We start from the raw sequence: 57,671 nt of genomic DNA, 5'->3' as shown, positions 1-57,671 counted from the left end.
GTGGCCATCAACTCGATGGCGGCCTCGACGAGTTGTTCGCGGCGCGCGGCGATTCGGTCGGCCGGGGGTGTGCCGCGCCAGCGGCGCATACCCGGTATCGATCCATCGGAAACGGCGTCGTTCATGGCTTGATCCTCCCATAGCCAGGAAGTTGACATCATGTGATGTTGACAGCATTTGATGTCGGCAATACATTGATCGTTCAGGGACCAGACGTGAGGACCATCAGATGGGCACTGCTTACGCCGATCAGGCTCATGCCATCAACGCGCGGGACGTCAGCTTCGATTTCGATTCGGTGCCGATGCACTACATTCCCGGCGAAGTCATGGCCACCCACATCATCAATGTGATGCACCTGGTGCTCCCCGAGGGCGAGCGCGCCATGGCGCAGGCGCTGGCCGAGGCGCTGCCGCTGATCGATGATGAACGATTGCGGGAAGAGGTCCGCGGCTTCATCGGTCAGGAGACGATGCACGCCGGTTCTCATGAAAAGGCTCGCCACCAATTGGAGCGCCTTGGACTCGAGGTCGGCCCGATGGTGGATCGCGTCGCCTGGCTGATCGATCGGTTGCTCGGCGACCACGGACTGTCCGGCCGGGCCAAACACGAATGGCTGTGTGAGCGACTGGCCCTGTTCGCCGGGATGGAGCACTACACGGCCGTCATCGGCGAATGGCTACTGACCAATGACACATTGGCGGCCAAGGGGATGCATCCGGCAATGCTTGATCTCGTCCGCTGGCACGGCGCCGAGGAGGTCGAACATCGCAGCGTGGTCTACGACGCGTACATGTATCTCGACGGCGGCTATGCCCGCAAGGCGCGTCAGGCGCTGATCGCCAGTTCGGGATTGCTCGCGCTGTTCGTGATTTCGAGCGCCTACCTGTTCCATCACGACCCGTCGCCGAATAAGGGCCGGTGGTGGCCGCTACAGATGGCCAGCGCCTCGCTGCGCGGCGTGGTGCCGAGCATCACCACCTTCATCACCGAGATTCCGCGCTATCTGCGGCCGGGATTCCATCCCTCCCAACTCGGTCCGATGGATAACGCACTGCGCTACCTCGCGCAGTCGCCGGCGGCACGGACATGACCGCCGTGGAGGAGCAGTTCCGGCCGGGTTCCGGGCTGCGGATGATCGCGTCGGCGGTGGACACCTATAGGCGGGTATTCACCGAAGGGAAAGCGGCGCAGCTACTTTCGCGGCCTCAGCCGGTGCGCCACACCGGCTACGATTTCGAGCTGGCGATCATGGGAATCGAGGTCGAGGCCGACGATGTGGTCAGCCTGACCCTGTGCGATCCGGGCGGCGCGGACCTGCCCGCCTGGATGCCGGGCGCTCATATCGATGTATTCCTGCCCTCGGGGCGGCAGCGGCAGTACTCGCTGAACAGCGATCCGGATGATCGCAGCTGCTACCGAATCGCGGTGCGGTACATGGCCGATGGCGACGGTGGTTCCCGCGAGATCCACGAGCAGCTGCGCGTCGGCGACCGGCTGCGCGTACGTGGACCGCGCAACGCTTTCCCGCTCATCAACGCGCCGGAGTATTTCTTCGTGGCGGGTGGTGTCGGGATCACGGCGATTCTGCCGATGGTCACCGCCACCGAACGTGCCGGAATACCATGGCGGCTCATGTATTTCGGGCGCTCGCGGGCGCGAATGCCGTTCCTGTACGAGCTGGCCCACCTCACCGGTGGTGATGTGGTGGTGCGACCCGATGACGAGTTCGGGGTGCCGGATCCGCGGATGATCTTCGAACAGACACCGACCGGTGCTGCGGTATATGTCTGCGGACCATCAGGATTGGCGGAAGCCGCGCGCAAAGTGCTCCTGTTGCACGATCCGACGGCCTCGTTGCACACCGAGCGCTTCTCGGCGGCACCGGTCAGCGACGGCACACCGTTCCATATTCGATTGTGCCGCACTGGAACCGAGGCCGATGTTGCGGCCGATGAGTCCGCGCTGTCCGCGATCCGGCGGGCGGTGCCCGGCGTCGCCTACTCGTGCCAGCAGGGCTTCTGCGGGACGTGCCGGGCGAGTGTGCTCGCCGGTGAGGTGGACCATCGAGACCGGGCGCTACTGCCCGGCGAGCGGACCGATGCGATGCTCACCTGCGTATTGCGTTCTCGCGGTGGCGAACTCGAACTCGATCTGTAGACGGTTCATTCCGCGGCCGGGAAGATGCCGGGCAATGTCATGGCATATTCGAGATCGGCGCGGGTGCCGAGCGTGGTGAGCAGCACGCGGATCATGGTCAGCCGAGCGGCGGCAACGGTTTCCGCGTCCGGCTCGGCGCCGGGCGCGGTACCTGCCGAGATGCGGTAGACCACGTACTCACAAACATGCAGGGCCGCATCGAGATCCAGCGGCGAGGGGATCACGCGGCCCAATTCCGTGAATGTTTCACGCACCAGCGCGCGGATGTCGTCCAATGCCTGCTCGCGATAGGCCGATACCGGTGAGGCCGGATCGTGCAGTTCGGCGAACAGCGGGCGCAGCATCGCACCGTGCCCGCGGGCCCATCCGAGGTAGGCGTCGATGAGACGGATGCCGAGTTCGACAGGTTCGTCCGGACCGGTCAGTGCCGTCCGGATGCCGTCGACGAGGCCCTTGTTGGATGCCTCCAACACGACGTGCAGCGGTTCGGTGGCATTGCCGAAGTAGCGGTAGAAGGTGGGACGGGCCAGTCCGGCCTGTTCGATGATCTGGGCGACGCTGAGTCCGCGCGAGCCGCCGCGGGTGAATACCGCCGCGGTGGCGAGCACGATGCGGGCGCGGACCTCCTCGGCCTGCTCCCGGGTCTGCGGTGGTCGGCCGCGCCGGACCGCGCTCTTCGTCTGGGAACTGTCAGTGGACATGGTGACGCCTCACAACTCGAAGCCTGGCCCGTGTGTGTTCCACACCCGACAGCTTGACACGCGGCGTGGCACCCGCATTAATCTAACACTAGTGTTCAGGAAATAGATGAACCGGCTTACCGCCTCGTCCAGCACAGGCGCCCGACCAAGGAGAGGGCCGACAATGACGACCGCCCGCCAGTTGACCGAACCGATGGCCCTGCCCGCGGCCCTGGTGCAACCTCTGCTAGATCGTGCGATCGCGGGCGGTGCCGCCGCGGTCGAGGTATTCGCGCCCGTGACCGGGCGCAAGATCGCGGATCTGCCGCAGTCCTCGACCGGCGATATCGAGGCCGCCTTCGCGACCGCGCGCACCGCGCAGCGAGAATGGGCGCGGCGCTCGGTCCGCGATCGGGTCGCGGTGCTGCGGAAATTCCACGACATCGTGCTGGCCGAACAGGCCACCATCCTCGATATCGTGCAAACCGAGACCGGTAAGTCGCGGGCGCACGCCTTCGACGAGGTCGGCGATGTCGCGGTCAATGCCAGGTACTACGCGTCGGTCGCGCCGAAGCTGTTGGCGACCCGCAGGCCGCGCGGTGTGCTGCCGGTATTGACCCAAGTCGATGTGCGGCAGCGGCCCAAGGGCGTGGTCGCGGTGATCTCGCCGTGGAACTATCCGCTGGCCCTGGCCGTCTCTGATGCACTGCCTGCATTGGTGGCCGGAAATGCCGTGGTCGCGCGCCCGGACAACCAGACCGCGCTGACCGCGCTGTGGGCCATCGATGCCGCCGAGCGTGCCGGGCTGCCGCATGGACTTTGGCAGGCGGTGCTCGGCCGCGGTTCGGTGATCGGTAGTGCGGTGATCGCGCGCGCCGACTACGTCGACTACACCGGATCCAGTGCCACTGGCCGGACCATTGCGCAGCAGGCCGGGGAAAGGCTCATCGGCTATTCGCTCGAACTCGGTGGCAAGAATCCGCTGTTGGTCCTGGGCGATGCGGATGTGTCCCGGGCGGCCAAGATCGCGATTCGGGCCTGCTTCGCCTCGGCTGGGCAGCTGTGCGAGTCGATGGAGCGCATCTATGTACACGACAAGGTGTATGACCAGTTCGTCGGCGAATTCGTCGCGCATGTGCGGGCGATCGAATTGGGCGGTGCGCTCGACTATTCGTGCGATATGGGATCTTTGACGTTCCAGCGCCAAGTGGACACCGTCAGTGCGCATGTCGACGATGCCCTCGCGAAGGGCGCCGAGGTACTGGTGGGCGGGAAGGCACGTCCCGATCTCGGACCGTACTTCTACGAGCCGACTGTGCTGACCGGGGTGCGCCCCGGGATGGCGGTGTATCGGGAAGAGACCTTCGGGCCGGTGGTGTCGATCTATCGGGTCGGCAGCGACGACGAGGCGGTCGAGCAGGCCAATGACACCGCGTACGGGCTGAATGCGAGTGTCTGGACCAAGGATGTCGTTCGAGGTCGCAAGGTAGCCGCACGTATCAACGCGGGTTCGGTGAATGTGAACGAGGGCTTCATCGCGGCCTGGGGTAGTGCGGACGCGCCATCGGGTGGGCTCGGCATTTCGGGTACCGGGCGTCGGCACGGTCCCGAGGGCTTGTTGAAGTACATCGACACCCAGACGATCGCGGTGCAGCGGGTGCTCCCGATCGCACCGCTGCCCGGCATGTCCGAGGAACTGTGGGCGAAGACCATGACGCTGTATTTCGGCGTCATGAAGGCACTGCGTCAGAAGTGATCGGGCCAAAAGCAGTGCGCTGCAATCTATTTAATAAAGAAGCAGGATGAGAACGGATGAAACTGGATACGGTTGCGGATAAGAAGGTCCTGGTCACGGGCGCGGCTATGGGCCTCGGTAAGCAGTTCGCCGAGCGTGCGGTGCGCGAGGGGGCCGCCGCGGTGGTGCTGTGGGATGTCAACGAATCCGCGCTGAAGGAGACCGCGGTCGAGTTGTCCGGTCGCGGTGTCGCCATTCATCACTATGTTGTCGACGTGTCCGCGCAAGAAGCCATCAGCGAGGCCGCGGCGGCGGTGCGCGCCGAGGTCGGCGATATCGACATCCTGATCAACAATGCGGGCATCGTGCGCGGCAACAGCTACTTCTGGGAGACCACCGATCGCGCCGATATCGATAAGACCATGGCGATCAATTCCCTTGCGCCGATGTACATTACGCTCGAATTTCTGCCCGCGATGGTACGCGGCACGGGTGCGTCGCGCGTCATGACCATCGCATCGTCGGCGGGTCTGGTTTCCAATCCGCGCATGAGTGTGTATGCGGCCTCGAAGTGGGCGGCGCTCGGCTGGTCCGATTCGGTGCGCATCGAACTCGAACAGGCGGGCCACCACCACGTGCGGATCACCACAGTCTGTCCGACCTATATCAACACCGGAATGTTCGATGGCGCAAAGGGTTTCCTGTTCACACCGATTCTGGAGCAGGCCGATGTCGTCGATACCTCATGGCGGGAAATGAAGGCGGGCGCGCCACTGGTGATCTTGCCGTGGACATCGCGGCTCAACAAGGCGATCTCCGGCCTGCTGCCGATCAAGCTGCGCGATCTGTTCCTGAACTCGGTTGGCGTGTACCACTCGATGGACGAATTCACCGGGCGCAAGAAGTAGCGGCCCACGTCACGTATTCGGCTTGGTGCCGATGACGACGGTGGCGTAGTGCTCATCGGATTCGGCGATGCGGCCGGTGAAGCCGTGTGTGGTGAGGACGGTGATCGCGGGCCGGGCCTGGGCTTGGCTGGATTCCACCAGCAGATGACCGCCCGGCGCGAGCCAGGTGCGGGCGGCAGCGACGACCCGGCGGAAGATATCCAGGCCATCGGGTCCGCCGTCGAGGGCGATGCGTGGTTCGTGATCGCGTGCCTCGGGCGGCATTCTGGAGATCATCTCCGATGGCACGTACGGGGTGTTGGCGAGCAGGATATCGATGCGGCCGCACAATGCACGAGGAAGCGGTTCGAAGAGGTCGCCCTCGTAGACGTGCGCACCGATCGGCGTGAGGTTGCGGCGGGCGCATTCGACAGCGGTGGGTTCGATATCGGCGGCGGCGAGTTCTATCGGGCGGCCTTCGGCGGCCAAGGTTGTCGCTAGGGCGAGACCCAATGCGCCTGAGCCGCAGCACATATCGACGACGACAGGCTGCGCGGGCATAACGCGAGCAAGTTCGGCGGCTTGGTCGACGAGGAAGGCCGTGCGCTGGCGCGGAACGAAAACGCCCGAGGTAACCGCCACGCGGATGCCGCGGAATTCGGTCCAGCCGAGCAGATATTCCAGTGGTGTTCCGGAAACCCGCTGCGCGACCAAATCCGCGAGATCGGCACCCGTCTGTGCCGCGGCGGCGGTGAGCAACCGCGCCTCGTCCTCGGCGAATACACAGCCCGCCGCGCGCAGTTGCGCGACCACATCTCCGCTTGTTGTCATCGGGATATCGTGCCGTGTGAAGCGAGTGTGGTGGGTCCGAGCGTGCACTTTTGCGCCGGATTCGGCGATTCGTGGCACTTCAGACAGTGCACGCTCGGACCCATTTCGCTCAGCGCGAGGTGGCGAGCTGGAACGTTCGCGTCGCGTCCAGATAGATGCCGTGCTGCGCCTGCTTGGCCGGTGGCGGCAACTGCGATACCAGCTGGTCCAGTGAGGTGGTCGCCCCGACCACCCGAGTGCCCGCGACAATGAAATCGGCGACCGCGCGCCGGATGTGGTTCGGCGAGGTGACCACGACCGCGCTGTTCGCGCCGATATCACGCAGCATCTTGGTGCTGAACAGTGCGTTTTGCACCGTCGATCCGGCCCGGCTCTCGACATTGACCCGGGATGCGGGCAGCCCTTTGGCGACCAGCCAGGCCCGCATGGCCTCGGCCTCGCTGACCCCGTTCTGTGGATTACCGCCGGTGACGACGACCGGTGAAAGTGGCGAGGCGACCGCCTGCAACCAGGCCGCGGCCAGCCGGTTCACCAGTTCTGGGCGCAGCGAACCGTCCGGGAGCAGGCCGTAGCCGAGTACCACGATTCCGGTCTGCGGCCCGACGATCGCGGGCAGCGGATTCGGCAGGGTTGCGACCGCGGCGCCGATCGCGCCGAGCACATTGTTGGTGGCCTGGGCCATTGCCGGGTCGACGACGGTGAGGCGGGCCAGCGAATCGGCCAAGGCGGGCAGGTCATCGGCGTAATGCGACCAGATCGCCTGTAGCGATAGGGCCTGCGCGTCGTTCGGGTCGGCGGCGATCAGCTGTCGGAGTTCGGCGCGTCCGGCGGACTCATCGCCGTCGGTGAAGGCGCGCTGGGCGGAGTTGTAGAGGGCGTCGGTTTCCGGCGCAGCGTTGGCGGGCGTGCCGGATAGTCCGGTGATGGTCGCGGCCGCGAACGCGGTGGCGACCCATAGTTTCCAATGCCTCGAGATCTTCACCACAGTCGACACCTTTCCACGCGTGAAACGGGATTCCGGTAGGTCAGCTGACAGTTAGCTGTGGGCAAGCACACTCACGATACGACTGGTAGTGGACATACTCGGGTAATTGCCCGGCGTTGTCTCCGGCATTAGGGCACACCGTGGGGCACGCGCCGTGACCGAGCGCAGCGAGGAAGTCATCGACACAGCGCCCCCTTGGTCGCAGCGGAGCCGAGCGCTAGCGACGCGCGGCTGCGGCCGCACAACCGGGAGCGCGAGGTAGCCGATAAGGTGTGACAACGTGGATACCGTTTCGCTGTCCGGCAAGGAACTCGCCGCCGCTATCAACGCCGACACCAAGGAGCGTGCCGCCGCGCACACCGCGAGCGGAACCGCGCCGCGCCTGGCACTGATCGTGGCCAATGACGATCCGGCCAGCGCGTGGTACGTGAATTCGCTGCGCAAGGCCGCCGAACGTCTCGGAATAGTTTGCGACACCATCGAACTCGGCGCCGCCGCGAGCATCGAACGGATTCGCGACGAACTCACCGCCCGCAGCGCGGACACCACCATCGACGCGATCATGCTGCAGACCCCGCTGCCCACCGGTGTCACCCTCGACGATGTCAGCTCCGCCATCGCCGCCACCAAGGACGTCGACGGTGTCAGCCCGCTCTCACTCGGCCTGCTGGCCTCCGGACTCGACGGTTTCGTCCCCGCCACCTCCGAGGCCGTCGTCGAATTACTGAAGCATCACGACATCCCGCTCGCCGGTCGGCATGTCGCCGTCGTTGGCCGCTCCAATATCGTCGGCAAACCCCTTGCTCAACTCCTGCTCGCCGAAAACGCCACCGTCACCATCTGCCATTCCCGCACCACCGACCTCCCGGCCGTCACCTCGGCAGCCGATATCGTCGTAGCGGCCGCCGGCCGCATCGGCCTGGTCACCGGTAAACACGTGCGCGCGGGCGCCACCGTCATCGATGTAGGCACCAACGAATCCGCTGACGGCACAATCGTCGGCGACGTCGAAGCCGAAACCGTCCGCGGCAAGGCTGCGGCCCTCAGCCCCGTCCCCGGCGGCATAGGCCCGGTAACCACCGCCCTCCTCATGCGCCACGTTGTCACCGCCGCCGAAAACGCCAGCCGAGCCTGATCAGCCTCGGTGCCAAGGATTTCGGCCCGCGCAGCTCCACGCATCCCCGTCCTGTCCGCGCAGGATCCGTCGGATGGGTCCGCGTATTGCTCCCGCTCGTAGCGCACGTCGGTGCCCATCACCCACTTCGTGCCGTGGGTGACCGGTTTGTCGTCGTGCCAGAGCGCATGATCGACGCCAGTCGGGGCGAATCCCGAATCCGTTGCCTTGGTGATGATTTCGGTGCATTCGGTGACGGCGACCGGCAACGCGACAGAAGCGCGTCCGCGCTCCGGCGGCGGTCTCCACCTTCGTAGTCGGACCGAAGGCAAAGTCCAACTTGCCCCGATTCAGCTCTGAGCCGGTGGGGAAGTCGACGAGATCTTCGTCCCAGTGGGATACGCCGCCTGCGAATCGAGTGCGGCAAGCAATTCACGAAGCGTTGTGCGCTGCTCGGTGCTCAAACTGGCGAAGACCTCCTCGGCAGCCGCACGGCGGGCTGCGGCCATCTGGGAGAGCGTGGCGCGGCCGGAGTCGGTCAGCGTTACGAGGGTTGAGCGGCGGTTGGTCGGGTCGGGTGCGCGCGAAACCAGGTCCGCGGCTTCGAGCGCATCGACGACGGTGGTGGCCGATCGCGGAACGATGCCGAGGTGATCGGCGAGCGCCGCCATCCGCAGGGGCTCGTCGTGGTGGCCGATAATGCGGAGCGCCCGGGCCTGACCTGGGGTGATACCCATCGGTGCGAGTCGGGCGACCTGGTTGCGGCGGATGCTTTTCGCGGTGCGCAGGAATAGCTCGGGGAGATCGGGATCGAGCGTGGTATCCATTTGTTGAGCATAGCTCATTGTTTTTGGAACAATTATGAGGCATCCTCAGTTTCATGACGTAGTCATCGGAAGGAGGCGCCTATGCAGCCCCCACATCAGCTTCGCCGGATCGTCCGGCTGTTCCGCCCGTACCGTGCGCGTCTAGCACTGGTGGCCGCTCTCGTCGGTCTGTCGTCACTGGTCGCGCTGGCATCGCCGTTCATGTTGCGTGGCATCCTCGATAACGCGCTGCCACACGGTCGCACCGGCTTGCTCACCGCACTCGCGGTGGGCATGGTCGCGGTCGCCACACTCACGAGCATCTTCGGTGTGCTCCAGACCTACATTTCCACCGCGGTCGGTCAAGAGGTCATGCACGATCTGCGCGCCGCGGTGTATGCGCAATTGCAGCGAATGCCGTTGTCGTTCTTCACGACCACCCGCACCGGCGAGGTGCAGTCGCGTATCGCCAACGATATCGGCGGCATGCAATCGACGGTCACCTCGACCGCGACCTCACTGGTCTCGAACTTCACCACGGTCATCGCCTCGGTGATCGCCATGATCGCCCTGGACTGGCGGCTCACCGTGGTCTCACTGATCATGCTGCCGTTCTTCGTCTGGATCAGTCGGCGCGTCGGCGACGAACGCAGGAAGATCACCGCGCAACGGCAGCAGAAATTGGCGGGCATGTCGGCGATCGTGGAGGAGTCGCTCTCGGTGAGCGGCATTCTGCTCGGGCGCACGATGGGTCGCGCACCCACGCTGGTCGACGATTTCGCGAAGGAATCGCGTGGACTGGTGGACCTGGAGATCCGGTCCGGCATGGCCGGCAGGTGGCGGCAGTCGACGATTCAGATCGTCATGGCGGCCATGCCCGCGATCGTCTACTGGGCGGCGGGATTGACTGTGGCGGCGGGACATCCGCTGGTGTCGATCGGCACCCTTGTTGCCTTCACGACCTTGCAGACGAGCCTGCTGCGGCCGATGGTGCAGTTGCTGTACACCGGCGTGGAGGTCCAGAGTTCGATGTCGCTGTTCGGCCGGATCTTCGAATACCTGGACCTGACGCCGGATATCGAAGAACCGATGAATCCGGTGCCGGTACCGGATTCGGGCGTGCGGGGCGAGGTCCGCTTCGAGCACGTCGGCTTCACCTATGGATCCGGAATGCGGGATGTATTGCAGGACATCGATATCACCGTCCCTGCCGGATCCAGTCTAGCCATCGTCGGCGAAACCGGTTCGGGCAAAACCACACTCGGCTACCTGGTGGCACGACTCTACGATGTGACATCCGGGCGGGTCGAGATCGACGGAATCGATGTGCGGGACTTGTCCTTCGCCGATCTCGCGGCCGCCGTCGGTGTGGTCTCGCAGGAGACCTACCTGTTCCATGCCTCGGTCGCGGACAATCTGCGTTTCGCCAAACCCGATGCGACCGACGAGGAGTTGCACGCGGCGGCCCGGGCCGCGCAGATCCACGACCAGATCGCGAGTCTGCCGGACGGCTACGACACGCTGGTCGGCGAGCGCGGCTACCGTTTCTCCGGCGGCGAGAAGCAGCGCTTGGCGGTGGCACGCGTGATCCTGCGCAATCCGCCGATCCTGGTACTCGACGAAGCCACCAGCGCACTGGACAACCGGACCGAGCAAGAGGTGCAGGCCGCCATCGACGCGCTGTCGGAAGGTCGCACCACCATCACCATCGCGCACCGGCTCTCCACCATCCGCGATGCCGACCAGATCGTCGTACTCGACCGCGGCCACATCGTCGAGCGCGGCACCCACCGCGAGCTCATCGATTCCGACGGCCGCTACGCCGCCCTGTCCTCCGGTGCGGACCTCCTCCGAGCCGCCTGAGCCGCCGCACCCGACAAAGGTGCGGCCCTTCAGACAGGTTCGGGGTCGGTTGTGGCGCGGGTGTCGAATTCGTTGCGGGCGGAGAGGATTTCGCCCTGGTGGCGCACCGACCAGACCCCCATCGCGTGGCTGAGTTCCCCGAGACTGGCGCCCAATTCCGTCAGTGAGTACTCGACGCGCGGCGGGACGGTGGGATAGACGGCGCGGTGGACCAGTCCGTCGCGCTCCAGGTTGCGCAGGGTGCGGGTCAGCATCTTCTGGGTGATGCCGTCGAGTCGACGGCGCAGATCGTTGAAGCGCACCGGCTCGCCCGCCATGCGCAGCACACCGAGGACCAGGAGCACCCATTTGTCGGCGAGCACCGTCAGCACTTCGCGCGCCGGGCAGTTGGTCAGATAGCTCTTGACCAGGTTGTCGGAGCCGGAGCAGTCGACAATGGTATCCATCGGGTACCTCGGGATCATTGAAGTGCCTTCTTTCCCTTGGATACTAAGGGACAGCAGAATCGGTGGCATGCTCGCAATTACGCAACAAACATTCGGTGGTCCCGAGGTCCTGGAAATCGTCGAGGAAGATCGCCCGAGCGCCGGACCGGGCGAGGTGCTGGTGCGGGTCGCCGCTACCGGTATGAATGCGGCGGACTGGAAGCTGCGGTCCGGACTGTTGCGCAAACTCGGGGATCCGCCGTTCACCCTCGGCATCGATGTCTCCGGGATCGTCGATGCGGTCGGTGCCGGTGTCGAGCAATTCCGGGTCGGGGACGAGGTCTACGGCGTGGTACTCAGCCGGTCCGGCAGTTATGCGGAATACGTTGTGGCGCAGGCGGATATCCTCGCGCCGAAACCGGCGATCCTGGATCATATCCATGCGGCCGCCGTGCCGACCGCGGTGCTGACCGCTTGGCAGGGACTCGCCGAAGTCGTTGCCGGACAACGCGTGCTGGTCCATGCGGCGGCAGGTGGTGTCGGACATTTCGCGGTGCAGATCGCGAAGGACCGCGGCGCGTATGTGATCGGCACGGCGCGCGCCGCCAATCACGAATTCCTGCGGGGTATCGGCGCGGATGAGGTGATCGACTACACGACAAGCGATTTCGCGGAGATGGTGCGTGATGTCGATGTCGTCTTCGATCTCGTCGGCGGTGCCTACGGATCGAGGTCGCTGCCGGTGCTCGCCGCGGCCGGTCGTCTGATCGATGCGCAGGGCAATGATGCCGAGGACGATCCGCGCTACCAGCGGCTGTATGTCAATCCGTCCGGCCGCGATCTAGGCGAGCTGGCGGCCCTGTTCGAGGCCGGTCGGTTGCAGGTGGAGATCGATCAGGTACTGCCGATGGCCGACGTGGTCAAGGCCCATCACCTGAGCGAATCCGGGCACGTGCGCGGGAAAGTCGTACTGGTGCCGTGGAATTCGCCGGTGTGACGGTCAGGTCGCGCCGATGCCGGTGATCAGCGTCCGGCTGCCCACCCGCGCCGTCGTGACGACCTGGGGTTTGTAGGTGATCGATGTCGAATCGAGCCGATACTCGGTCACCTGCACCAGGTACTGGCCGATGAGGGCTCCCGGCGTAATACTGATGCAGTGGGTGGTACCGACCGGAATGCCATCGATGCCCTGTTGAATCGTCCTGGCAGGGGAGACGGATGCGTTGGGCGTCACGAACTCTCGGGTCGCCACACCCGACCGGGTGACGTAATACGCGTACTGGAATGCGAGGATGACGCCCGGTCCGGAATCCAACCCGCCCGCACCATTACCGGTAATTGTGTTCCCGACCCGCTCGGCTGGGCACTGCGCCGTGGTCGTGGCCCCGGAGACCGCGACCTGGCCGGGTGTGGACGAGGCTACGGTCGCCGGTTGCGGAGTCGGCAGCAGCTGCACGGATGCCACCACCAGCAGTCCGGCCGCCGCGACCGACCCGACCAGTACGGGCATCCACCGACGCTTCGACGGATTCCGGACGGACCGATCGATGATGGCCGCCAATGCCTCCTCGTGCCGGAAGTAGTCCGGTGCAGGCGATTTCGGCTCCTCGGGAAGTTCGTCGACCCATTCGGACCGGTCGTTTCGATAGTCCAGCTCGTGCAGCCCGACTTCGCGATCTTCTGCCTGAATCGGGTTCTGCTGCACCCTATCCCGCTGGGATAGGTCCGGTGGGTAGTGGTTCGGATCGTGTCGGACGGCTACTGCGTCCGAAGCCTCCGAACGAATCGGGCTCTGGTGCACCGGATCTCGCTGGACGGGAGTTCCCCGGTTCGGGTCCTGCGCAACAGGTGCATGCCAATTCGGATCTTGGGGGACCGGGGTCTGCCGGCGCGGCCGCGGTGCAGCAGGCACCGGAGGGGTCGGATTCCGAGGGGTGGGCGCATGACGCATCGGTTCCGGCAACGTCAGCGGAAGCTGTTCGCTGTCCTGCGCAGTTGGCGTCTGGTGCATCGAGATGTGCGGAACCGGGGCGGGACGCGCCGGGACTTCCTGGATCGGAATCCGCGGTATCGGTCCGGTTTGCCTCAGGCCCTGGGGATTCGGGCGCTGGGGATTCGGGCCCTGGGGATTCGGAACATGTTGGCCGCGAATGCGCCGAAACGGGTCGGTATCCATCGGCGCCCGCTCGACCGGAACTCGGGGCACCGGCCCGGATTGCGTTGCGGCACGGTCGGTCGGAACGCGCCGCAGTGGACCCGTATCGATCGGTGCGCCGTCGACCGGGATTCGCGGAATCGGCCCGATCGGCGCGGTGTCCTCCGTGAATCCGATCCGGTGGAACGGGTTCGGCGGTGTCTGAGCCGGGTATGCCGTCGGCGCATCGAGCGGTTGTTGTGGCGCAGCGCTCGGCTGCTGCCCGGAATGCGCCCCTGAGGTCATATCCGGTCGATCCATCGCCCCACCTTCATCAGGTCATACGATCACGTGTATCCCGCAGTTGTATCAACCCCGGCAGGATACTGCCAGGTGTGCTGCGCGTGATGACATCGAGGGGCGGTGTCGCGCAGGGAAACGGACTGGTTACGGCTCACCAGTGCACGGTGACCGGATCGCCGACCCCGACGGTTTCGTAGTACCAGGCGGCATCGTCGGGAGCCAGGTTGATGCAGCCGTGGCTGACATTGGCGTAGCCCTGCGAATCCACCGACCATGGTGCGGAGTGCACGAAAACGCCACCCCACGTGAGGCGTTCGGCGTATTCACCATTGATGACGTACCCCTCGGGCGAGCTCAGCGGAATCCCGATGGTGCGCGAATCGAAGACGACCGAACGGAACTTTTCCAGCACCGGGAAGGTGCCGGTCGGCGTCTCCCAGCCCGGCTTGCCCATGGACGCGGGCATCGATCGCGCGACCGCACCACCGATGCTCACGGTGAACGTATGCGCCGACATATCGGCGTCGCCCACTACGCCCGCATTGGTGCGGAACTCTGTGCGCGCGTTACCGACCTGCACCGAGATCGGCGCCCGAGCCGGCAGGAAACTCGTTGGTGTCCAGGTCAATTCACGATCGCCGGTCCAGGAGATGGTGCCCGGCAGTTGGTCGGTGGCCCGGATATCGACCAGCCGTTCGGCGCGCTCGCGGTTGGCGACCGGGTTGGCGAATCGAATCGTCACGGGTGCCGCGATGCCGACTTCCTGGCCCGCGGATGGGGTTATCGCGGCGACCGCGTCGGCGCTGGGTTTCAGAATCGTGGTGGCGATTGCCGCTCCGGACCCGAATGCAGCCAAGGCGACAACGGTGATCGCGAGGAACAGATATCTGAGTGCGGTCCGCATGGTCCACCCCTTCACGCTGGTGTGGGACGCAGAAATCCATTCTAGGACTTCATGATCAACCCGACGTACCGGTTCTGTAACAGCCGTCCGAGTCCACAGCTTTTCGGATAGGGGCGACATACCCGGCATAAAGTCCGACAAACTATCCAACCGTTCGGTCTAATTCAGCCGCGCACGGCGTGCAATACGTCGGTGTGCAATGCGTCCGCGCGGGCGGTGATCTCGTCGATGCGGATCAGCACCGATGCGAACTTGGCGGCTTGTTCGGCATTGAGCGAACCGACATTGATTTCGATATTGAGCTGCGAACTGGTGGCGGCCGCCCGCGCCGCATCGGCGGCGGCGCCGATATCGGTGACCACGTTGGGGTTGCCGATCGGCAGCAGTTCGGTGGCGAGGGAGAGCACCTCATCGGCCTCGTCGACGACCGCGGCGGGCACCCGGGCCGCCTCGAGCAGCGCGGCGGCAATCGCATCGGTGCGCGCGGTGGCCTGCTCCGGAGAATCCTTCGGCAACTTGTAGGCGTGGCCGACGGCGGTGAATGCCGCGGCGTCGGCATCGGCGAGGGCCAGCGCGCGCTCGCGAGCCGCATCGGCCGCCTCGATGATCCGGTCGATGACCGGCCAGTGCTCGGCATCCTTGGCTCGAGTGGTGTAGCGCGCGACCATCGCGACCAACGCGGCGCCCTGTGCGGCGTGCAGCGCGGCGACAGCGCCACCACCTGGTGCGGGCACCTTCGCGGCCAGGTCGTTCAGGTACTGCGCGAGAGTGGCCTCAGCGAAGGCGGGCTGCGACACGGCGGGTGGCCTTTCATTTCCTGTGACGACAGTGGTGAACTACGGCGAATACGCTACCGCCCGCGCCGGAGTAGCCGGTGCGCGGCCGGTGCGTAGCTGCGGTTATGTTGAGTGCTATGCGGATCGGATTGAGCATCAACTACTCGGGCGGCTTCAAAGAGGCGGCCGCCGAGGTGGCCGACCTGGAAAAGGCCGGACTCGACATCGTGTTCGTGCCGGAGGCCTACTCGTTCGACGCGGTGAGCGCGCTCGGGTATCTGGCGGCCAAGACCACCCGGCTGCAGCTGGCCTCGGGCATCCTGCAGATCTACACCCGCACCCCGAGTCTGACCGCGATGACCGCCGCCGGCCTGGACTTCGTCTCCGATGGCCGGTACATACTCGGCATCGGCGCATCGGGCCCACAGGTGATCGAGGGCTTCCACGGCGTCCCCTATGACGCGCCCATCGGACGCACCAGGGAACTGGTGGAGATCTGCCGCACAGTGTGGCGCCGGGAGCGGCTGGAGTACCAGGGCAAGTACTACCAGATCCCGCTGCCCGCCGACCGGGGCACCGGCCTCGGCAAACCACTCAAGTTGATCAATCATCCAGTGCGCGAACGTATTCCGGTGCTGCTGGCCGCGCTCGGCCCGAAGAATGTGCAGCTGGCCGCGGAGATCGCCGAGGGCTGGCAGCCGATCTTCTTCATACCGGAGAAGGCCAAGGAGATCTGGGGCGAAGCACTGGATGCCGGTCTGGCCAAGCGAGATCCGGTCCTCGGCGAGCTGGACGTCTACGCCGGGCCCGCACTGGCCATCGGCGAAAACGTCACGCCGCTACTGGAATTCGTGAAACCGCATCTGGCGCTCTACATCGGCGGCATGGGCGCCAAGGGCAAAAACTTCTATCACACGCTGGCCACCAAGTACGGGTACGGCGCCGAGGCGGACCGGATCCAGGAGCTGTACCTGGCGGGCAAGAAGGAAGGGGCCGCCAAGGTGGTCCCGGACGATCTGGTTCGCGATATCTCGCTGGTCGGTCCGGCCGGATTCGTGCGGGAGCGGGTCGCCGCATTCCGCGAGGCGGGTGTCACGGTGCTGAATGTGGTGCCGATGGCGGCGACCCCGGCCGAGCGGGTCAAACTGATCGAGCAACTTCGCGAACTCTGTGTCTGATCAGCAGCGCCTGTGGCGCTGCGTGTTCGTGACGCCCTGGTGTGCGGTGGCTTCGTATTCGCTCGTCCACAGTGCAAGAGACTGATGCCGGACTTCGTCCGGCAGCGCTCGATGGGCGCGGCCGAGTAGTCGAGACTCGCGCCTTCGGCGCATGCGTTTCGACCACTCGGCCGCGAGACGGCCGCGAACGTCGCTCGTAAGACTCGCTCCGTCCCGGTCAGGTGGCCATACCGGTGAAGCTGCGGCCGAGTCGGTCTACCGGAGTGCGGCCAGCGCCTCGGCCAGTGTGGAGTGCAGTGCGAACACCTGATCGAGACTCGTCATCTTGAGTTGCCGACTGGTCGCTGGACCGTCCGCGACAATCACGATGGTCGTCGCGTCGCCGGCCCGCTGATGCGCTGCGACCAGGGTTGCCATACCCGCCGAGGCGAGGAAACTGACACCGGTCAGGTCGATGATCAGGACCCTCGGTTTACCGGCGAGGATGGCCTCGATGCTGTTCTCCAGTGCTGGCGCGGTCGCCAGATCGACCTCGCCGGAAACTGTGAGCACGGTCGCGCCATCGTGTGCCTCGACTGTGGTGGTCATCGTGTCCGCCAAGGGATACGTGTCTCCGGAGTTGTTTGTCACATCATCACAATCTGCCATGAACCTGCCCTTCGCGCTGCATTCCTCATCCAGAAACCTGGCGGTTCGTGCCACGAAGTGGGTTCGCTACTGGGGATTTGATCGCGGGCAAGGTTACCGACATGCGGACGCGGGTGCCCAGCCCGCTGTGGTCTATCTCCAATTCTTCTGTCAATGCCCGCATCATGTCGACGCCACGTCCGCGCGGCCCGGGATCGGCGGAGCGTGGTTTCCACGTTCCGGTGTCGGCGACCAATATGACGACCTTTTGGGTGTCACATTCGGCGGTCAATTCGACGAGTCCGGAATCGGTGGTCGCCGCCGCGGGGCTGGTGGCCCGACCGAGCAGGTCGGTCGCTGAGCTGATCGCGCGGCCGACCGGTCCGCCGCCGTTGCGGTAGGCGTGTTCGATGCTGTTGCTACAGGCCTCGTTCGCCGCGGCGATGAGGTCGGAGGCCAGATCGTGCGGCACCGCGGCGGCGGCGAGCCAGGCCTTGAGTCGCTTGCGCATGGCCGAAAGCCGATCCGGATTGGCCGGAATCTCGAGCCGCAGCGCTGCCGGAGGTTGCCGGTACACGACCATGGCGACGTCATCGTCGTAGCCTGCGGCCGGACGCAGTCGGGACAGCACGGCATCGGCGACCTCGCGCGGCAGCTTGCCCGCGGTATCGGCCAGCACCGCGGAGATCTTGGCGAAACTGTCGTCGATGTCGACACCACGCTGTTCGACCAAGCCGTCGGTGAACAGCACCAGCGTCGAACCCGGCGTGAGCGCCGTGGTGGCCTCAGGACGCCGTGGCGTATCGAAGGTGGCCAGCGGCACCGCGCGCCCGCCCTCGAGTAGTCGGCCCGGCCGACCGACATCGGCCAGAATCGGCGGCATATGTCCGGCGCTGCTGTAGCGGACCAGTCCGCGCACCGGATCGAGGACGGCGGCGCAGACGGTCGTGCACATCGCGCCCGGAATCCGGCTCGCGACGGTATCGAGTTCCGCGAGCAGCTGTGCCGGCCCCGCGCCGCGCAGCAGGAGAGCCCGTGCGGCCGTGCGCAATTGGCCCATCACGACAGCCGCGGACAGACCACGCCCGACACAGTCGCCGACCACGATGCCGATGGTGCCGTCGCGCAGCGGCACCACGTCGTACCAGTCGCCGCCGATCTCCAGCGGCGGCAGTGCGGGCTCGTAGTGCACCGAGAATCGCGGCGGCAGTTCGATCGGACCCAGCATGGCCCGTTGCAGTGTCAGCGAGGTCGAGCGCGCCTGATCGAAGTTGCGCGCCCGCTGCACCGCCAAACTCAGATGTCCGATGAGCAGCGAGAACAATGTCCAATCGGCGGCGCTGACGGCACGTGGTGCGGCGAAACGCAGCCACAGCGACGCATCACCTGTTTCACCGAGCGGGGCGACGATGCCTTCGGAGCTTTCGGTGCCCTCGGGAATCGCGAACAGGCTGCGCGCCGGCCGGCGCCGGGCCCGATCCAGTAGCGCCCGGGCACGGGCGTCGACCACCGAACCTTCCGGAACACCCTCGGCCCCCGAGATATATGTCTCCGGACCGGTATTGCGGTTGGGCCACACCATGACCACCGCGGTTTCCGCACCGACGGTGCGGCGCAGTTCGTCCAACCCGACGGCGAGCACCTCGACGACACTGGTGGCCGCGCCGACCGCGGTGGCCAGTCGCGACGCCGCCTGATCGCGGGCCTGCGCATCGTGTTCGGCGGTGACATCGCGGATGGTGCCGACGAAGATCTGCTCGTACTTTTCCGGTTCGACCATCGCACTGGTGCTCACCGCGAGCCAGACCGTGCGGCCGTCGCGATGTTTGACCGGAATCACGAACCGCTGTGCCTCGCTACCTAGATCGGGATAGCGCGGACCCGCCGGCATCGACCATGGGTGCGGCAGCGGGAACGGAAGTTCCGATGCGCCGTAGCCGGTCAGCGCGCCGAAGGCGGAGTTGACCTCGATGATGGTGCCGCGCGCGTCGGCGACGAAGAAGCCGTCCTGCAACGACTCCACCAGGGCGGTGCGGAAGGCGTCGCGCCCCGCGAGATCGTCGATGCGCGAACGCTGTTGTTCGGCGCGTCGGGTGCCATCGATGTAGCCGCGGGTAGCGATGTCGAGTGCGGCGAGGGTCTGCAGCAGGAATTCCAGTGCGGTCTCGGCGTGTTTCGCGGATTCGTCAGCGTCCGCGGTGTCCGATTCGGTGGCTTGTACTACGCGATAATGGTTTTCGGTGAGATCGAGCAGGCTGATGCCCTCGACGAGGGCACGGCGGCCGAGCTCGTAACCCTCCCCGAGACCGGCCTGCGAGGGTGAGTTCAGATGCCGCCGTAGCGCATCCGCGTAGGCGTCGAGAAATGCGGCCAGTGCCGCGCTCATGTCTCCGCCTCGCTGGCGCTCGGCTCCGCCATGACCGCGATAGCGGCTGCGCTTTTTGTTCGCTCGCTTCGCTCGCTCATGTCTCCGCCTCGCTGGCGCTCGGCTCCGCCATGACCGCGATGGCGGCCGCGCTTTTTGTTCGCGCGTTCCGCTCGCTTATGTGCTGTCCGCCGTTCACGCTGATGCCTCCAGTACGCCGCCCCGATGGCGGGCCGCGAGCACCAATGCGTCGTCGGTGTCTTTGGCATGCCTGGCCAGGATTTCGGCGGTGATCTGCGCGGTGGATTTGGACGGATCGATGCCGTTGTCGGCGGATTCGGTGACGATGCCGTCGGTCGACATCAGCAGCAGATCGCCCGGCCGCACCGGAACGGTCTGCACCTGGAGGTTCTGGGGTAGCCGATAGCCGACGATGCCACCGGTCATCAGGACCGTCGCGCGCATGGCGAGCCCGACCGGACCCGCGGTCAGAATCCGGCAATCGACATTGCCGACGCCGAGCCAGTGCACCGTATCGGATGCGCCGAACAGTGCCAAAGACACTGCCGCACCTCGGGTGTCGGTCATGGCCCGATGACAGAGCACCATCAGGACGTCCAGCGGTTCGGCGCGGTTCTCCGAGAGCACCTGCGCTGCGCGATCGGCGGCGTCCGCGGCCGCCGCCCCGTGGCCGAGTCCGTCGAGGACGGCGAAGAGCACCGCGCCGCCGCCCGCGTCGAGCACCACGCCGCGATCACCGGAAACCCGCTGACCGGGCAGGGCACGGCCGGCCACCGCCCATTCGATCCGGCCGATGATCCCGTCCTCATGCACCGTTGGGTACCCACTTCCACATCTCCACCAACGTGCCGCGTCCGGGTGGGGATTCGACGGTGAGCCGGTCCATCAGCCGGCGCGCGCCGGGCAGGCCGAGTCCGAGACCGCGGCCGGTGGAGAACCCGTCGTCGAGTGCGCGGGCGATATCGCGGATGCCGGGCCCCTGATCCTCGGCCTGGACGACCAGCGCCTGGCGCCCCTCCCGGTCATCGACCAGCAAACGTATTTCACCACTGCCCGCGTAACTGGTTATGTTGCGGGCGATCTCGGAGATGGCCGTCGAGATCATGGTCATATCTGTCAGAGAAAAACCGAGCTTGGCCGCCAGCTCACGTCCGGCTTGACGTGCGATCACAATGTCACCCGACACTTTGATCGCGATCACCAAGTTCTCAGCGGCCACTGTCACGACCATCTCGCTGGCGGCGGGCCGGAGTCTTGCGGTTCAGCCACGCCAAGCCCTCTTCCAGATCGAGGGCGGTGTGCATGCCTTCGAAGGTGAGGCCAAGCTGCACCATGGCGAACGCGACTTCGGGCTGTAATCCGACGATGACCGTTTCGGCACCGCGGAGCTGCGTCATGTGCGCGATGGTACGCAGCGATCTGGCCGCGAACGAATCCATCACATCTATCGCAGTGACGTCCACGATGATCCCGTGTGCCCGGTATCTGCTGACCTGTTTCATCAGGTCGTCCTGGAGGCGCTCGGTATCCGCGTCGGTCAAGGCTGACTGGACCGACGCGATCAAATAGGTACCTTGTTTGAGGATCGGAACCGGCATAGTTGGGCCCGATCAGCGCCCATCGCGCTCGGTGAGCATGCGATCCGTCACGCGGGTCACCTCATAGCCGAGTAGGCGTTCGGCCTCTTCGATACCCCCCTGGAGATCGCCGACCGCATTCATCTTGGACAGGTCGAGGCCGATGGTCACCAGGGTGAGGGCGATCTCGGAGGACAGGCCGGTGATGATCACATTGGCGCCCATCAGGCCGGATGCGTCGACGGTCTGCACCAGGTGGTTGGCCACTGTGGAGTCGATCTCGGGCACACCGGTGATATCGATGACGACCACCTTCGCGCGATTGGCGCGGATCGCGCGCAGGAGCTGTTCGGTCAGCTGACGGGCGCGCTGCGAGTCGAGTACACCGATGATCGGCAGGATGAGCAGCTGCTCACGCACCTGCAGCACCGGGGTGGACAGCTCGCGAATGGCTTCCTGCTGCTGGCGGATGACACGCTCGCGCTCCTGCACGAACGAGATGGCCACAGTGCTCGCGATGCGATTCGCGGCGGGCTCGTACGCGTCGAGTACAGCGTTGAGCAACTCGAAATCGGCCTGGTATTTCTCGAACAGCGAGCGGGCCAGCACATCACGCAGGAGCAGCACGATGCCGAGGACCTCGTCGGTATCGACGCCTCTCGGAATAATGCGCTCGGACAGATCGCGCGCGTAGGCCTGCAGCGCCTCGACGCTACCGGTCACGAGCACCTCGACGTAGTTGTCGTACATCGAGGTCGCCTCGGAGAAGATTTCCTCCGGGGTCATGGCGGTCAGCAGTTGGGCATCGGTAATGCGCCGGGCCCACTCTTCACGCAGCGCGGTCCGGTTCTGCCGCAGGTGTTCGACCAGCTGCGGAAGCAGGTTGTCGACTGGTCCTACGGGCAGGGAATCCGCCGAAAGGTTCATGGACACCTCGGACATGGAAATTCCAGCCCCTTTCGACGGGATTGTCGGGATAGTCGTGCATTCGGCTGCGCGCCGATACAGAGCCTAGTCATACCCCATCTCGCGCGCCGGTGAAACCTGCCGTTAGCTCGATGGTAGATCCGGCTCCTCGGTCGGTGGCGCGAATCCACGTGCCAGGGCCGCGAGCGCTTCGTCGAGGTAGACCGTGAGGTCGGCGTCAGCGCGGGTGAGCCAGGCATCGAAGGCGGCGCGCGCGGCGGCCAGGGTGGTGCGGCCGACCGCCATCGCGAGCAGGCTGTCTTCCGGTACACCGAGCCGACGTGCGGCGAAGGCGCTCACGGCCCGCTCCCAGGCGTCGTAATGCGCGCCCGCGGTGGCGGCGAGTGCCGGAATGCCGCCGACGAGTTGCATGCGAATGCGCAGTTCCGGCACGTCTTCGGCGCGATATCGGTTGGCATTCACCACGACTCGGCGCACGGCGGTCATCATCGGGACCTCGTCCGGCACGGTGGCGAAGGCGGCGCGCAGCGCCGCGACCTCGGCGTCGAACTGGTACCAGAGCACCTCCGCCTTGGTGGGGAAGTAGCGGAAGAAGGTGCGGCCGCTGATGCCCGCGGCCGCGGCGATCTGTTCGACGGTGGTTTCGTCGAAGCCCTGTTCGGTGAACAGTCGCATGGCGATCAGTTCGAGTTCGCGCTTGGTTGTGCCGCGTGGACGGCCCCGCGCCTTGGCATCTGTCACGGCTGTTGATTATGGGCGTCGATCGCCTGATCTTGATTATGTCAGTGACTGACGATAATCTCGCGGCATGGTGGAAAGTGCCGCGGAACACACCGTGGCCGCACAACTGACCTGGCCGGAGGCCGGATCACGAGCGGCTGCGGGCGCGATTCTCGCCGTGCCGGTCGGCGCGACCGAACAGCACGGACCACATCTGCCGCTGTCGACCGATACCGATATCGCGGTGGCATTGTGTACGCGGCTGGCCGAAGCGCGCTCGGATGTGCTCGTGGCACCGGCGATCGCCTATGGGGCCAGCGGTGAGCACGCGGGTTTCGCGGGCACGCTGTCGATCGGACAGGCGGCGCTGGAGTTGCTCATCGTGGAGTTGTGCCGTTCGGCCACCGACACCTTCGACCGCATCGTGCTCGTCAACGGGCACGGCGGCAATCTCGATCCGCTGCACAGGGCGGAGGCGTTGCTGCGCACCGAATCCCGGGACGTTCGGGTGTACATGCCGCGCTATCCGGGCGATCCGCATGCGGGCCGCGCCGAGACATCGATGCAGTTGGCGCTGCACCCGGATGCGGTGCGGACCGAACGCGCCGTCGCCGGCGATACGAGGCCGCTCGCCGAGATCCTGCCCCTGCTGCGCGCCGGTGGCGTGCGCGCCGTGAGCGCCAACGGGGTCCTCGGCGACCCCGCGGGCGCGAATGCCGACGAGGGCGCCGCGCTGCTCACCCAACTGGCCACTGACCTGAATGAACAGATCCGGCTGTGGTGGCCGGTGGCGTCCCCGAAAGGATCCCTCTTGTGAACCCCTGGTTCGAAACCGTTGCCGAGGCACAGCGGCGGGCAAAGAAACGACTGCCGAAGTCGGTGTACGGCGCACTGATCGCCGGATCCGAGCGCGGCCAGACCATCGACGAAAATCAGCAGGCCTTCACCGAACTCGGCTTCGCACCGCATTGCGCGGGTCCGATCGGTGATCGTGACCAGTCGACGACCCTACTGGGGCAGCAGCTTTCGATGCCGGTGCTGATCTCGCCGACCGGTGTGCAGGCGGTGCATCCGGATGGTGAAGTGGCTGTGGCGCGTGCGGCGGCGGCGCGCGGGATCGCGATGGGGCTCAGTTCGTTCGCGAGCAAGCCCATCGAGGAGGTCATCGCGGCGAATCCGGCGACATTTTTCCAGCTGTACTGGTGCGGTTCGAAAGATGACATCCTGCAACGGATGTCGCGTGCCAAGGCGACGGGCGCGGTCGGTCTGATCCTGACCCTGGACTGGTCCTTCTCGCACGGACGCGACTGGGGCAGCCCGGTGATCCCGGAGAAGCTGGATTTCAAGACCATGCTGAAATTCGCGCCGCAGACCCTGGCCCGGCCGCGCTGGCTCGCGACTTATGTTCGCTCTGGTCACATTCCGGATCTCACCGCGCCGAATATGGCCGTCGGCGACGGTCCGGCGCCCGGCTTCTTCGGCGCCTACGGAGAGTGGATGGGGACTCCCGCGCCGGATTGGGCGGATGTGGCGTGGATCTGCGAACAGTGGGACGGGCCGGTCATGCTCAAGGGGGTAATGCGCGTCGACGATGCGCTGCGAGCGGTCGATGCCGGCGTCGCGGCGATTTCGGTGTCCAATCACGGCGGGAACAATCTGGACGGCACGCCCGCCGCGATTCGGGCATTGCCCGTGGTGGCCGATGCGGTCGGGTCGCAGCTCGAGGTGGTACTCGACGGTGGCATCCGGCGCGGTAGCGATGTGGTGAAGGCGGTGGCGCTCGGCGCTCGCGCGGTCATGATCGGGCGGGCCTACCTGTGGGGCCTCGCCGCGAACGGGCAAGCCGGTGTCGAGAATGTGCTCGACATCGTGCGTGGCGGTATTGATTCGGCGCTGCTTGGACTGCGCAAGACCAGTGTCGGCGATCTCGATCGGGGCGATCTGGTGGTGCCCGCCGGGTTCGAACGGGCATTGGGGGTGCCGGACCCGGCCGTGCAGTCGGCTTGACCTGGCGGACTATTCGGGAGCTGCAACCCTTCGATGATGGGCGAGCAGCGTGTCGTAGATATCGGCGAGGGCGGCCAATTGCTGGCGATCGAGCACGTCGACCATATGTCTGCGCACGCTCTGTAGATGGGCGGGTGCGGCTGTGGTCAGCACGTCGGTGCCGCGCGGGGTGAGCCGCGCGGCGGTGCGGCGGGCGTCGTCCGGGATCGGTTCCCTGGCGACCAGCGCGCGCTTCTCCATGCGGGTGATCTGGTGGGACAGCCTGCTCTGCGACCATTCGAGTTTGGCGGCGAGATCGGCGAAGGTGAGTCGGTGATCGGGTGCGTCGGCTAGGTAGGCCAGCACCGAGTATTCGACGTAGGTGAGGTTCGACTCGCGGGATGAGTCGCGCCCGACCGCAGCGGCGATGAGGTCCCTGGTGCGCACATATCCCACCCATGTGCGCATTTCGATGTCATCGAGCCAGTGGGAATCGGTCACGAGAGCGCTCCAAACTCTGACTAGTCATTGAATTGTCACGTCGTGTGATCTCGCGCGACAACTGCCAGATCTGAGAGGTAGCACCCGCGGGGTTGAACGTGCAACCTTTTGGCCGGATGCATCGAGTGAGGGTTGCCTAAGCAATGGTCGGACTCTTATTACTGGATACGCTCCTTGTGCTCGTGACCAGCCTGCCGAAGACCTACCCAAGGCCCCGGCTGGGCGTCAGCCCTGAGACCGAATAAGGAGTGCGTCCGTGACCGCGCCGGATTTCCGCTATTCAGATCTGCTGCCGATCGGCGCCGACGACACCCCGTACCGGTTGATCACCACCGAGGGCGTCAGCACCTTCGAACACAATGGCCGCACCTTCCTGCAGGTCGAACCCGAGGCATTGCGGGTACTGACCGCCGAGGCGATGCACGACATCAGCCACTACCTGCGGCCCGCGCATCTGTCGCAGCTGCGCCGGATCATCGATGATCCCGAGGCCAGTGGTAACGACCGCTTCGTCGCACTGGACCTGCTCAAGAACGTCAACATTTCCGCCGGCGGCATCCTGCCGATGTGTCAGGACACCGGCACCGCGATCGTGATGGGCAAGAAGTCCGAGGGTGTGCTCACCGGTGCCGACGATGCCGAATGGATCAGCCGTGGTGTATTCGACGCCTACACCAAGTTGAATCTGCGCTACTCTCAGCTCGCGCCGATCACCATGTGGGATGAGAAGAACACCGGCACCAATCTGCCCGCGCAGATCGAGTTGTACTCCACACCGGGCGATCCCGCGCATCCGTCCTACAAGTTCCTGTTCATGGCCAAGGGTGGCGGTTCGGCGAACAAGTCGTTCCTGTATCAGGAGACCAAGGCCGTACTGAATCCCACGCGCATGCTGGAGTTCCTGGACGAAAAGATCCGCTCGCTCGGCACCGCCGCCTGCCCGCCGTACCATCTCGCGGTCGTAATCGGCGGTACCAGTGCGGAATTCGCGCTGAAGACGGCGAAATACGCCTCCGCACACTACCTGGACACCCTGCCCACCGAGGGTTCGCTCGCGGCACATGCCTTCCGGGATCTGGAGCTGGAGGAAGAGGTGTTCAAGCTCACCCAGTCCTTCGGTATCGGCGCCCAGTTCGGCGGTAAGTACTTCTGCCACGACGTGCGCGTGGTGCGCCTGCCCCGGCACGGTGCGAGCTGCCCGGTCGCCATCGCGGTGTCCTGTTCGGCCGACCGGCAGGCGCTGGCCAAGATCACGCCCGAGGGTGTGTTCCTGGAGCAGCTCGAGCGCGAGCCCGCGCACTACCTACCAGAGCAGACCGACTCGATCCTCGGCGGCGATGTGGTGCAGATCGACCTGAACCGGCCGATGTCGGAGATCCGTGCCGAACTGTCGAAATACCCGGTGAAGACCCGGCTTTCGCTGACCGGTCCGCTGGTGGTCGCCCGCGACATCGCGCACGCCAAGATCAAGGAACGCCTCGACGCGGGCGAGCCGATGCCGGAATACCTGCGCGAGATGGCCGTCTACTACGCCGGCCCGGCGAAGACGCCCGAGGGCTACGCCTCCGGTTCGTTCGGTCCGACCACTGCGGGCCGGATGGACTCCTACGTCGATCAGTTCCAGGCCGCGGGCGGGTCATTCGTCATGCTGGCCAAGGGTAATCGCTCGGCCCAGGTGACCAAGGCGTGTAAGGAACACGGCGGTTTCTATCTCGGTTCGATCGGCGGGCCCGCGGCGCGACTGGCGCTGGACTGCATCAAATCCGTTGAAGTTCTGGAGTACCCGGAGCTGGGTATGGAGGCGGTCTGGAAGATCGAGGTCGAAGATTTTCCGGCATTCATTGTCGTGGACGATAAGGGCAACGATTTCTTCGCGGAAACGCAGAAGCCGATTGCGTTGCGAGTGCGCACCCGTTCGAAGGAACGCGTCTGAACAGTTTTCGAACCTGGCGTTCGGCCGCCGGCTACTGCCGGCGGGTCGCTCGAAACGGTCAGCCATCAGGGCGCATGTCCGGACACTGGAATGCCACCCCGTTCGCTGGGGTGGCAACGCCGCCGAAGCGACGCACTTGATGAGGAACATCGCTGCACCGGTGTCGATGGAGGTCGAGGAGGGCAATGAGGATGTCGCTTCGCCTCTCGGAATCCGCCAGCCGTCGGTTGGTCGAACGCGCCGCGCGTGCGGGAATCGGTTCGACCGTGCTGATCAACTGCTGATCCGGGAGGATTTCGATCAGCTCGACTATCCCGGAATCGTGTTCCGCGGTCCCATCTCGAACCGCCGGCACCGCCGGCATCGGCGGTGGGGCCGGAGGCATGGGAAGTCGTTGCGCGCCTACCGGAGCCGGACGGTCTGGTAGAACGCCGCATCGCTGTCGCGAGCTGGTAATCGGATCTGCACTCCCGCAGCGTCGAATGCGCCATCGCCTACGCGCGGGTGCCTGTTCCGGAAATCGTTGAGCGCATCGACTGCAATCGTGAAGCGGCCGAAGCGATCCGCGGTGCGTACTCCGTGCACCCCTGACATCTAGCCGATCGACACCAAATATAGCGGATGGCTATCACGTGCAGTTGTTACTTGTGCGCGATGGCCACCCGTTCTGCGTCAGCGGCTACGGTGTCGCGGCGGAATGGTCTGCGGTGCAATGGGTTGCGTTTTCTAGGGGGTTGCTGTGGATTGTTGATCGTGCTCCACAACTCTGGAATACATTGTGGACAGCAGGATTTCCGCTGCGACAAATCGGGCGTGGCACAGGATGTTTCGGACATTGGTGATTTATTGTGCTGTGTGTATGTGGAAAGCTATGTGAATGACGTCCGTTCGGACACGGCGGTGTCCTCGCCTTCGCCGGTGTGTTGCTAAGGGTGATCGACGGCGGCGTGTGGGCCGTAGGGGAGTAGATGCGGGTCCGCGGCCCGCGGGGGGCCGTTACTATCGCTGACATGTTGCTAACGCCTCGTGCCCGGGCCCTGCTGGGTATACCCGCCGGGCTGTTCCCGGTGATCGTTGCGGCCGGGCTGGCCATGCCCACCGCCACGGCCGCGCCGGTCGAGCAGGTGGCCGGCAATGCCAGCGGGACCGAGGGGCTGGAGCCGGGGCTCACGGCGGCGTATACACAGGCCGAGCACCAGGCGGATGCTGAAGGGGTCGCGCTGTACATCAACTCCGGCTACCGCACGCCCGCCGAGCAGCAGGCGCTGTGGGACGACGGCGTGCGGACCTATGGCAGTCCCGAGGAGGCGCGGCGGTGGGTGTTGCCGCCCAATGAGTCGACGCATGTGCGGGGCCGGGCGATCGACGTGGGGCCGCAGGCCGGGGCGCAGTGGCTGGAGGCGAAGGGGAATCGCTGGGGCCTGTGCCGGATCTATCAGAACGAATGGTGGCATTTCGAACTCGCCACCGCCCCGGGCGGCGCCTGCCCGGCACTGCGCGCGGATGCGAGCGAGGGCGGTACCGCCCCGGCTCCGTCATTGCCGATCCCGCCCGTCCTCCCGATGCTGCCGTCGATCCCGCTCCCGCCGTGGCTCAGCGGCTCTTCCGGGCTGTAGCCGGTCAGCGGACCGATACGGGCGTCGAGGTCTGCGCCTGCGCTGCCCGGTTCGGCAGCGCCCGCATCAGCACCGCCGTGCTGATCGCGCTCAGCGCACAGACGGCAACGATGTAGCAGGTCACCGCCGCAGAGGTCGAGCCAGCGGTCCACAGTGCGGTTGCGATGAGCGGGGCGAGGCCACCGCCGAGAACGACCGAGGCCTGCACGATCAGTGACGTGCCGGAGTAGCGGACCGAGGGGGGAAACAGTTCGGCGATGATGATGCCGCCGACGCTGTGGGAGATCGGCAGCGTCACGCCCATACCGAGTAGCGCCAGGAACGCGACGGCCCTGTTGCCGGTGTTCAGCAGCGGGAAGTACACCGCACACCACACCGTCAGGGCGGCGGTGCCCGCGAGGAATATCCGACGCGTGCCGTAGCGGTCGGCGAGCGAGCCCCAGCCGGGCATGGTCGCACACCAGACAACGGCGGAAACGATGACGCCGAGCAGGAGGAAGTCTCGGCTGAACCCGAGCGCCTTGGTGCCATAGTTCAACGTGAAAACCATGAAGATATAGACGACCGCTGAAGTCGAGATGGCGGCGAACAGAATCAGCAGCAGCCGCGCCGCTCCCACCCGAAGGGCGTCGCGAAGTGGAAACGACGCGACTTCGCCGCGTTGGACGATTTCGGCATAGTCCGCGGATTCGGCGATACCGAGCCGAATCCAGAGCCCGACAATGACAAGAATCGCGCTGAACAGGAACGGAATTCGCCAACCCCAGCTCAGGAAGGCCGAATCCGGCAGCAGCGCACTGGTGCCGAGGAAGATCGCATTGGCCAGAATCAGCCCGGCCGGTGTGCCCATCTGTGGGAAGCTGGCATACCGATTGAGCCGTCCCCGTGGCGCATTCTCCATCGATAGCACCACCGCGCCCGCACCTTCACCGCCGAGTCCGACGCCCTGGAGTAGTCGCAGCGTGACGAGCAGTGTGGGCGCCCAGAATCCGATGCTCCCGTAGCTCGGGACCAGCCCGATGAGCAGGGTGCTCACACCCATCAGAAAGAGTGAGACCACGAGGGTGATCTTGCGACCGATCCGATCGCCGAAGTGGCCGAAGAGCAGACCACCGATCGGTCGCGCCCCGAAACCCACGGCGAAGGTGCTGAATGCCGCCAGCGTTCCGGCGGCGGGACTCAGCGTGGGAAAGAACTGTTTACCGAAGATCAGCGCGGATGCCGTGCCGTAGAGCATGAAGTCGTACCACTCGAGGGTGGTGCCGACCAGGGTGGCGAGGGCGACCTTGCGGTGGTGTGGGGTGGAGCTCGAAGGCACTGTCTTATCCGTTCGCGATTCAGCCGACCGGGGCGGGGGTGCCCGGCATATTGTCCAACGCCAGCCCGCCCTCGATCGAGTTCGGGACGCGGCGGCGGTTGGGGGATCCGAGTGCGGCGGTGAGATCGGTCCCATCGTGTTCGGCCAGCAGATCGCCACTGTCCCACACCAGCAGCGTCGCGCTGACGGTGTTCTCGGCGGCCGAATGCGCGAGATCGTAATGCGCGCAGCCGGGGACGTGCGGGTAGGTGATCCACAGGTCGTAACCGGTCATGAACAGGTCGAGGTCGAATTGCACACTCAGGCCGAGCAACTCGCTGCGACCGTTATCGTCGACACCGGCGAAGGCCTCGTCCAGTGCGAGCAGTCGCGGCGCCTGCGGATCGGCGGAGTCGAGCATGACGTGCGCGGCCGCGAACAGCGGCAGATGCAGCGAGACCGACTGTTCACCACCGGAGAGCGCACTGTGCCTGGCCACGGTCAGCTTGTCCTCGCTGCCGTCAGCGGAGATAAGGGTGAAGGAGAACACCCGCCAGGTCCGGTAATCCAGTGTCGCGCCAAGGATTTCGGGGTAGGAACGCTCCGGATGCGCGGCGCGCGCGGCCCGGATCTCGGCGGCGAAATGGGCGCGGATGGCCGCCAGATCATCGGCGACTAGGGCCGAGGCGTCGCGATCCAACAGCTTGCACATGGCGCGGGCCGCATCCGAGAGCGAATCGGCGAGCACCCAGTGCACGCCGATGGTATTGCCCGAGGACATGCGCCGCTGCTTCATCTCCGCACCCATGCGGGCGATGAGATCGCGGGCATCGCTGGTGCGTTCGTAGATCTGCTGGGCCAAGCCGGTGAGCAGCGCGTCCTCGAGGATCCGGCGTTCGGCGTCGGTGAGCAGCAGTTCCTGATCGCGGCGGGCGGAGTCGATGCGGGTGGCGAAATCGGCGAGGGCCGACAGCCCGTTGTCATCCTGTACCTGGACGACGGTAAGGCCGTCCGCGGCATCCCATTGCAGCCGGTAGTCGCGGCCGGAAGCGGCCAGTGCGGCATCGAATTCCTGCAGTGCCGAGGTCACCGCACTGCGGGTGGATTTGCGGGCCGCCTCGCCGGCCCGCACCGAAGATGTTGCGGTGGTGAGGTTGTCGAAGAGCTCGGCCACCTCATCCGGCAGGACCTGGGGTTCGACCTCCGGCCCGGCCGCCGAAATGCGGTAGAGCAGTTGTGCGGGGGTCGACCAGGCGGCATCGCTGCTCGGCCAGCGGCTGTCCGGGGGCGCGCCGAGCAAGGTGAGCAGATCCGGTTGGGCGTAGGGGGCGAGGGCTTTCACGTCGGCCAGAACCTCGGTGAGCGCGGTGCCGAGCGATTCGTGTGCGGTGCGGTAGGCCGCCTCCGCATCACCGACTGCCTCGATCGCCGCATTGGCCGCCTTGCGGGCGGCCTTCTGCTCGGCCCTGGTCGCCTCGATTTTCGCGCGCGCCTGGTCCAGTTCGCGATCGATATCGGCGGCACCCGCGCCGAGCGCCTCGCGCAGGGTCTCGAGTTTGCGCAGCTGCTCCTGGTAGCCCGCATTGGCGGCCTCGGCCTCTTCGGCGAAGGCCTCGGCCAGATCGCGGGCCTCGTCGAAGCGGTCCGAACCTTCGCGTTCGCGTTCGCGCTCCCGCTCGTGGTCGGCGCGCAGGCGCAACAGGCCGGTCCCGGCGTTCTCGAAATGACGGATGGCGGCGGCGAGCGCATCGATCTCGCGGGCGTCGCGCGGAGTGCGATGCGCCCGGGCGACCGAGCGCAGCTTCTTCTCGACCGCCGACGCCTCGGTCACCGCCTGGTCGAGGTCGCGTTCGGCCTGGTCGAGGGCCTCGGAACGCGAGCGCATCATGCCCGCGGCTTCCGAAACCGCGCGCAGGGCGGCGGTAACGGCCGAAGGGCGCGGCAATGCCTTGGCGGCGGCGGAGATGCGCGTGAGTTCGGCGCTCGCGGCGGACTCGTCGGCCCGAGCCTGCCCCTGCGTCTGCTCGGCGGCTTCGATGGCGGCGGCCAACTCGGCGAGCCGGATTTCCCGACGTTTGGCGCGGGCGGTGGCGCCGATGAATTCGGCGTCGGGTTTGTGGTGGCGCCCGACCTGGACGCCTTGGCGGAATCCGCCGGCGGTGCTGACCGCGACCTCGGTGCCGAGTTCGGCGTCCTTGTCGTAGAGGGCAATGGAGGCCAGCACGTCCGCGACGAATTGTTTCGACACCATGAGATCGGCCGAATCATCCTCCACGACAAGGACATCGGCCAGTGTTCGACCGGACGGCCGCGCGTCGGCCGGCAAGGGAACCAGGAACTGGTCCGAAGTGTATTCCGGCCGTTCGGATTCCGCGCAGACCCAACTGTCGAGCAGGTCCGCGGCCTGCAGTGCGGCCTCGATGCCCGCGGCCTGCGCGGGTGTCACGGGATCGGCGAACCGGATCAGTCGCCACAGCGGCGCACCGGGACGGCCTTGTGCATTCCGCGCACGAGCGGCGGAAACCGGTGGGGCCTCGTCACGTTGGGCCGCGACCTCATCGCGTTCGGCATTGAGTTCGACGAGCCGGTCACCGGCCAACGCGGTCGTGGTGCGCGCTTCTTGACGGCGGGTGCGGATGTCCTCGAGCAGCGGTTCGGCGCGTTCGGTCAAAACCTCGGCGACACCGGCGGCCTCATCGGAGCCCGCGCTGGCCAATGCGGTGTCGAGCGCCTCGTACAGGCCCTTCCGAATGGGGGAGTACACCTCTCGATGCGTTTCCCACCAAGTGCGCAGTGCACCACCGGCTTCGGTGCGTGCAAGCACAACGGCCGCCTCGGCGGCCGAGACCTCGGCGGCGGCCGATTCACGCAGTGCCCTGGCGCGTTCGGCGAGCTGTTCGGCCCGATTCCGTTCGGCCGTAGCCGAATCCATCAGACCGAGCGCCTTGCGGACCGCGCGGACGTCGGCGTCGCGCTCCTCGGCATGTCCGCGAACTGCCGCGGTCAGCTGATCGCCGCGCGCCTGATCGGCCGGTCCGGCCCAGGTGATGCCCGCCTCCTCGGCGGCAGCACGCAATTCGTCCTCGCCGCGGGCCAGCGCGGCGGCCGCATTCTGTACGGCCGCCTTGGCGCGTTCGGCCTCCGCGCTGCGCTGATCGAGGGTTTGCCGGGCTTTGAGCGCCTTGTCCTTGTGCACACCGGCCGAGGTCTCCAGGCGGTGGACCGCGTCGGCGAGATCGTCGAGTTGCTGTTTGCCCTCGTAGGCGCTGGAGCGCTGCAGGGTTTCCCGATCGGAGAGCGCTTGTTCGTAGGCGCGGTCGGCATCGTCGGCGCGTGCCTCGGCGGCGGTGCGCTCGGCCTCGCGACGTTCGCGCAGTGCGGTGGCGGCGAAGAGGGCGGTGCTGGCGTGCGTCACCGCGTCGAGCCGGGTTCGCACCTGATCGACATCGGTCTTCGCCTGCACCGCAAGGTATTTGCGGTACACATCGACGAAAGACCTGGTGGCGGTATCGGCGTGGACCAGCCCCTCCAGGGTGCGCCCGACTTCCTCCATATCGCTGAACGAACGCGCCGCGTCCAGGATCAGCTGTTCGTCGAGCGGGCGCAGGCCATCGGTGAGTGCCTGCGAAAGTCCGCGCGGATCAAGGTTTTTCGCAAGCTGAGGACGACGCAATGTGAGGATGAGATTGATCAGCTGGTCGTAGCGCTGGGTGCCGAGACCGAACATGCGCGCATCGATCGCGTTGCGGTACTCGACTGGTCGATCGACGATGGCATCGGTGCCGATCTGCTCGGCCAACTGCTTGCGGGTCAGCGGCCGGTCGTCGGGGCCGATGAGGGAAAAGTCGACGCCCGCCCGCCCGTCGGCGACGAAATACCAGCGCGTCACCTTGTCGGAAGACCGGGTGGCGCGCATACCGATACCGATGGTGACGACCTCGGGATCGTCCCATTTACCGCGCGCGAACTCCATCCACACATACGAATACGCGGATTCCTGCTTGCGGTACAACAGGTTCGACTTCATCGTGCGCTCTTCACCCGCGAACGGATTGAGCCTGCGCGGTTCGATCCGGCCGTCGAGCACGAACGGGAACAGCACCTCGAGTGCCTTGGTCTTGCCGGAACCATTGGGCCCGCGCAGTACCAGCCTGCCATCGGCGAAGCAGTATTCCTGGTCGCGGTAATCCCACAGGTTGATGATTCCGGCGCGGGTCGGGACGAACCGCACTCCGCCATGGATGAGCGACATGGTTTAAATCCCTTCCGTGCCAACGCTGTCGGCCCCGACCGTGTCGGCGGCGGTGACGAACAATTCAGCAGCCCGTTTGGTGCGGACGGTGACGACCGCGCCGCGGTAGCGGGCCAGTGCGGGCAGAATGATCAGACCGTCCGCGACCACCTGGACCAGCCGCAGTCGTTCCAATAGGGCGCTCACCTCCCTGGTCAGCCCGGGAACATCGGCCTGCCACTGCGCCGCGAAGGTGAGACCGTAGCGGTCGGTCAGCGCCTGCATGGTCTCGCCGACCCAGCTCGCTTCGACGAACGGGTACGTCGCGCGCACGTGCGCCATCGCCTCCGCATCGAGATCGGAAAGCTCCTCCACCACTTCGGGATCGGTCGACGGGAGATCGGCGAGCGGGACGAATACCGTGGATTCCGGGATGGCGCCGTCGAGTTGTCCGGCCAGCCCGACGGCCGGATCTGGCGCACCGGGTCGCACCGGTACCGGATTGTCGATATCGAGGACGCGATCGGCGATCTCACCGGCCAGCAGCAGCGCCACCTGTGCCAATGTCCCGGTGCCCGGGAATCGGACATCGGAGAGACGTCCGGACACATCGATCAATGCGACGCCCTCGGCGCGGCGTTCGGCCCGCAGCCCGGTGAACAGTTCGACATCCGCGACGACCCGATCCTGCAGCAAGAGCGGACGCTCGTCGTGGGCCAGATCCTCGACATATACCACCGGACGCTCCACGAGACCGCGCCGCACCCGCCGCGCCGCATCGGCAGCCTGCGCATTCGCGGCCGGACCGTGCGCGAGCGCGTCCTCGGTCAACAGACCACGGACACTGTGCAGATGCTGCAGCGCACGCGGCGGTCGGAACAGTGCGAAGACCACCGGTCGGTCGATGTCATAGAGCGCTTCGCCCGCCTCCGGATCGGCCGCCCAGCCACCCGCGTCGCCATCGGCCAAGGTGAGCGCGCCCCGATGCGCAAGCCAGCCGACGGCATCGACGAACGCATCGCGATCGGCGGCGCGGTCGGGTGCGAGTTCGAGGCCGTCGACCCGGCCGGTATAGGCGGCGACCTGATCGGCCAACTCCGACAACGTGATCTGATCGCCCGCGCGGCCGAGCGCTGCCAGCGCCAAGGCCAGGTAGGCATAGCGGCGGCGGTCGAAGACGCGCTCGGTGACGGCGCGGGCCGGTTTGCCGGAGTCGAGCCGATCGATGACCGGAAAGACCCGGGCCGTCGTTTCGGTGACCTCGAGCCGATAGCCGAACAACTCGGCCAGATCCTCGCGGAGCTCGGTGGCCCAGCGCCGGATCAGCGGCAGCGCGATCCGATCCGGATAGGTCCGGGTGACCAGGTGGTTGGCCAGGATCACCCGGGCGGCGCGCTGGTAGTTGTCGAGTGCGAGGGAGTCGATGCGACGGGCGTTGATCATCCGCGCCGTCCGCGGGTCGACTGCGTCACCTCGAGGCGGCGGTTGTTCAAATGCAGCAGGCCGCGTGCGGTGCGGATCACCGTCGAACCCGGATGTTCGGAGACGGTGAGGGTGACGCCGCTATCGGAGCCGGTGGTGCCCTCGATGCGGCCGCTGACCGGAACCCAGGCAGTAGATGCGGAGTCGAGCAGGCGCAGCAGCACCTCGGTCTCTCGTTCGTCGAGGACGCGCTCGTGCACCGAAGCTGCGGCCAAGGATTTGGCGGCCTCGGCGCGGGCGCGCTGCGCGTCCAGCTGCGCCTCGCGGAGTCGGCGAATTCCCGCGTCATTGCGTTGAATTCGGGCGGGGGCGCCGGCCTGCGGCGGCCGGCCCGTCTCGGCGAGTGTGCGTGAAATTTCCAGTGGCGGCGCCTCCCACCAGGAGCGGATCGCGGGAATCAGATCCGCATCCGGATGTTCCAGCGAAATATGACGCGGCCGACCGAGACCGAAGACGGCGTCGAACAGTGCGTGCGCGCTGTCGGTAGTCGGCGCGGCGGTGAACCAGCCAGCAAGATGTCGCAGCGCCGATTCGCGACTCACTCCGCCCTTACGGGTCTCGGTGACCCGCCGCAGCAGCGACAGTACGGCGGCAATCGCGCTCATGGTCGCCTCCCGCAGCCGATCCGCCTCGGTCGCAGCCGATTCGCCGGGAATCTCGGAGGCCGTCGCGACGAACCAGGTTCGCAGCCCCTGCCAGCGCGCCCGCCAATCTGCTTGCCGCTCAGCCGGACTCAGCAGCACCCGTTCGTCACAACGCGCCGCCCGCGTGATGAGTTCGTCGACGCCGGTCTCCTCGATTTCGCCGATCGCGGCGGCCAGGCGCGGCGCGAAGCGAGCCAGATCCATGCTGAACTCGCGCATATGCGCGAGCAGTGCATCCTTGTGCGCCAGGAACGATTCCGGCGTGATCTCGGTGGTGCGGACCATATCGCCGAGCGAGAGGTAGAAGTGCGCGGCCCGCGCCGCCATATCCGAGAGTGCAGCATCCAGTCGGCGCAGCGTCCGGTACACGCGCTCCGCATCAGCGGCTTTGTTCGCCTCGGCGAGGGCATTGAGATCTGCGAGCAGTTCGGGCAGGACGAGTCGCGACAGTGCCGCCTCGTCCAGCCGTGCCTCGAGCACACCCGCGACCGCGCGATATGCCTTGAATCCGGCCTGGGTCAGCTGATAGACGTAGTGCCGGTTCCGATATTCCGCGAGCGTCGCGGCCCGCGTCCCGTCGTAGCTGCGCTCGACCACACCCCACTGATGCAGCTGATCCAGCAGCGGCCCGATCTCCGCGCCGATCAGCTGCGGCGCATCGGGCGCACTGCGTTCGATCCAGGTCGCGACATCGTCGGCGTGCAGCAACACCACATACGCCGCTCGCGCACTGTCGAACGCCCGCAGCACCCACAGATACTCCGCCCGCTTCTCGGCCGTGGCGAAGGAGAACAGCCGCAACCGCTCATCCCACAGTGCGGGTGCGGCATACGGCAGGCCGTCATCGGAGTCGGTCACCGGGAACAGGGTAGTAGCGGGTCGGTCGCAGGTGTCGAGACCGACCCCCATTCGGCGTGGCCGCGTCCGGTTTGCACCTGTTCGCCACTTGGTGACTCATAGGTCGAATCGAGCCCGCGGCCCGATCTCGACCTACTCGAGCACCTTCGGGGTGGGGTCACCGACCTGCGCGGTCAGACGGTCCTTCGGCACGGTGGCGATGTCGTACAGCGCGATCACCTGCGAACTCTGCGGCATTGCGACGGTGAACAATTGATGGCGCGACGGCACTTCGCGCGCCTCGCACCGGTGCGGCGACAAACATCGGCCGCTGCCCGAATCGCCACATCGGAATCCACGATCACCACCGTCGCGCGGCGCGCGGAGATCCGGCTCACGAGATTCCGAATCCGGCCGTGATGCATGGGTTCAGCTGATTTGTTCGAGGACGAACTGGAGGGCACTGCTGGACAACACAGTGACCGAATGGGCGAAGGCCGCGGAGCATACCGCGCACGGCCGGGCCGGCCCACGGCGAGTAGCTGTCCGCAAGCCGCGCTGTAATCGTCGAGATCCCGAAAACCAGCAGAGATTCGGGCGATCCGCATCACATGGGCGCGGTGGTGGCGGCGGATCCGATCGGCGCCTCGGTGAGCATCGAGGGCCTGGGCGACCGACGAGTGCACGAGATATCGGTGGTCAATAGTGTCAGCCTGAGCAATGTATCGGTGGCCGCAAGCACTTCGCGGCGCTGGTCTCATGCCGCGTCGGCGCCGAAGCGGGCAAGGAAGATATCCAGATCGCGCAGCAGCGTTCGCGAAAGCGAAATCTGTAGCAGCAGTTCGCGTTCGGATGTATCGAGTAGGTCGAGTACCCGATTCGTCGCGCACCTTACCACCGGCGATGAGTCGAACGTGCGCCGAAATGATCACTCGCAGGACAAGGTCCGCAACTGATCAAGATACACCCGGGTGCGCGGATCGCCGGGGTAGCGCTCGATGATTTCGCGTGCCGCCTCGCCCGCGATCCACATCAGCGACGGCAGTGACCGACGCTTGCCCGCGAAGGCCCGCATACCCTCGTCCAGCGCGAGTTCCAGATCGCGGCCGCGCACCGCGACCACCGCAAGGGTGAGGTGTGCCTCGGACACCCGCATCGGATTGCGTATCGTGCCGTCGGCGCGGGTCGAGTGGCGGATGACCTCGCGCGCATAGGATTCCGCGAGCAGATCCTCGCCCGCGACTCGGTAGCAGTCCATGGCATAGAAGTCGAACTTCTGCGGATCGACCACAAAATGGTTGTCCAGATTGGTCGGGTGGTCGAGTCGGTCGAGGATAGCTCGCCCCTGGTTCAGCGCCGCTTCAACCTCGCGTCGATTCCCGAGTCGGGCCCAGGCCTTCGCACGTTGTGCACACAACTGGACACCGACGCCGAGTCCGGCGCAGGTCGTCAACGCCGGGGCGACCGCTTCGATCGCGCCTCGATAGTTGCCCTGGGTCAGCGCGAACCAGGCCGCCATTTCCGCACTCCAGCCGGTGATCTCGGCATTGTCCGCTTCCTGGCCGAGCGAATAGGCGGCGCGGCGAGTGGCTTCCGCGGCGGTGCGCCGACCGAGGTCGTAGTCCACGCAACCGACCAGCAGCGCAACCCAACCGGCCAGTACGAGGATTTCCCGATGCTGCGCCAGCGTCAGTCTGCCGTCCAGCAGCGAGGTGATGCGGCGCAGCCAGGATGTGCCCTCGGTATGCAGATCGTGCGGATCGGCGATCGGATATTCGCAACACAGCCGCTCGGCGGTGATGCGGATGGCATCGAGGGTGGCCGTGGAGACGTCGGACATCCGCAGCCTGCCAATGAATTCGAGAGTGTCCATCCCGGTTGCCGAGAGCAGTTCATCGTCGCGGTTGGGACGGTTTTTCGGGAAGAACGCGGCGGTCACCGTATCGAATACGGCGGCGATGATAGGGGCGTAGAAGTCGTCGGGACGCGACTCGCCCGACTCCCAGCGTCGCCAATTACGCAGCAGGGTACTGTCCGTCGGCAGGTTGTGCGAAGACTTCGTACGCATGACACGGACGGCGTCGGCTTGTGACCACCCCCGCGCATCGCGTTCGGAGCGCATTCGGACAGCCCAGACGGGTCGATCGTCTCCAGCGGCCACGTCGGTAGTATCTCATCAGTTAACGCTCAGCGGCCCGGATAGGGCATACAGATGTCACCGGGTTGACACCTGCACTCGCAGTTTTGCATCCGACATGCTGGATAGGCGCGGAAGGTTTGCCACGCTCCAGATGTAAGTGCGTCTGCTGTGCAAGTACGCGGTGCCCCTCGGCGACGGGGGTGATCCACATAAGAGAACAGCGAGAGATCCCCAATCCAACGGAGGTTCGGGTGGAAGCGTTGATCTATGGATACTTGCGTGACGATCTGGCCGATGGCCACAGTGCAGAGCTCGAGGATGCGATGAGCAGCCTCGCCCGCGAGGAAGGGCTCTGCTTCGCCGCAACATTCCATGAATCGACTTCCGGTGACGGCACGGCATTCGCCGAGCTGACCCAGGAGCTCAAGCGGGCGGACGCGCATCATGTGGTGGTGCCGTCACTCGATCACCTTGCCGGCCAGACGATTCCGCGAGACATTCTGATCGCGAAGCTGGCCCAGGACGCGGCCGCGCAGGTGTGGACCATCGAGAGCTGCGCGCTTCCAGACGCGGCTCTTGGCGAAGAAGCTGTGCACCAGGACTGATCTGCGTCGCAGGTTCGCCACCACCCAGGTTGCGACCGCACCGGCCGCGAGGGATGCGAGCAGCGCTGCGACATGGTGCTGCCCGAATGCCGGATACACCTGCCAGTGCAGCAGATAGACGAATAACGAGCTGTCGGCCAGCAGCGCGGCGATCTGAGCCACCAGGGCGGGTACCCGGACCGCGGGCAGCCAGATCAACAGCAGCAGACCGGATATCACCAGCCGCTCGCGATCGGGAACGCCGAAGTAGTCGTGCACCGAAACCAGCAGCACGGCGCTCACCAGCAGCCGCTGCCAGATCGTCGTAGCCTTCGCGGCCGCCCAGCCGAGCGCGAAGAACCAGCAGGCCAGTGGCGAGAACGGCACATCCTGGGCCGGGTAGAGCCCGAATGTCCAGAATCGGAACACCATGGTGAACCCGACCAGTCCCATGGCGAACCAGAACGGCTCGCGGCGCTGCACGGCATCGATGAACGGCACCCGCAGCAACAGTGCGGATACGACCATGAACAGCACAAGCACCTCGATGAACCACAGGTGCCCCGCGGTATCGCTGTCGCGCGGTCCGAGAATCTTGTTGAGCAGCAACACGTTCTGCCAGCCGTAATAGTCGGTGAACAGCAGCGTGAGCGCCACCCAGGCGGCGGTCGGGATGGCGATGAGCGCCACCGTGCGCAGCGCGTGCCGCAGCCGTTCGGCACGCGGGGGCATGGTGACGGCGAACCGGGCGAAGTTGAACCCGGCGACACCGAGCAGGATATGTGCCGCGCCCCAGAGCACGAACATGCCGATATGCGAGCCCGCGATCAGCACGATACCGGTGGCGCGCAATAAGGTCGGGGTATCTACTGTCCGACCGAATGCCCGGTGCCCGTCCGGAATTCGTTCGAGTTCGGCGATGGTCAGGTTCGGCCAGTTCGCGGGCAGTCGGCCGAGTGCCCGCTCGAGGCGGGTCGAGGTGGTGATGTAGGTCAGCGAGTTGCCGCCGAGATCGACGAAGGTGCTCTCGGGCCGGACCAGCGCGGGATCGATGCCGAGGGCAATGGCATAGAGCGCGCGGATATCGCGCACGGGCAGCTCGGGTTCGGGTGCGGCGAGCCGGCGTATCGCCGGATAGTCGGGTTTGCCATTGGGCAGGCGCGGCATCTCCTCGACCGGGCACGCGCGAATGGCCGCCGCGGGCAGACCGGATAGTTCGGCGGTGGTCGCGGCGAGCGATTCCGCCGGATATTCGGCGGCGACGACCAACTGCTCGCCACTATCGGTACAGCAGGCCGTGAAACCGGCTGCGGCTAAACCGGATTCGAGCCGCTGCAGATCGATGCGCAGCCCGAAGATCTTGGCGAACCGACTACGTCGGCCGACCACCTGATACAGCCCGTCGGGTGTGCGCCGGGCCAGATCGCCGGTGCGCAGCGATTCGACCGTGCGGCCCAGGGCGAGATCGCGTGAGTCCTCGGCATAGCCGAGCATGACATTGGGCCCGTGATAGACCAGTTCCTCGTCATCGGCATCCGGGACCTGCTCCAGGGTGAATCGGCCGCCCGGTATCGGCTTGCCGATGCAGTCCGGATATTCGGCGGCCAGTTCCGGTGGCAGATAGGCCATTCGCGCGGTGGCCTCGGTCTGGCCGTACATGACGACGAAGTCCCAGCCCGCCCGCTTGCCCAACTCGGCGTAGTCGCGGACCCGCGCGGGCGCGAGCCGCCCGCCCGCCTGGGTCAGGTAGCGCAGGCTCGGCAGTGTCATCTCGGCGAAGCCGATGCGTTCGAGCAGATCGATCGTGTACGGCACCGCCGCGAAAGACGTTGCGCCGTAGCGACGGAACTGGACCCAGAATTCGTCGTCGAGGACCGAGCGGTCGGTGAGCAGCAGGCTCGCGCCGCGCAGCAGATGGCTGTGCACGACCGACAGTCCGTAGCAATAGAACATCGGTAGGGTCGTTGCGGCGCGATCATCGGCATCGATGGCCAGATACTCGGCTATGGCTTCCGCATTCGAGAGCAGATTGGCCGCGGACAACCGCACCAGCTTCGGCGAACCGGTCGACCCCGAAGTGCTCAGCAGCAGCGCCAGCTCCGGATGCAGACGATGTGCGGAGCGGGCCCGCCGAATCCGTGGCGGGCCCGTATCGATCACGACATCGGGATCGTAGGTTTCCAGCAAATCGCTGGTGATTTCCGCGGTGAGCAGAACGGCGCAGCCCGCGCTGAGCGCGCCGAGATACGCGACGAGCGAGTCGATATCGTTGTGCGCCACGAGCGCGATGAGGCGCCGGTTCGCTCCGAGCTGCCGCGCGTACTCCTCGACACGTGCCGCCAGCTGCGCATAGGTGATCCGTTCCACACCATCCGGCACCGATTCCGCTGCTGTGGCGGCCGCCGATGGACATCCGCCACCGCATCGCGTAGCGATTCGATGAGGGGTGGAGGTCGGGCGACGGGCGGGCGAGCAGAGGACGGCGATCCGGTCGTCGAAGCTGCGAAGGTGCGCGACGATCCGGTGAATAGTCACCCGGGAAGTCTATATGGTAAGCCTTGCCATACCTATGAGGGGTCCCGTGGCGAACTTTCGGTGAATTGTGCGAACCCGAACCGCAACGGTGCGAACCGATTACAACCCGAAGCTACCCGGCCCCCGCCTGCGCAGGTACTTTTCGAATTCGGCCGCGATCGCGTCACCATCGATCTTGGCCATCGCGTCATTGAGATCGACAGCCGCGTCGCCGCGTTCCTCGAGCGAACGCACATACTCGCTGATCTCGTCATCGCCGACGGTCATCTCGTTGACGGCGGTCTCCCAGTCCTCGGCCTGTTTGGGCAGCTCGCCGAGCGGCACCTCGATATCGAGCACATCCTCGACGCGGTGCAGCAGCGCGATGGTCGCCTTTGGATTCGGCGGCTGCGAGACGTAATGCGGCACCGCCGCCCAGAACGAGACGGCGGGTACGCCCGCCTTCACGCACTGATCCTGCAGCACTCCGGTAATACCGGTCGGTCCCTCGTAGCGGGTCTGCTCGAGGCTGAAGCGCTCGGCGGCTTCCTTGCTGTAGGCCGATCCGGTGACCGGCACCGGGCGGGTATGCGGAGTATCGGCGAGCAGTGCGCCGAGTATGACGACGGTCTGCACACCGAGTTGTTCGATGAACTCGAGCAGATCCGTGCAGAAGCTGCGCCAGCGCATATTGGGTTCGATACCGCGCAGCAGCACCACATCACGATCGCTGCCGGGGGGCGAGCAGACCGAGAGCATGGTGGAGGGCCACTGGATTTCCCTGGTCACACCGTCGACCTGACGTACCGTCGGCCGATTGACCTGGTAGTCGTAATAGTCCTCGGAGTCGAGTTCGGCCAGCGGTTCGGCATCCCAGATCAGTTCCAGATGCTCGACGGCACCACTGGCCGCATCACCCGCGTCGTTCCAGCCTTCGAAGGCGGCGACCAGCACCGGATCGCGCAAAGTCGGCAGTTCCGGCTCGGGCGATACCGGAGATTCACTGGAGTTCACCCCGGTCAGCCTACGGCGTGTGAGCACGCGGCGTTGAATTTGCGTGGTCGGCGCGGCACCGTCCGTTCATCTGTCTGGGCAGGTGTGGCGTCCGACACTGATACGACGGTTCGGTATGTCATGGCCGCCCACTACGCTTGATCACATGTCTACGTCCAGCTCAGCCGCCTTCGACACCACCCTTCTCGACACGCTCCGTCGGCGTGTCGTGATCGGCGACGGAGCGATGGGCACGATGTTGCAGGCGGCCGAACTGACCCTGGACGACTTCCGTGGGCTGGAGGGCTGCAACGAAATCCTCAACGACACCCGCCCGGATGTGCTGCGCAATATCCATCGCGCGTACTTCGAAGCCGGGGCGGATGCGATCGAGACCAATACCTTCGGCTGCAATCTGCCGAACCTCGCCGATTACGATATCGCTGATCGGATTCGCGATCTTGCCGAGCGCGGCACCCGCCTGGCCCGCGAGGTCGCCGACGAGATGGGGCCGAGCGCGGACGGTACCCCGCGCTATGTGCTGGGTTCGATGGGACCGGGTACCAAGCTGCCGACACTGGGGCATGCCCCCTTTACCGCGCTGCGCGATGCATACACCGAGGCCGCGCTCGGCATGCTCGAGGCCGGTGCGGACGCCATTCTGATCGAGACCTGCCAGGACCTGCTGCAGGTCAAGGCCGCGGTGACCGGAAGTCGGCGTGCGATGGTCAAGCTGGGGCGGCGGATTCCGATCATCACCCACGTCACGGTGGAGACCACCGGCACCATGCTGGTCGGCAGTGAGATCGGTGCGGCGCTCACCGCGCTGGAGCCGCTCGGCATCGACATGATCGGATTGAACTGCGCAACCGGTCCGGACGAGATGAGCGAACATCTGCGCCATCTGTCCCGGCATGCCACGGTGCCGGTGTCGGTCATGCCGAATGCCGGTCTGCCGGTGCTCGGCGCGCACGGCGCGGAGTACCCGCTGACCCCCGAAGAGCTCGCAATCGCATTGCGCAGCTTCGTATCCGAATTCGGGCTCGCGCTGGTCGGCGGCTGCTGCGGTACCACGCCCGAACATATTCGCCAGGTCACCGCGGCGGTGCGCGAGGTGGAACCGACGCTGCCGCCGCTGGACGAGCGCCGCGCACCGGTGCACGAGCCGGGCGTGTCGAGCATGTACACGGCGGTGCCGTTCGCACAGGATGCCTCCATCCTGATGATCGGCGAGCGCACGAATGCCAACGGCTCCAAGGCCTTCCGCGAGGCGATGCTCGCCGAGGACTGGCAGAAATGCCTCGATATCGCCAAGGATCAGACCCGCGACGGCGCGCATATGCTCGACCTGTGTGTCGACTATGTCGGACGTGACGGCACCGCGGATATGTCGGCGCTGGCGTCCCGGCTGGCGACCGCCTCGACTCTGCCGATCATGCTCGATTCCACCGAAACCCCGGTCCTGCAGGCCGGTTTGGCGCATCTCGGTGGTCGATGCGCGGTCAACTCGGTGAACTACGAGGACGGTGCCGGTCCCGAATCCCGGTTCCAGCAGACGATGAAGCTGGTCGCCGAGCACGGCGCCGCGGTGGTCGCATTGACCATCGATGAGGAGGGCCAGGCCCGCACTGCCGAGAAGAAGGTGCAGATCGCCGAGCGGCTCATTGCCGATATCACCGGCAACTGGGGTCTGCGCGAAAGCGACATCATCATCGACACGCTGACCTTCACCCTCGGCACCGGCCAGGAGGAGTCACGGCGCGATGGCATCGAAACCATCGAGGCCATCCGGTTGCTCAAGCGCAAGCACCCCGAGGTGCAGACCACCCTCGGTCTGTCGAATATCTCCTTCGGACTCAATCCCGCCGCACGTCAGGTGCTGAATTCGGTATTCATGCACGAATGTGTCCAGGCCGGACTGGATTCCGCCATCGTGCACGCCTCGAAGATCCTGCCGATCGCCCGCATTCCGGCAGAACAGTGCGAGACCGCATTGGATCTGGTCTACGACCGACGCCGCGCGGATTACGACCCGCTGCAGAAGCTCATGTCGCTGTTCGAGGGTGTGTCGGCCTCGTCTTCGCGGGCCTCGCGCGCGGAGGAATTGGCGGCGCTGCCGCTGTTCGAGCGGTTGGAGCGGCGGATCGTCGACGGTGAGAAGGCCGGGATGGAGGCCGATCTGGATGCCGCCATGACCGAGGTGCCGCCGCTGCGGATCATCAATGAGACGCTCCTGTCGGGCATGAAGACGGTCGGTGAGCTGTTCGGCTCCGGCCAGATGCAGCTGCCATTCGTGCTGCAGTCGGCCGAGGTGATGAAGGCGGCGGTGGCCTATCTGGAACCGCATATGGAAGCCACCGACGACAGCGGTAAGGGGCGCATCGTGCTGGCCACCGTCAAGGGCGATGTGCACGATATAGGCAAGAATCTGGTCGACATCATCCTGTCCAATAACGGCTATGAGGTCGTCAACCTCGGCATCAAGCAGCCGATCGCAACCATTCTCGACGCCGCGGTCGACAAGAAGGCCGATGTAATCGGCATGTCCGGTCTGCTGGTGAAGTCGACCGTGGTGATGAAGGAGAATCTGGAGGAGCTCAACGCCAAGGGGGTCGCCGACCAGTTCCCGGTGCTGCTCGGCGGTGCGGCGCTGACCCGCTCCTACGTCGAGAACGATCTCACCGAGGTCTATCACGGCGACGTGCACTACGCCCGCGACGCGTTCGAGGGCCTGCGGCTGATGGACGACATCATGACCCGCAAGCGCGGCGGCGGCCTCGATCCGGACAGCCCGCAGGCGATCGCGGAACGTGAGAAGGCGGCCGAGCGCAAGGCCCGGCATGAGCGTTCCAAGCGGATCGCCGAACAGCGTAAGGCGGCCGAGGTGCCGATCGAGGTGCCAGCGCGCTCCGATGTGGCCGCGGATCTGCCGGTCGCGGTGCCGCCATTCTGGGGCACCCGGGTGGTGAAAGGCGTTTCGCTGCATGAGTATTCGGGACTGCTCGACGAGCGCGCGCTATTCCTCGGTCAGTGGGGTCTGCGCGGTCAGCGCGGCGATGCGGGCCCGAGCTACGAGGAGTTGGTGGAGACCGAGGGACGGCCGCGGTTGCGGTACTGGCTTGACCGGTTGTCCACCGAGGGCGTGCTACAGCATGCGGCGCTCGTCTACGGGTATTTCCCTGCGGTCTCCGAGGGCGATGACGTGATCGTGCTGACCGAGCCCGATCCGGATGCGCCGCAACGCTACCGATTCACCTTCCCGCGCCAGCAGCGCGACCGGTTCCTGTGCATTGCGGACTTCATCCGCTCGCGCGAACGCGCACGCGAAATCGGTCAGGTCGATGTGCTGCCGTTCCAGTTGGTCACCATGGGTCAGCCGATCGCCGATTTCGCCAATGAGCTGTTCGCGGCCGACAACTATCGCCACTACCTCGAGGTGCACGGCATCGGTGTCCAGCTCACCGAGGCGCTCGCCGAATACTGGCACCGTCGAGTCCGCGAAGAGCTGGTGCTGGAAGGACATTCGATCGCCGAATCCGACCCGTCGGATGTGCAGGAGTACTTCAAGCTCGGCTACCGTGGTGCGCGCTACTCCTTCGGCTACGGCGCGTGCCCGGATCTGGAGGACCGCGCGAAATTGGTCGACCTGCTCGAAGCCGACCGCATCGGCGTCGTACTGTCCGAGGAACTGCAGCTGCATCCGGAACAGTCGACCGATGCGTTCGTGCTGCTGCATCCGGAGGCCAAGTACTTCAATGCGTAAGTGCTGATCAGTCTGTTTTCTGGCGGAATTCGTTATCCGACCGGCTCGGACGGTGTGATTCTCACCGCATCGGAATCGGTTCGACCGGTGCGGTGCTGGCCTTGATTACCTCGTGATATGTGAGATCAATTGCGGCCGAGCGCGGCACGCGACGACACGAGAGCTTGCGACGCGCGGGCGTATCCGGTCGGCCGCGCGCCGCTGACCTGGGCCATTACCTTCGGGGCCGCACGGCGGTGGAGGGATGTCGGTTGGGTATGACAAAGTCGGGACTGTTGCAACTGCATCCGTGGCAGTCGGCGGATGCGAACATCCTGCGGCAATACGGGTGCAAAGGACTTCGGCGCGTAGCATTTTCGAGGGTTTCCGCTTACGCGCGGAGTGCGGAATTGGCTCGGCGGGCAAGCAGGAGAGGCACAATACGATGACGGCGGACCGGTTGATCGCTGGACGGTATCGGCTGACGGATCCGATCGGCACCGGTGCCATGGGTGTGGTGTGGCGCGCCACCGATGTCCGGCTGCGCCGTACGGTCGCGGTGAAGCAGTTGCTGCTGGCACCCGGCCTGACCTCGTCCCAGGCCATGGAAGCCAAGCTGCGGGCCATGCGGGAGGGCCGCATCGCCGCGCGATTGCACCATCCCAACGCGATCACCGTCTTCGATGTCGCCGAGGAGGACGGTCAGCCCTGGCTGGTCATGGAGTACATGAACGCGCCGAGCCTCGCCGCGAAACTGGCGGGCAAGCGGACCCTTGCGCCGACCGAGGTGGCCCGCATCGGGGCCCAGGCCGCTAGCGCGCTGGCCGCTGCACACGATGCGGGCATCGTGCACCGGGATGTGAAACCGGCGAATCTGCTCGTCGGCGATGACGGCACAGTGAAGATCACCGACTTCGGCATCTCCCGCGCCGTCGGTGACGTGACGGTCACCGCGACCGGATTCCTGGCAGGTACCCCCGCCTACCTCGCGCCGGAGGTGGCGCGCGGCGAGGATCCGGAACCGCCCTCGGATGTCTTCGCGCTCGGCTCCACGCTGTATGCGGCAGTCGAGGGCAGTCCGCCCTTCGGCGAGGGGGATAACGCGCTCGCGGTCCTCCACGCCGCGGCGCGAGCGCAGGTGCCGCCGCCGCGGCATGCGGGAGAACTTGGTCCGGTGCTGATGCGGCTGCTGGCCGCCTCGGTCGATGGCCGCCCGGATATGCGCGAGGCCAAGGAGGCGCTGGAAGCCGTTGCGGCGGGCCGGAGGCCGGCACTGGTGACCACACAGACGGTGACCAAGGTGCTGCCCGCACCCGGCCCGGATGCGGGCGCGACCACCGTTTCGAACGAGTCCGGGGTCGCGACGGAGGATGCGACGCAGATCGTCGGTGCCGCGGGGCCGTCGGCACCGGCCGGTACCGTCGCGTCGCCGCCGAAGTCCGACGGTACCCTGCCTGGCGGTGGCGGGACACGGAGTCGTGGTGGTCTGATCGCGGCGGCCGGGGCCGCCGCGGTCGCGGTACTGGTGCTGGTTGCGGTCATCGTGTTGTCGCTGAACAAGGACGATCGGGGCGGTACGGCGGTCGACTCGACGACGCCGACGTCCGTACCGAACGGATCGGAGCCGCCGATCGCGATCCAACCGGGGCAGCCGGAGCCGCAGGCGCCGGCGACCAGCCGTCCACCCGCCACAACGACGCCTTTGGGCCCGCCCAGCGCTGATAGCAACGCCCAATTCATCTCCGGCTATTACGGGATGTTGCCGGGCAACGTGCAGGGCGCCTGGTCCCAACTCTCGCCCGCCTACCAGGCACAGACCGGCGGCTACAGCGCGTACGCGGCTTTCTGGTCGACTATCCGTTCGATTCGGGTCAATGGCACTACACCGAGTGGCAGCGATGCGGCGACTGTCGCACTGACGTACGTCAAGACCGACGGCACCACGACCACGGAGAATCGGTGGATCCAAGTAGGTTCGGACAATGGTCGGCTTGTGATCGCAGCCTCCAGTGCGTAGCTGATGTTGGTAGCACTGGACCACTCGGCTGTATCGAACCCGCCACGACCGGATAGTCGAACTGCTGACCACGCGCTTCGCCGACTCGCCGGTGGTCATTCCTTCGGCGGTGGGTCTGCACGTGTCAGCGTGGACCCGGGGCCCGGTGTCGACGCGTCGGCATCTTCCCCATCTCCCGGTATCGCATGAGCGACGGTCCCGACGGCCTCATCGTCGGATACGGGACCATTGCCGCGACCGACGTCGACCACGCGCTGGACCTTTTACACACCGCGTTGGAGAAGAACCGGGCGACCGCGCAACGAAACCGGGACTGCCACGCCTGACGGTGCAGCGGCGCTCTGATCCGTTGGCTGCTCGGCAACCGGCTTGTCGACGAGGTCACCCTGTTCCTCTGCGCCGTCGTCATCGGTCAGGGCATACGACTGTTCCCCGACATCGGTCCGGACGCAGCGCTCGACTAGATACCAGCCGGTTCGTGGCGCGGCACGGGCTCCAGAGACGTCGGATCGAGTTGCACTATGCCCCGTTGCTCGAGCGCGTTCACCAATCCCACGGCGAGAATCGCACACACATCGGCAGGTGTCACAATCGTCCGTAAGTGTTCGGGTACATGCCCGCCAGTGATCTGATCGATTCGATCCACGAGTTCGGCACGTTGCTCGGCTTCGGCTTGGCTCGGTGCAAGCATTTGGTTGGACGGACAACGTCCCCACTGACCCATAAGACCTGTTCGTCCCAAGTCTTTCGCTTCCGCACGCGCTACTCGTTCAGTGGCCGAGACGAGCGGTTGCCTGACTGCTTCGAGGACCCAGCGTCCGGAATTTTCCGTGGCCCGATAGATGCGCTTGCCTCGGTCCGCAAAAAGTAACTTTCCCGCCGGACCGTCCCTGAGGGCGGCCACTGCGGAAATCGGTGCAATGCTGCCGAGTTCGGTCTCCATCCAAACATGACGTGGGCAACCATCTTCTTTGAAAGTATACGGAAGAATTTTTCCTACCGCGGATCCGTAGAATTCACCGAACCCGACTGCATTGGTGTGGAGCTGGCTCAGAATATCTGGACGCAAGCTATTGTTGGCCCGAACGGGTTCAGTGGTGTTGCCCATGAAAGAGACGGTCCTCATTCTCATGGTGGCCCGAGCCGTATCACCGACCGTAACGTATGGCTCGTTTGCGAGAACTTCCATCACAGGCGATTCCGCATACTCTTCGGCGCGCGTGGCCGATGCCGCCTCACGCAGTGCGATCGTTGCGTCATAGTTGATCCGACGAAGCGCCTCGGCCTGTTCCGGGGTAAAGCAGGAGAACAGATTCTTTTCGGCCGCGGACATGAACAGGTATTCGTATGCGGCACCGATTTTCGCCTCGTCGCCGAAAAACATGCGATAGCGAGCACCTTCCCACCGGTCGACATCGGTAATTTTTTCGCGCGCCAAGCGATCCATCGCATCCGAATCATCGCCGAGCAGGTCCAACGCAATGGGCAGCAGGACTTCGGCCACACGATGTGTCACCACACGCTGAATGCTGCGACGCAGGTCTTGTCGCACGAGCATCATCGTAGCTTCCGGCCGATGGCCGGGCTGGTTCGTGCCATCCGCATCGTGATAATTCCGTAGGAATCTCTCGAACTCGTCGAGAGCTTCTGGGCCACATACGGGGTCCGCCAAGATCTTTGCGGAGGTCATCAAATCAATGTGATCACGAAGCTGCCCTGCCTCGATGGCCATAAAGTTTCCTTAAGTGCGACAGTGACTGAGTATCAAATTCTATCCGTAAAATGCTGGGGCCGAGGGGTTCTCGTGTTCCCAGCAGCGGAAGTGACCATCTACATCAGGTGGGTCCCATCGTCGACAAGCTTGCTGCCGACCTCGCCGCATCGTCCACACGGTGGCAACAGCGATTCCGCGGATCTGTCGAACTTCGTCCACGAGCACACGAAGGCCGCGCCGACTACCGCCGACCCGAGAGCCGCTGGTGTTACCGGGGTCGAATTCGACTGGCCTTCGATGTGGATCGACCGTATCCGGTCACTGTCACGGTTCGACGGATTCGCGGCGGCGGCCCCGCGACAAGGATAGGCGGGTTCCGCCGACCGCCAATCCGAACATCGCTGCGACCATGATCCATCCGGTGGTCCGAGTACCGACCGCCGCCAGCAGATATCCCCCGGCCAGGGCGCCGAAGGCGACCGCCGCGGCGTGGAGGAACTCGGCCGCGGCAATAGCACGGCCGAGAACATGGTCCGGGATGACGGCGACCTGGAACACAACCAGCACAACCGATACGAACCTGCCAATGCCACCGATGCAGCCGAATGACAGGGCCATCATGTACGGATTGGAACTGAGGGCAATCGGCACCAATGCGACCAACCACGCCCAAACCGATACGCCGAAGACGACCCGGGCGTTTGACCGTGTTGTCAACCGTGCCGCGATTCCCGCACCGAGCAGGCCACCCACCCCGGCCGCGCCGAGGACGAGGCCGACGGTCCATGTCGGGAGCCCATCGATCTTGATTTCGAGCAGCAACAGCAAGATCACGACCTGGAAGATCGAATTGGACAGCGCCATGATCGCCGTAGACCCCCGGAGGAACGAGTTGGACCACATAACGGCCACTCCCTCGACGATGCGAGTCCACGTGCGACTCGGGGTCGATGAACCTTCGGATCTGCGCGCCGTATTGTCCGTATTATCCGTATAATCCGTGCGCATTGCGGACAAAGTGCCCAGGCAGCACAGGTAGGACAGGGCGTTCACAGCGAAGGGAAGCCACCGGGCGAGTCCGTATATTACGGCCCCCGTGGCGCGTCCGATCAGCTGCGCGATAGGCAATTCTGCTTCGAGGAATGCCAAAGCTACCGGTCGCTGTTCTACGCTTACCACATTGCGTACCACTCCCAATTCGCTGACGACGAAAAAGACATTCGCGGTCCCTTCGAGGAACGCAGTGATACTGAGCAGCAGAAGCAAACCGGGCGGCCTGCCGGCGACGGCGACCAGTGCCATGCAGGTGGCCATCAACCCGGCGAATTGGCACCACCACAGGGTCCGCCTCCGGTCGGTGTAGTCGGCGACAAGCCCGGCCGGAATCTGAAAGATCAGGCTGGGCAAGGTCATCGCGAACGTAACTATGCCTGCTTGGCTGGGCGAGCCGGTAAGCGCTAGCACCAGCAGTGGATAAGCGATGCGCGCACCGTGGAAGCCCACCAGTGAGATCGCATTCCCGGACCACAGCAGCAGGAAGTTCCGGTTCGTGATGATTCCACCGCTGGCGGCACTGAAACTACTCATGGGTCAGGGGGCACGTCGAAAGCAAGGAACACCATGCTATCCGGGCTCGCGCGCGTGACAGTGACGCGTTCGTTCATGTCCGGGGGCCGTCGCTCGACAACCAGCACACGAGATCCGTTGGATCGCAAACGTCCCCGGTCGCGCAGATGCGCGTGTAGAGTTGCGCGACAACTTCGCCTCGTGCCGACAGCGCCGAAACCTCGTGAGCGGGGCGTAGTTGTCGCAAGGCCAGTGCCAGGCCTGCCCATGGCTGTGGGAGCATCGGGCCTGCTTCGATCTCGCGTTTGTAATGCGTGACGGCTTCCGCATAGTTGCCCGACCCGTATGCCATGTCACCGGGAGTAAAGTGCTGAATTCTATCGACATTCCCCGAAGTCTTCTGTTCCAGGACCTGAAGGTAGCTCGGCAGCAATCGGCTTCTGAGTTCTGGCTGTTTTCGGTCCGGACGAGTCGGCAGGCCGGCCGGAACGTTTTCCAGATGTGGCCGTTCGGCTGATTTCCATGCCGAGAACAAGTGCTCCAGGACGCTGTCTGCGATCTGCAGGTTGCGCACACACCACGCCACCCAGTGACCCGAGGCGGCCTCATCAGCTATGAACGCCGCCGAGTCGGTGACTTCTTCGTCGAGCCACGGCCTCAACGTCTTGGCTGCCGCATGCACAAACTCCGTTCCGGCCATGGTCAATACACCGGACTCGAGAATCTCGGCGATCGAGCGATGCACCTGTGTCCGCCATCGGGCGAACTCCACGTGAGCGAGCTCGGATCGCGTCCGCAGCCGTTCAGCGCGCCAGAAATCGGTAACGCCGAGGTGCGCATACATGCCTTGGAGCAGCCATTCGATAGGGCGCGGATCGTCTCGCCATGGCGCATAGAAACGTTCCCGCGGGTCGTCTTCATAGAGTTCGACCATGTCGGTGAAAGCTCCCAGCTTGGCATGCTGGAATTCATGGATCAAGGTGAGCGCCATCTGATGGGCACTGCGTGTCGAGGACGCGGCGATGCAGCCGAAGGAGTTGTAGGAGGTACGGCTTGTGCTCGGGGAGATCGGTTCCGCTGTGAGTGGAACGAAGGAGCGCAGCCCCACCGAGAGGGGCTTCGCGTAGCCAGGATGATCTCGCTCCATCAGCACCCACGCTGTGGCGAATGCCTCACGCCAGTCACGTAATTGGTCCCGAGAAAGCTGTGGGAGACGACTATCGGCCGGAGCGGACCCGGATGGGTCGTTGAACTCACGGAACGGATCGAGATCATCGACGATGACTTCGAAGCCGTTGTCGACCAACCGAATCCGCTCCAATGGACGCCAGCCGGGTTGCTCCCAGCACGCGGTGTCCACGATATTTAGTGTGGTGCCTTCGAATTCGATCGAAATGGAGCCCGTTCCACGCACATACAGTCGTCCCAGGCCGTACTCCCCAGCCGCTGCGACCTGCGCCAGACCCACCGTCGGGAGCATGACCTGGCCCGCGCGCACCACCACGGCCGTATGGGTGGGCGCTCCGACTTCCACCAGCACAGCAGCAGTCAGCCAACCCAGATAACCCAGGTCGGGCCAGATGCCGTCGAGCGCGGCACCAGCGGATCGAATGCGTTGCAAACAATGTGCCAGCCATGCTCCCGTGTTCGGATATGCCAGCAGGCTGTTGACCAACGCCGGATGTGTCCGATGCAGTCCGACCAGTGCTCGATACGCTTCGATGAATCCGGACTTTTCGACATCGTCAGGACAAATTCGGTCACTTTCCCTGATGAGGATGCCGAGCATAGCGTGCCGCTTGGCCAGTTGTCCGGCACGGAGCGAGGAGACGAGATCATCGTTGCCGAAGCCTGCACCCAGCTCCTCCGCCTTGTCTCGGAGATCCATCGCAGTCACCGTGTGGCTCCGTTTCCATCCGATACGACCAGGTCCGCGTAAAGGCGCTGGGTAATATGGCTGATGAGCTTGAATAGATCCGAGCAATATACCGAAGGGTTGCGGAAACCTGTTTCCGCCCGATATCGGTGAGTGAAATTCCCTCCGCCGCAAATATTGCGTATCGGACACTCCAGGCACGCAGGACCCAGCGCGGCCACGCCGATCTGCCGCGCAACCACTTGGGGGCTCCACAGTGCACTCGACAGTCGGCTGCGCGAAACATGTTCGCCCAGTTTCGTCGCATCTGGGAAGGCTGATTTCAGTGTGTCGACCTGCTCGATTTGTCCGTCCGTTTCGATGACGACGACCTGTATCGGAGCCAGTCCCACAGTCTCCGATGCGCGATCGGTTCCCAAAGCAATATCCATGATGTCGTCGAACAGGCGAACACTCGGCTCATCACACATCGACTCGTACCAGTGGTCGAAGATGGGAATGAGCCAGTCGGCATACGGGGTGTCCTCGCGGTTCGAGGTTCGGCCGGGCGGCGGACTGTCCCAATTCCCATGCGGTAACAAGAAGTCGATGGCGGGCGGAGCGGAAACGGCGAGACTTTTGTAGGTTTCCAGTGGGTCGTTCTCCAGATCGATTACGCACAGCAGACCGCCGTAGAGGCTCCGGTTTGCATCCTCGGTGAGAAGTCTCAGCTTCTCGATCACCTGTGCGTGGCTGCCCTGGCCATTGCGATATTTTCGGTGGCGGTCGTTTCCGGCTTCGGATCCATCGAGGCTCACACCCACCTTGATGTCCCAGCGCTTGAATATGTCCAAGAACTCTTGATCCAAGAGCAAGCCGTTGGTTTGGATACCGAGACGCAACATTGTTTCGTCTGCCAAATGTTCATGCAGTCGCCGAGCCACCGACTCGATCACCTGATGCCCCGCGAGCAACGGCTCTCCACCATGTAATACGATGGAGACCTGAGGGATCGCATACTCGGCGACATGTTCCGCGATGCTCCGGCAGGTAGCATCGATCACATCCGCGGATATGACTTTCGGCTGCCGAAGCCAACTCTGGTCTGCCATCTCGTACATGTAGCAGTAGTCGCACGCCAAGTTGCAGCGACTGTGTACCTTCAGTACGAATTCGGTAAATGGTAGTGGTTGCCACCCCCGGTCGCGAAGGGCTTGCACATCGAGCGTGTCGAGGGGCCATGACGCGGAATTCGACAAGTGTGACCGTACCCTTCGCGATCGGAGTGCACGTCAGCTATTCAGCGAGCCCGGCATCGATAAAGGAGTTGAAGCTGCCTGGGCCGGAGGAGCCGCTGTCGGCATTGTGTCCCCGTAGCACGGCCTTGCGCAGCGCCGGTGTTGCGCTCTCCAGCAGGTTCTCGATTTCAGTGTTCGACAGTTCCGGCAGAGACAGAGTATCGAGACTCATGAGGTCCTCCTAATAGTTCAGCGAGCCAACGCTTTTCGCCCGCTAAGGCTTGTAACGCCAGCCCTTTTGCAATGGCCAGTGTGCATCATGGACGATGCGGCGGCCTCCCGATGCTGGGAAGCATGCGAGAGGGACTGCCCCTGATGCGGCTCTGGTCCACTTTCGTTGGCGGCTGGCGGGTTTCAGGCCAGGACGATGCGGTGGCGGAGTAGCCGGAATCCAGCGCGGCCATACATTTGGACCGTGTCTCACGTCGTAATCGGTTGTGCGGCACGATGTTCGGTTGTGGTGGACGAGTTGTCGCGGCGGTTGGTTCCAGATGCGTTGTGGGAGTTGGTCGAACCGCTGCTGCCGCCGTTTCGTCCGCGCCAGCAGGGCGGTGGCACCGCTCCGGTTGACCAGCGGGCGGTGTTCACCGCCGTTGTGTATGTGCTGACCAGCGGCTGCTCCTGGCGGATGCTGCCACCGACCTTCGGGGTCACTGTGCCCACCGCACACCGCCGATTCACGATATGGACCAGGGCCGGAGTGTGGCGGCGATTGCATCGGGCGGTGCTCGACGAGCTGGGCAGCCAAGGCTTGATCGACTGGTCGCGGGCGGTGGACGACGCGGCCTCGGTGCGAGCCGAAAAAGGGGCGACATGACCGGCCCGTGCCCGGTCGATCGCGGCAAGGCCGGCTCGAAGATCCATGTGCTCACCGATCGGGCGGGAATACCCCTGGCCGTCGGTATTTCGGCAGCCGACACCAATGACGCCGAGGTGCTGCGCCCGCTCGTGCGGGCCGTCCCAGCAGTCCGGTCGCGACGCGGGCCACGCCGCCGCAAGCCGACGAAACTGCACGCCGACAAGGCATACGACATCGCCGATCTCCGCGACTGGGTCGCCAACCGCGGCATCACTGTGCGCATCGCCCGCAAAGGCATCGAACGCAACGACCGCCTCGGCCGACACCGATGGGTCGTCGAACGAACCGTGTCGCCAGCAGCTCGGCGAGATGAGCGTGCCGCTGCTCGCCCAGTTCGCTGGGGTGGGTGGTGATCCAGGCGGTGAGCCACCGGGGCGAGGGCATAACCCGGTCGGACTCGGCTCGGCCTCGATTCAGGTACTCGTGCAGGAGATTGCTCGGGATTGCGTCGAGGTGAAGAGCGGCGGTTATGTCCTGTGATTCCGGAAACGGACTCGGAACGCCAGTAGGATCGCGCAACGACCGGCTCTCGCCGGTTCCGGCCTCGGGCTGGTACCAGAAAGACATCCCAGGAGCTTGAATGTCAAGCAGCAGCCGTACGAGTGAGGTCGGGCCAGGCCGTCGCCTCGTTGTAGAGCGTCCCGGTTTTGAGGCAGCCGTGCAGGATTCCCACGAGCCGGTTCGACAGCTGACGCAGGGCGGCGTAATGGTTGACGCCGCGGGCTCTCTGCTTGTCGTAGTAGGCGCGAGCGCCCGGAGACCACAGCATCGCTGTCTGCGCTTGCGTGGTGAGGGCGTCGATCAGCCGGTCGTTGTGGACGAACCGCGCCAGGGCGACTTTCTT

At 65.2% G+C, this 57,671-nt stretch carries 46 protein-coding genes and 2 pseudogenes (1 of these 48 running past the window's edge); 16 read left to right on the top strand and 32 right to left on the bottom strand.

Translation table 11 applies throughout. The features are described from left to right. On the bottom strand, nt 1–125 hold the 5' portion of the coding sequence (locus AB0J29_RS25065) for a TetR/AcrR family transcriptional regulator (protein ID WP_364790861.1). 550 nt of this gene lie to the left of the window's left edge; the window shows 125 of its 675 coding nt (coding positions 1–125); the start codon lies at nt 123–125; the stop codon falls past the left edge of the window. A gap of 104 nt (nt 126–229) precedes the next feature. On the opposite strand from AB0J29_RS25065, the gene AB0J29_RS25060 reads away from it, so the two are divergent. Beyond that, on the top strand, nt 230–1,093 hold the full coding sequence (locus AB0J29_RS25060; RefSeq protein WP_364790858.1) for a metal-dependent hydrolase: 864 nt from the start codon (nt 230–232) through the stop codon (nt 1,091–1,093). Then, entirely contained in the window at nt 1,090–2,160 is a 1,071-nt protein-coding gene (locus AB0J29_RS25055) for a PDR/VanB family oxidoreductase (RefSeq protein WP_364790855.1), read from the top strand. The genes AB0J29_RS25060 and AB0J29_RS25055 overlap by 4 nt, the downstream gene beginning before the upstream one ends. 5 nt (nt 2,161–2,165) lie before the next feature. Here AB0J29_RS25055 and AB0J29_RS25050 read toward each other — a convergent pair whose 3' ends face one another. After that, nucleotides 2,166–2,861, bottom strand: a complete 696-nt coding sequence (locus AB0J29_RS25050; protein ID WP_364790852.1) for a TetR/AcrR family transcriptional regulator — start codon at nt 2,859–2,861, stop codon at nt 2,166–2,168. A gap of 163 nt (nt 2,862–3,024) precedes the next feature. Here AB0J29_RS25050 and AB0J29_RS25045 point away from each other — a divergent pair, with 163 nt between their 5' ends. Together AB0J29_RS25045 and AB0J29_RS25040 are read left to right on the top strand one after the other, a co-directional pair. After that, entirely contained in the window at nt 3,025–4,596 is a 1,572-nt protein-coding gene (locus AB0J29_RS25045; protein WP_364790849.1) for a succinic semialdehyde dehydrogenase, read from the top strand. Nucleotides 4,597–4,652: 56 nt separating this feature from the next. Next, nucleotides 4,653–5,483: an SDR family NAD(P)-dependent oxidoreductase gene (locus AB0J29_RS25040; protein ID WP_364790846.1), complete on the top strand. Its 831-nt coding sequence runs from the start codon at nt 4,653–4,655 to the stop codon at nt 5,481–5,483. A gap of 9 nt (nt 5,484–5,492) precedes the next feature. On the opposite strand, the gene AB0J29_RS25035 is transcribed toward AB0J29_RS25040, so the two are convergent. Both AB0J29_RS25035 and AB0J29_RS25030 read right to left on the bottom strand, forming a co-directional pair. Further along, nucleotides 5,493–6,293, bottom strand: a complete 801-nt coding sequence (locus AB0J29_RS25035; protein WP_364790843.1) for a putative protein N(5)-glutamine methyltransferase — start codon at nt 6,291–6,293, stop codon at nt 5,493–5,495. Nucleotides 6,294–6,402: 109 nt separating this feature from the next. After that, nucleotides 6,403–7,278 (bottom strand): YdcF family protein, encoded by an 876-nt coding sequence (locus AB0J29_RS25030; RefSeq protein WP_364790840.1) that lies wholly within the window; start codon nt 7,276–7,278, stop codon nt 6,403–6,405. Between the two features lie 280 nt (nt 7,279–7,558). On the opposite strand from AB0J29_RS25030, the gene AB0J29_RS25025 reads away from it, so the two are divergent. After that, the gene (locus AB0J29_RS25025) at nt 7,559–8,413 is read left to right on the top strand and encodes a bifunctional 5,10-methylenetetrahydrofolate dehydrogenase/5,10-methenyltetrahydrofolate cyclohydrolase (RefSeq protein WP_364790837.1); all 855 of its coding nucleotides are present in this window, start codon (nt 7,559–7,561) and stop codon (nt 8,411–8,413) included. Between the two features lie 329 nt (nt 8,414–8,742). Here AB0J29_RS25025 and AB0J29_RS25020 read toward each other — a convergent pair whose 3' ends face one another. Continuing rightward, the gene (locus tag AB0J29_RS25020) at nt 8,743–9,219 is read right to left on the bottom strand and encodes a MarR family transcriptional regulator (RefSeq protein ID WP_364790834.1); all 477 of its coding nucleotides are present in this window, start codon (nt 9,217–9,219) and stop codon (nt 8,743–8,745) included. Between the two features lie 81 nt (nt 9,220–9,300). Between AB0J29_RS25020 and AB0J29_RS25015 the strand changes: the two genes are divergently transcribed. Continuing rightward, nucleotides 9,301–11,061 carry an ABC transporter ATP-binding protein gene (locus tag AB0J29_RS25015; RefSeq protein ID WP_364790831.1) on the top strand — a complete coding sequence of 587 codons (1,761 nt, stop codon included), beginning with the start codon at nt 9,301–9,303 and terminating at the stop codon, nt 11,059–11,061. A 29-nt stretch (nt 11,062–11,090) separates the two neighbouring features. Here AB0J29_RS25015 and AB0J29_RS25010 read toward each other — a convergent pair whose 3' ends face one another. Next, nucleotides 11,091–11,507 (bottom strand): helix-turn-helix domain-containing protein, encoded by a 417-nt coding sequence (locus AB0J29_RS25010; protein WP_364790826.1) that lies wholly within the window; start codon nt 11,505–11,507, stop codon nt 11,091–11,093. A 67-nt stretch (nt 11,508–11,574) separates the two neighbouring features. Between AB0J29_RS25010 and AB0J29_RS25005 the strand changes: the two genes are divergently transcribed. Beyond that, nucleotides 11,575–12,483 carry an NADP-dependent oxidoreductase gene (locus AB0J29_RS25005; RefSeq protein WP_364790823.1) on the top strand — a complete coding sequence of 303 codons (909 nt, stop codon included), beginning with the start codon at nt 11,575–11,577 and terminating at the stop codon, nt 12,481–12,483. Nucleotides 12,484–12,486: 3 nt separating this feature from the next. On the opposite strand, the gene AB0J29_RS25000 is transcribed toward AB0J29_RS25005, so the two are convergent. From AB0J29_RS25000 to AB0J29_RS24990, 3 genes are all read right to left on the bottom strand, one after another. Continuing rightward, the gene (locus AB0J29_RS25000) at nt 12,487–13,191 is read right to left on the bottom strand and encodes a hypothetical protein (RefSeq protein WP_364790820.1); all 705 of its coding nucleotides are present in this window, start codon (nt 13,189–13,191) and stop codon (nt 12,487–12,489) included. Between the two features lie 883 nt (nt 13,192–14,074). Beyond that, a complete protein-coding gene (locus AB0J29_RS24995) occupies nt 14,075–14,827 on the bottom strand; it encodes a L,D-transpeptidase (protein ID WP_364790817.1) in 753 nt (250 codons plus the stop codon). A 164-nt stretch (nt 14,828–14,991) separates the two neighbouring features. Continuing rightward, nucleotides 14,992–15,624, bottom strand: a complete 633-nt coding sequence (locus tag AB0J29_RS24990; protein WP_364790814.1) for a cyclodeaminase/cyclohydrolase family protein — start codon at nt 15,622–15,624, stop codon at nt 14,992–14,994. Between the two features lie 116 nt (nt 15,625–15,740). Here AB0J29_RS24990 and AB0J29_RS24985 point away from each other — a divergent pair, with 116 nt between their 5' ends. Next, on the top strand, nt 15,741–16,781 hold the full coding sequence (locus tag AB0J29_RS24985) for an LLM class F420-dependent oxidoreductase (protein WP_364790811.1): 1,041 nt from the start codon (nt 15,741–15,743) through the stop codon (nt 16,779–16,781). A gap of 255 nt (nt 16,782–17,036) precedes the next feature. On the opposite strand, the gene AB0J29_RS24980 is transcribed toward AB0J29_RS24985, so the two are convergent. The 7 genes from AB0J29_RS24980 to mftR form a co-directional block, all read right to left on the bottom strand. Next, nucleotides 17,037–17,369 carry an STAS domain-containing protein gene (locus AB0J29_RS24980; RefSeq protein WP_364790808.1) on the bottom strand — a complete coding sequence of 111 codons (333 nt, stop codon included), beginning with the start codon at nt 17,367–17,369 and terminating at the stop codon, nt 17,037–17,039. A gap of 85 nt (nt 17,370–17,454) precedes the next feature. Further along, nucleotides 17,455–19,794 (bottom strand): SpoIIE family protein phosphatase, encoded by a 2,340-nt coding sequence (locus AB0J29_RS24975; RefSeq protein WP_364790805.1) that lies wholly within the window; start codon nt 19,792–19,794, stop codon nt 17,455–17,457. A gap of 174 nt (nt 19,795–19,968) precedes the next feature. After that, nucleotides 19,969–20,607 carry a SpoIIE family protein phosphatase gene (locus tag AB0J29_RS24970; RefSeq protein WP_364790801.1) on the bottom strand — a complete coding sequence of 213 codons (639 nt, stop codon included), beginning with the start codon at nt 20,605–20,607 and terminating at the stop codon, nt 19,969–19,971. Next, nucleotides 20,600–21,025, bottom strand: coding sequence for an ATP-binding protein (locus tag AB0J29_RS24965; RefSeq protein WP_364494901.1), 426 nt, complete (start codon nt 21,023–21,025; stop codon nt 20,600–20,602). Before AB0J29_RS24965 ends, AB0J29_RS24970 begins: the two co-directional genes overlap by 8 nt. Then, complete coding sequence (locus AB0J29_RS24960; protein WP_357475560.1) at nt 21,003–21,392, bottom strand: STAS domain-containing protein; 390 nt, start codon at nt 21,390–21,392, stop codon at nt 21,003–21,005. Before AB0J29_RS24960 ends, AB0J29_RS24965 begins: the two co-directional genes overlap by 23 nt. Before the next feature lie 12 nt (nt 21,393–21,404). Further along, the gene (locus tag AB0J29_RS24955) at nt 21,405–22,313 is read right to left on the bottom strand and encodes an STAS domain-containing protein (RefSeq protein WP_364494904.1); all 909 of its coding nucleotides are present in this window, start codon (nt 22,311–22,313) and stop codon (nt 21,405–21,407) included. A 108-nt stretch (nt 22,314–22,421) separates the two neighbouring features. Next, nucleotides 22,422–23,039: a mycofactocin system transcriptional regulator gene (gene mftR / locus AB0J29_RS24950; protein ID WP_364790797.1), complete on the bottom strand. Its 618-nt coding sequence runs from the start codon at nt 23,037–23,039 to the stop codon at nt 22,422–22,424. A 67-nt stretch (nt 23,040–23,106) separates the two neighbouring features. Between mftR and mftE the strand changes: the two genes are divergently transcribed. Next, on the top strand, nt 23,107–23,835 hold the full coding sequence (gene mftE, locus AB0J29_RS24945) for a mycofactocin biosynthesis peptidyl-dipeptidase MftE (RefSeq protein ID WP_364790794.1): 729 nt from the start codon (nt 23,107–23,109) through the stop codon (nt 23,833–23,835). Continuing rightward, nucleotides 23,832–25,025 carry a pre-mycofactocin synthase MftD gene (gene mftD / locus AB0J29_RS24940; protein WP_364790791.1) on the top strand — a complete coding sequence of 398 codons (1,194 nt, stop codon included), beginning with the start codon at nt 23,832–23,834 and terminating at the stop codon, nt 25,023–25,025. Before mftE ends, mftD begins: the two co-directional genes overlap by 4 nt. Nucleotides 25,026–25,034: 9 nt before the next feature. Here mftD and AB0J29_RS24935 read toward each other — a convergent pair whose 3' ends face one another. Continuing rightward, complete coding sequence (locus AB0J29_RS24935) at nt 25,035–25,505, bottom strand: MarR family winged helix-turn-helix transcriptional regulator (RefSeq protein ID WP_364790788.1); 471 nt, start codon at nt 25,503–25,505, stop codon at nt 25,035–25,037. 256 nt (nt 25,506–25,761) lie between these two features. On the opposite strand from AB0J29_RS24935, the gene AB0J29_RS24930 reads away from it, so the two are divergent. Both AB0J29_RS24930 and AB0J29_RS24925 read left to right on the top strand, forming a co-directional pair. Beyond that, nucleotides 25,762–27,438, top strand: coding sequence for a fumarate hydratase (locus tag AB0J29_RS24930; protein WP_364790785.1), 1,677 nt, complete (start codon nt 25,762–25,764; stop codon nt 27,436–27,438). A 1,010-nt stretch (nt 27,439–28,448) separates the two neighbouring features. Beyond that, entirely contained in the window at nt 28,449–29,054 is a 606-nt protein-coding gene (locus AB0J29_RS24925) for a M15 family metallopeptidase (protein WP_364790782.1), read from the top strand. A 4-nt stretch (nt 29,055–29,058) separates the two neighbouring features. Here the strand turns inward: AB0J29_RS24925 and AB0J29_RS24920 are convergent, their stop codons facing one another. The 9 genes from AB0J29_RS24920 to AB0J29_RS24880 all read right to left on the bottom strand — a co-directional run bounded on the left by AB0J29_RS24920 (nt 29,059) and on the right by AB0J29_RS24880 (nt 43,797). Next, complete coding sequence (locus tag AB0J29_RS24920) at nt 29,059–30,372, bottom strand: MFS transporter (RefSeq protein ID WP_364790779.1); 1,314 nt, start codon at nt 30,370–30,372, stop codon at nt 29,059–29,061. A 19-nt stretch (nt 30,373–30,391) separates the two neighbouring features. After that, nucleotides 30,392–34,603 (bottom strand): TIGR02680 family protein, encoded by a 4,212-nt coding sequence (locus AB0J29_RS24915; protein WP_364790776.1) that lies wholly within the window; start codon nt 34,601–34,603, stop codon nt 30,392–30,394. Between the two features lie 3 nt (nt 34,604–34,606). Further along, nucleotides 34,607–36,022 (bottom strand): TIGR02678 family protein, encoded by a 1,416-nt coding sequence (locus AB0J29_RS24910; protein ID WP_364790969.1) that lies wholly within the window; start codon nt 36,020–36,022, stop codon nt 34,607–34,609. Next, a complete protein-coding gene (locus tag AB0J29_RS24905) occupies nt 36,022–37,509 on the bottom strand; it encodes a TIGR02677 family protein (protein WP_364790966.1) in 1,488 nt (495 codons plus the stop codon). Before AB0J29_RS24905 ends, AB0J29_RS24910 begins: the two co-directional genes overlap by 1 nt. Before the next feature lie 189 nt (nt 37,510–37,698). After that, nucleotides 37,699–37,836: a hypothetical protein gene (locus tag AB0J29_RS24900; RefSeq protein ID WP_364790773.1), complete on the bottom strand. Its 138-nt coding sequence runs from the start codon at nt 37,834–37,836 to the stop codon at nt 37,699–37,701. A gap of 466 nt (nt 37,837–38,302) precedes the next feature. Continuing rightward, a complete protein-coding gene (locus AB0J29_RS24895; protein ID WP_364790769.1) occupies nt 38,303–38,443 on the bottom strand; it encodes a hypothetical protein in 141 nt (46 codons plus the stop codon). Between the two features lie 30 nt (nt 38,444–38,473). After that, nucleotides 38,474–39,613, bottom strand: coding sequence for an XRE family transcriptional regulator (locus AB0J29_RS24890; RefSeq protein WP_364790766.1), 1,140 nt, complete (start codon nt 39,611–39,613; stop codon nt 38,474–38,476). 530 nt (nt 39,614–40,143) lie between these two features. After that, nucleotides 40,144–42,804: an AMP-binding protein gene (locus AB0J29_RS24885; protein WP_364790763.1), complete on the bottom strand. Its 2,661-nt coding sequence runs from the start codon at nt 42,802–42,804 to the stop codon at nt 40,144–40,146. 99 nt (nt 42,805–42,903) lie between these two features. Continuing rightward, entirely contained in the window at nt 42,904–43,797 is an 894-nt protein-coding gene (locus AB0J29_RS24880) for a PAC2 family protein (protein WP_364790760.1), read from the bottom strand. Between the two features lie 145 nt (nt 43,798–43,942). On the opposite strand from AB0J29_RS24880, the gene metH reads away from it, so the two are divergent. The 3 genes from metH (at nt 43,943) to AB0J29_RS24865 (ending at nt 49,861) form a co-directional block, all read left to right on the top strand. Next, entirely contained in the window at nt 43,943–47,539 is a 3,597-nt protein-coding gene (gene metH, locus AB0J29_RS24875; RefSeq protein ID WP_364790757.1) for a methionine synthase, read from the top strand. A gap of 424 nt (nt 47,540–47,963) precedes the next feature. Then, a complete protein-coding gene (locus tag AB0J29_RS24870; RefSeq protein WP_364790754.1) occupies nt 47,964–49,535 on the top strand; it encodes a protein kinase in 1,572 nt (523 codons plus the stop codon). A gap of 185 nt (nt 49,536–49,720) precedes the next feature. After that, on the top strand, nt 49,721–49,861 hold the full coding sequence (locus AB0J29_RS24865) for a hypothetical protein (protein WP_364790751.1): 141 nt from the start codon (nt 49,721–49,723) through the stop codon (nt 49,859–49,861). Between the two features lie 134 nt (nt 49,862–49,995). On the opposite strand, the gene AB0J29_RS24860 is transcribed toward AB0J29_RS24865, so the two are convergent. The 5 genes from AB0J29_RS24860 to AB0J29_RS24840 all read right to left on the bottom strand — a co-directional run bounded on the left by AB0J29_RS24860 (nt 49,996) and on the right by AB0J29_RS24840 (nt 56,140). After that, complete coding sequence (locus tag AB0J29_RS24860) at nt 49,996–51,267, bottom strand: hypothetical protein (RefSeq protein WP_364790748.1); 1,272 nt, start codon at nt 51,265–51,267, stop codon at nt 49,996–49,998. A 306-nt stretch (nt 51,268–51,573) separates the two neighbouring features. Beyond that, entirely contained in the window at nt 51,574–52,836 is a 1,263-nt protein-coding gene (locus AB0J29_RS24855) for an MFS transporter (RefSeq protein ID WP_364790745.1), read from the bottom strand. Nucleotides 52,837–52,909: 73 nt separating this feature from the next. Next, nucleotides 52,910–54,490, bottom strand: a complete 1,581-nt coding sequence (locus AB0J29_RS24850; RefSeq protein ID WP_364790742.1) for an HEXXH motif domain-containing protein — start codon at nt 54,488–54,490, stop codon at nt 52,910–52,912. Nucleotides 54,491–54,708: 218 nt separating this feature from the next. Further along, on the bottom strand, nt 54,709–55,890 hold the full coding sequence (locus AB0J29_RS24845) for an FxsB family cyclophane-forming radical SAM/SPASM peptide maturase (protein ID WP_364790963.1): 1,182 nt from the start codon (nt 55,888–55,890) through the stop codon (nt 54,709–54,711). Nucleotides 55,891–55,966: 76 nt separating this feature from the next. After that, entirely contained in the window at nt 55,967–56,140 is a 174-nt protein-coding gene (locus AB0J29_RS24840) for a hypothetical protein (RefSeq protein WP_364790739.1), read from the bottom strand. A 285-nt stretch (nt 56,141–56,425) separates the two neighbouring features. Between AB0J29_RS24840 and AB0J29_RS24835 the strand changes: the two are divergent. Then, nucleotides 56,426–57,117 (top strand): annotated as a pseudogene (locus tag AB0J29_RS24835) (IS5 family transposase); the annotation flags it as partial. A gap of 293 nt (nt 57,118–57,410) precedes the next feature. Here AB0J29_RS24835 and AB0J29_RS24830 read toward each other — a convergent pair. After that, nucleotides 57,411–57,671, bottom strand: a pseudogene (locus AB0J29_RS24830) (IS110 family transposase); the annotation flags it as partial.

The sequence above is a fragment of the Nocardia sp. NPDC049707 genome (assembly GCF_040674855.1).
Lineage (GTDB): Bacteria > Actinomycetota > Actinomycetes > Mycobacteriales > Mycobacteriaceae > Nocardia.
Note: the sequence above shows the minus strand (reverse complement) of the source record. Positions and strands in the feature narration are given on the sequence as shown.

Coding starts and splice junctions, on each gene's coding strand:
- AB0J29_RS25050 (WP_364790852.1), bottom strand. CDS start 2,861: ATGTCCACTGACAGTTCCCAGACGAAGAGCGCGGTCCGGCGCGGCCGA.
- AB0J29_RS25015 (WP_364790831.1), top strand. CDS start 9,301: ATGCAGCCCCCACATCAGCTTCGCCGGATCGTCCGGCTGTTCCGCCCG.
- AB0J29_RS25060 (WP_364790858.1), top strand. CDS start 230: ATGGGCACTGCTTACGCCGATCAGGCTCATGCCATCAACGCGCGGGAC.
- AB0J29_RS24985 (WP_364790811.1), top strand. CDS start 15,741: ATGCGGATCGGATTGAGCATCAACTACTCGGGCGGCTTCAAAGAGGCG.
- AB0J29_RS24915 (WP_364790776.1), bottom strand. CDS start 34,603: ATGTCGCTCATCCATGGCGGAGTGCGGTTCGTCCCGACCCGCGCCGGA.
- AB0J29_RS24890 (WP_364790766.1), bottom strand. CDS start 39,613: ATGCGTACGAAGTCTTCGCACAACCTGCCGACGGACAGTACCCTGCTG.
- mftE (WP_364790794.1), top strand. CDS start 23,107: ATGGTGGAAAGTGCCGCGGAACACACCGTGGCCGCACAACTGACCTGG.
- metH (WP_364790757.1), top strand. CDS start 43,943: ATGTCTACGTCCAGCTCAGCCGCCTTCGACACCACCCTTCTCGACACG.
- AB0J29_RS24975 (WP_364790805.1), bottom strand. CDS start 19,794: ATGAGCGCGGCACTGGCCGCATTTCTCGACGCCTACGCGGATGCGCTA.
- AB0J29_RS25045 (WP_364790849.1), top strand. CDS start 3,025: ATGACGACCGCCCGCCAGTTGACCGAACCGATGGCCCTGCCCGCGGCC.
- AB0J29_RS25005 (WP_364790823.1), top strand. CDS start 11,575: ATGCTCGCAATTACGCAACAAACATTCGGTGGTCCCGAGGTCCTGGAA.
- AB0J29_RS24965 (WP_364494901.1), bottom strand. CDS start 21,025: ATGGTCGTGACAGTGGCCGCTGAGAACTTGGTGATCGCGATCAAAGTG.
- AB0J29_RS25055 (WP_364790855.1), top strand. CDS start 1,090: ATGACCGCCGTGGAGGAGCAGTTCCGGCCGGGTTCCGGGCTGCGGATG.
- AB0J29_RS25010 (WP_364790826.1), bottom strand. CDS start 11,507: ATGGATACCATTGTCGACTGCTCCGGCTCCGACAACCTGGTCAAGAGC.
- AB0J29_RS24995 (WP_364790817.1), bottom strand. CDS start 14,827: ATGCGGACCGCACTCAGATATCTGTTCCTCGCGATCACCGTTGTCGCC.
- AB0J29_RS24870 (WP_364790754.1), top strand. CDS start 47,964: ATGACGGCGGACCGGTTGATCGCTGGACGGTATCGGCTGACGGATCCG.
- AB0J29_RS24925 (WP_364790782.1), top strand. CDS start 28,449: ATGTTGCTAACGCCTCGTGCCCGGGCCCTGCTGGGTATACCCGCCGGG.
- AB0J29_RS24955 (WP_364494904.1), bottom strand. CDS start 22,313: ATGTCCGAGGTGTCCATGAACCTTTCGGCGGATTCCCTGCCCGTAGGA.
- AB0J29_RS24855 (WP_364790745.1), bottom strand. CDS start 52,836: ATGAGTAGTTTCAGTGCCGCCAGCGGTGGAATCATCACGAACCGGAAC.
- AB0J29_RS25020 (WP_364790834.1), bottom strand. CDS start 9,219: ATGGATACCACGCTCGATCCCGATCTCCCCGAGCTATTCCTGCGCACC.
- AB0J29_RS24860 (WP_364790748.1), bottom strand. CDS start 51,267: ATGGCCATCGAGGCAGGGCAGCTTCGTGATCACATTGATTTGATGACC.
- AB0J29_RS24840 (WP_364790739.1), bottom strand. CDS start 56,140: ATGAGTCTCGATACTCTGTCTCTGCCGGAACTGTCGAACACTGAAATC.
- AB0J29_RS24865 (WP_364790751.1), top strand. CDS start 49,721: ATGAGCGACGGTCCCGACGGCCTCATCGTCGGATACGGGACCATTGCC.
- AB0J29_RS25040 (WP_364790846.1), top strand. CDS start 4,653: ATGAAACTGGATACGGTTGCGGATAAGAAGGTCCTGGTCACGGGCGCG.
- AB0J29_RS25035 (WP_364790843.1), bottom strand. CDS start 6,293: ATGACAACAAGCGGAGATGTGGTCGCGCAACTGCGCGCGGCGGGCTGT.
- AB0J29_RS24980 (WP_364790808.1), bottom strand. CDS start 17,369: ATGACCACCACAGTCGAGGCACACGATGGCGCGACCGTGCTCACAGTT.
- AB0J29_RS24960 (WP_357475560.1), bottom strand. CDS start 21,392: ATGCCGGTTCCGATCCTCAAACAAGGTACCTATTTGATCGCGTCGGTC.